This is a genomic window from Roseateles sp. GW821-FHT02E12 (assembly GCF_059421665.1).
This window is the reverse complement of the sequence record NZ_JBWKVK010000003.1, coordinates 283,920-341,098: the sequence shown is the minus strand read 5'-3', so window position 1 is coordinate 341,098 and position 57,179 is coordinate 283,920. Positions and strand designations below refer to the sequence as shown.

At 67.1% G+C, this 57,179-nt stretch carries 49 protein-coding genes and 1 tRNA gene (2 of these 50 cut by a window edge); 31 read left to right on the top strand and 19 right to left on the bottom strand.

Annotated elements, in window-relative coordinates:
• The 3 genes from AC07V5_RS19475 to AC07V5_RS19465 form a co-directional block, all read right to left on the bottom strand.
• On the bottom strand, window positions 1-2,338 hold the 5' portion of the coding sequence (locus AC07V5_RS19475) for a pectinesterase family protein (protein WP_495117362.1). It extends 473 nt beyond the left edge of the window; the window shows 2,338 of its 2,811 coding nt (coding positions 1-2,338); it begins with the start codon at window positions 2,336-2,338; the stop codon falls past the left edge of the window.
• Window positions 2,335-2,910 (bottom strand): PEP-CTERM sorting domain-containing protein, encoded by a 576-nt coding sequence (locus AC07V5_RS19470; RefSeq protein ID WP_495117361.1) that lies wholly within the window; start codon window positions 2,908-2,910, stop codon window positions 2,335-2,337. Before AC07V5_RS19470 ends, AC07V5_RS19475 begins: the two co-directional genes overlap by 4 nt.
• A 141-nt stretch (window positions 2,911-3,051) precedes the next feature.
• A complete protein-coding gene (locus AC07V5_RS19465; protein WP_495117360.1) occupies window positions 3,052-5,988 on the bottom strand; it encodes a TonB-dependent receptor in 2,937 nt (978 codons plus the stop codon).
• A gap of 452 nt (window positions 5,989-6,440) precedes the next feature.
• Between AC07V5_RS19465 and kduD the strand changes: the two genes are divergently transcribed.
• From kduD to AC07V5_RS19395, 14 genes are all read left to right on the top strand, one after another.
• Window positions 6,441-7,202 carry a 2-dehydro-3-deoxy-D-gluconate 5-dehydrogenase KduD gene (gene kduD / locus AC07V5_RS19460; RefSeq protein WP_495117359.1) on the top strand — a complete coding sequence of 254 codons (762 nt, stop codon included), beginning with the start codon at window positions 6,441-6,443 and terminating at the stop codon, window positions 7,200-7,202.
• Window positions 7,203-7,300: 98 nt separating this feature from the next.
• A complete protein-coding gene (locus AC07V5_RS19455) occupies window positions 7,301-8,161 on the top strand; it encodes a carbohydrate ABC transporter permease (protein WP_495117358.1) in 861 nt (286 codons plus the stop codon).
• Between the two features lie 169 nt (window positions 8,162-8,330).
• Window positions 8,331-9,203, top strand: a complete 873-nt coding sequence (locus AC07V5_RS19450) for a carbohydrate ABC transporter permease (protein ID WP_495117357.1) — start codon at window positions 8,331-8,333, stop codon at window positions 9,201-9,203.
• Window positions 9,203-10,309 (top strand): ABC transporter ATP-binding protein, encoded by a 1,107-nt coding sequence (locus tag AC07V5_RS19445; RefSeq protein ID WP_495117356.1) that lies wholly within the window; start codon window positions 9,203-9,205, stop codon window positions 10,307-10,309. Before AC07V5_RS19450 ends, AC07V5_RS19445 begins: the two co-directional genes overlap by 1 nt.
• The gene (locus AC07V5_RS19440; protein ID WP_495117355.1) at window positions 10,306-11,673 is read left to right on the top strand and encodes an ABC transporter substrate-binding protein; all 1,368 of its coding nucleotides are present in this window, start codon (window positions 10,306-10,308) and stop codon (window positions 11,671-11,673) included. Before AC07V5_RS19445 ends, AC07V5_RS19440 begins: the two co-directional genes overlap by 4 nt.
• Window positions 11,673-12,833: an oligogalacturonate lyase family protein gene (locus tag AC07V5_RS19435; protein WP_495117354.1), complete on the top strand. Its 1,161-nt coding sequence runs from the start codon at window positions 11,673-11,675 to the stop codon at window positions 12,831-12,833. The genes AC07V5_RS19440 and AC07V5_RS19435 overlap by 1 nt, the downstream gene beginning before the upstream one ends.
• Window positions 12,830-13,918 carry a pectinesterase family protein gene (locus AC07V5_RS19430; RefSeq protein WP_495117353.1) on the top strand — a complete coding sequence of 363 codons (1,089 nt, stop codon included), beginning with the start codon at window positions 12,830-12,832 and terminating at the stop codon, window positions 13,916-13,918. The genes AC07V5_RS19435 and AC07V5_RS19430 overlap by 4 nt, the downstream gene beginning before the upstream one ends.
• A complete protein-coding gene (locus AC07V5_RS19425; RefSeq protein WP_495117352.1) occupies window positions 13,915-15,174 on the top strand; it encodes a pectate lyase family protein in 1,260 nt (419 codons plus the stop codon). Before AC07V5_RS19430 ends, AC07V5_RS19425 begins: the two co-directional genes overlap by 4 nt.
• A 53-nt stretch (window positions 15,175-15,227) precedes the next feature.
• Window positions 15,228-16,034, top strand: coding sequence for a DNA-binding transcriptional regulator KdgR (kdgR, locus tag AC07V5_RS19420; protein WP_495117351.1), 807 nt, complete (start codon window positions 15,228-15,230; stop codon window positions 16,032-16,034).
• Window positions 16,035-16,127: 93 nt separating this feature from the next.
• Window positions 16,128-17,147: an NADP-dependent oxidoreductase gene (locus AC07V5_RS19415; RefSeq protein ID WP_495117350.1), complete on the top strand. Its 1,020-nt coding sequence runs from the start codon at window positions 16,128-16,130 to the stop codon at window positions 17,145-17,147.
• Window positions 17,147-17,599 (top strand): GNAT family N-acetyltransferase, encoded by a 453-nt coding sequence (locus tag AC07V5_RS19410; protein WP_495117349.1) that lies wholly within the window; start codon window positions 17,147-17,149, stop codon window positions 17,597-17,599. Before AC07V5_RS19415 ends, AC07V5_RS19410 begins: the two co-directional genes overlap by 1 nt.
• Complete coding sequence (locus tag AC07V5_RS19405) at window positions 17,596-18,483, top strand: SDR family oxidoreductase (RefSeq protein ID WP_495117348.1); 888 nt, start codon at window positions 17,596-17,598, stop codon at window positions 18,481-18,483. The genes AC07V5_RS19410 and AC07V5_RS19405 overlap by 4 nt, the downstream gene beginning before the upstream one ends.
• 228 nt (window positions 18,484-18,711) lie before the next feature.
• On the top strand, window positions 18,712-20,217 hold the full coding sequence (locus tag AC07V5_RS19400; protein WP_495117347.1) for an MFS transporter: 1,506 nt from the start codon (window positions 18,712-18,714) through the stop codon (window positions 20,215-20,217).
• Window positions 20,218-20,266: 49 nt separating this feature from the next.
• On the top strand, window positions 20,267-21,532 hold the full coding sequence (locus AC07V5_RS19395; protein ID WP_495117346.1) for a TIGR03862 family flavoprotein: 1,266 nt from the start codon (window positions 20,267-20,269) through the stop codon (window positions 21,530-21,532).
• On the opposite strand, the gene AC07V5_RS19390 is transcribed toward AC07V5_RS19395, so the two are convergent.
• Window positions 21,512-22,267, bottom strand: coding sequence for an SDR family NAD(P)-dependent oxidoreductase (locus AC07V5_RS19390; RefSeq protein ID WP_495117345.1), 756 nt, complete (start codon window positions 22,265-22,267; stop codon window positions 21,512-21,514). The genes AC07V5_RS19395 and AC07V5_RS19390 overlap by 21 nt on opposite strands.
• A 132-nt stretch (window positions 22,268-22,399) precedes the next feature.
• On the opposite strand from AC07V5_RS19390, the gene AC07V5_RS19385 reads away from it, so the two are divergent.
• The 13 genes from AC07V5_RS19385 to AC07V5_RS19325 all read left to right on the top strand — a co-directional run bounded on the left by AC07V5_RS19385 (window position 22,400) and on the right by AC07V5_RS19325 (window position 37,314).
• Window positions 22,400-23,284: an AraC family transcriptional regulator gene (locus AC07V5_RS19385; RefSeq protein ID WP_495117344.1), complete on the top strand. Its 885-nt coding sequence runs from the start codon at window positions 22,400-22,402 to the stop codon at window positions 23,282-23,284.
• A gap of 52 nt (window positions 23,285-23,336) precedes the next feature.
• Window positions 23,337-25,679, top strand: a complete 2,343-nt coding sequence (locus tag AC07V5_RS19380) for a Tex family protein (RefSeq protein ID WP_495117343.1) — start codon at window positions 23,337-23,339, stop codon at window positions 25,677-25,679.
• Between the two features lie 158 nt (window positions 25,680-25,837).
• Entirely contained in the window at window positions 25,838-28,072 is a 2,235-nt protein-coding gene (locus AC07V5_RS19375; protein WP_495117342.1) for a TonB-dependent receptor plug domain-containing protein, read from the top strand.
• A 61-nt stretch (window positions 28,073-28,133) separates the two neighbouring features.
• Window positions 28,134-29,222, top strand: coding sequence for a patatin-like phospholipase family protein (locus AC07V5_RS19370; protein ID WP_495117341.1), 1,089 nt, complete (start codon window positions 28,134-28,136; stop codon window positions 29,220-29,222).
• A gap of 191 nt (window positions 29,223-29,413) precedes the next feature.
• The gene (gene thrS, locus AC07V5_RS19365; protein ID WP_495117340.1) at window positions 29,414-31,321 is read left to right on the top strand and encodes a threonine--tRNA ligase; all 1,908 of its coding nucleotides are present in this window, start codon (window positions 29,414-29,416) and stop codon (window positions 31,319-31,321) included.
• Between the two features lie 69 nt (window positions 31,322-31,390).
• Complete coding sequence (gene infC, locus AC07V5_RS19360; protein ID WP_082568087.1) at window positions 31,391-31,936, top strand: translation initiation factor IF-3; 546 nt, start codon at window positions 31,391-31,393, stop codon at window positions 31,934-31,936.
• 120 nt (window positions 31,937-32,056) lie between these two features.
• A complete protein-coding gene (rpmI, locus tag AC07V5_RS19355) occupies window positions 32,057-32,260 on the top strand; it encodes a 50S ribosomal protein L35 (protein WP_495117339.1) in 204 nt (67 codons plus the stop codon).
• Between the two features lie 26 nt (window positions 32,261-32,286).
• Window positions 32,287-32,643: a 50S ribosomal protein L20 gene (rplT, locus tag AC07V5_RS19350; protein ID WP_025564000.1), complete on the top strand. Its 357-nt coding sequence runs from the start codon at window positions 32,287-32,289 to the stop codon at window positions 32,641-32,643.
• Window positions 32,644-32,729: 86 nt separating this feature from the next.
• The gene (pheS, locus tag AC07V5_RS19345) at window positions 32,730-33,773 is read left to right on the top strand and encodes a phenylalanine--tRNA ligase subunit alpha (protein WP_495117338.1); all 1,044 of its coding nucleotides are present in this window, start codon (window positions 32,730-32,732) and stop codon (window positions 33,771-33,773) included.
• A gap of 13 nt (window positions 33,774-33,786) precedes the next feature.
• Entirely contained in the window at window positions 33,787-36,216 is a 2,430-nt protein-coding gene (pheT, locus tag AC07V5_RS19340; RefSeq protein ID WP_495117337.1) for a phenylalanine--tRNA ligase subunit beta, read from the top strand.
• A gap of 20 nt (window positions 36,217-36,236) precedes the next feature.
• On the top strand, window positions 36,237-36,608 hold the full coding sequence (locus AC07V5_RS19335) for an integration host factor subunit alpha (RefSeq protein ID WP_495117336.1): 372 nt from the start codon (window positions 36,237-36,239) through the stop codon (window positions 36,606-36,608).
• Between the two features lie 35 nt (window positions 36,609-36,643).
• Window positions 36,644-37,171, top strand: coding sequence for a MerR family transcriptional regulator (locus AC07V5_RS19330; RefSeq protein ID WP_495117335.1), 528 nt, complete (start codon window positions 36,644-36,646; stop codon window positions 37,169-37,171).
• A 66-nt stretch (window positions 37,172-37,237) separates the two neighbouring features.
• Window positions 37,238-37,314 (top strand) — tRNA-Pro (locus tag AC07V5_RS19325).
• 150 nt (window positions 37,315-37,464) lie between these two features.
• Here the strand turns inward: AC07V5_RS19325 and AC07V5_RS19320 are convergent.
• The 10 genes from AC07V5_RS19320 to AC07V5_RS19275 form a co-directional block, all read right to left on the bottom strand.
• On the bottom strand, window positions 37,465-39,756 hold the full coding sequence (locus AC07V5_RS19320) for a DEAD/DEAH box helicase (RefSeq protein WP_495117334.1): 2,292 nt from the start codon (window positions 39,754-39,756) through the stop codon (window positions 37,465-37,467).
• A gap of 40 nt (window positions 39,757-39,796) precedes the next feature.
• Window positions 39,797-40,438 carry an RpiB/LacA/LacB family sugar-phosphate isomerase gene (locus AC07V5_RS19315; protein WP_495117333.1) on the bottom strand — a complete coding sequence of 214 codons (642 nt, stop codon included), beginning with the start codon at window positions 40,436-40,438 and terminating at the stop codon, window positions 39,797-39,799.
• A 273-nt stretch (window positions 40,439-40,711) separates the two neighbouring features.
• Window positions 40,712-41,149: a PaaI family thioesterase gene (locus tag AC07V5_RS19310; RefSeq protein WP_495117332.1), complete on the bottom strand. Its 438-nt coding sequence runs from the start codon at window positions 41,147-41,149 to the stop codon at window positions 40,712-40,714.
• Window positions 41,150-41,157: 8 nt separating this feature from the next.
• Window positions 41,158-41,949 (bottom strand): SDR family oxidoreductase, encoded by a 792-nt coding sequence (locus tag AC07V5_RS19305; RefSeq protein ID WP_495117331.1) that lies wholly within the window; start codon window positions 41,947-41,949, stop codon window positions 41,158-41,160.
• Between the two features lie 15 nt (window positions 41,950-41,964).
• On the bottom strand, window positions 41,965-43,773 hold the full coding sequence (locus AC07V5_RS19300; RefSeq protein ID WP_495117330.1) for an acyl-CoA dehydrogenase: 1,809 nt from the start codon (window positions 43,771-43,773) through the stop codon (window positions 41,965-41,967).
• A gap of 5 nt (window positions 43,774-43,778) precedes the next feature.
• Window positions 43,779-44,204 carry a PaaI family thioesterase gene (locus AC07V5_RS19295; RefSeq protein ID WP_495117329.1) on the bottom strand — a complete coding sequence of 142 codons (426 nt, stop codon included), beginning with the start codon at window positions 44,202-44,204 and terminating at the stop codon, window positions 43,779-43,781.
• A gap of 4 nt (window positions 44,205-44,208) precedes the next feature.
• Complete coding sequence (locus AC07V5_RS19290; RefSeq protein WP_495117328.1) at window positions 44,209-44,634, bottom strand: PaaI family thioesterase; 426 nt, start codon at window positions 44,632-44,634, stop codon at window positions 44,209-44,211.
• On the bottom strand, window positions 44,634-45,809 hold the full coding sequence (locus AC07V5_RS19285) for an acetyl-CoA C-acyltransferase (protein ID WP_495117327.1): 1,176 nt from the start codon (window positions 45,807-45,809) through the stop codon (window positions 44,634-44,636). The genes AC07V5_RS19290 and AC07V5_RS19285 overlap by 1 nt, the downstream gene beginning before the upstream one ends.
• Before the next feature lie 31 nt (window positions 45,810-45,840).
• Entirely contained in the window at window positions 45,841-47,934 is a 2,094-nt protein-coding gene (locus tag AC07V5_RS19280) for a 3-hydroxyacyl-CoA dehydrogenase NAD-binding domain-containing protein (protein WP_495117326.1), read from the bottom strand.
• 131 nt (window positions 47,935-48,065) lie between these two features.
• Window positions 48,066-48,443 (bottom strand): hypothetical protein, encoded by a 378-nt coding sequence (locus AC07V5_RS19275; protein ID WP_495117325.1) that lies wholly within the window; start codon window positions 48,441-48,443, stop codon window positions 48,066-48,068.
• Between the two features lie 298 nt (window positions 48,444-48,741).
• On the opposite strand from AC07V5_RS19275, the gene AC07V5_RS19270 reads away from it, so the two are divergent.
• Together AC07V5_RS19270 and AC07V5_RS19265 are read left to right on the top strand one after the other, a co-directional pair.
• Window positions 48,742-50,925, top strand: a complete 2,184-nt coding sequence (locus AC07V5_RS19270; protein WP_495117324.1) for a hypothetical protein — start codon at window positions 48,742-48,744, stop codon at window positions 50,923-50,925.
• 94 nt (window positions 50,926-51,019) lie between these two features.
• Entirely contained in the window at window positions 51,020-51,406 is a 387-nt protein-coding gene (locus AC07V5_RS19265) for a VanZ family protein (protein WP_495117323.1), read from the top strand.
• Here the strand turns inward: AC07V5_RS19265 and AC07V5_RS19260 are convergent.
• The 3 genes from AC07V5_RS19260 to AC07V5_RS19250 are packed head-to-tail and all read right to left on the bottom strand — an operon-like array spanning window position 51,378 to window position 54,156.
• Entirely contained in the window at window positions 51,378-52,688 is a 1,311-nt protein-coding gene (locus tag AC07V5_RS19260) for a TRAP transporter large permease (protein ID WP_495117322.1), read from the bottom strand. The two genes, AC07V5_RS19265 and AC07V5_RS19260, sit on opposite strands and share 29 nt — an antisense overlap.
• Window positions 52,685-53,140, bottom strand: coding sequence for a TRAP transporter small permease (locus AC07V5_RS19255; RefSeq protein WP_495117321.1), 456 nt, complete (start codon window positions 53,138-53,140; stop codon window positions 52,685-52,687). Before AC07V5_RS19255 ends, AC07V5_RS19260 begins: the two co-directional genes overlap by 4 nt.
• Window positions 53,137-54,156, bottom strand: a complete 1,020-nt coding sequence (locus AC07V5_RS19250; protein ID WP_495117320.1) for a TRAP transporter substrate-binding protein — start codon at window positions 54,154-54,156, stop codon at window positions 53,137-53,139. Before AC07V5_RS19250 ends, AC07V5_RS19255 begins: the two co-directional genes overlap by 4 nt.
• A gap of 159 nt (window positions 54,157-54,315) precedes the next feature.
• On the opposite strand from AC07V5_RS19250, the gene egtB reads away from it, so the two are divergent.
• Together egtB and egtD are read left to right on the top strand one after the other, a co-directional pair.
• Window positions 54,316-55,467 (top strand): ergothioneine biosynthesis protein EgtB, encoded by a 1,152-nt coding sequence (egtB, locus tag AC07V5_RS19245; protein ID WP_495117319.1) that lies wholly within the window; start codon window positions 54,316-54,318, stop codon window positions 55,465-55,467.
• Entirely contained in the window at window positions 55,464-56,441 is a 978-nt protein-coding gene (gene egtD, locus AC07V5_RS19240; protein WP_495117318.1) for an L-histidine N(alpha)-methyltransferase, read from the top strand. The genes egtB and egtD overlap by 4 nt, the downstream gene beginning before the upstream one ends.
• Window positions 56,442-56,466: 25 nt before the next feature.
• Here egtD and AC07V5_RS19235 read toward each other — a convergent pair whose 3' ends face one another.
• Window positions 56,467-57,066 (bottom strand): GNAT family N-acetyltransferase, encoded by a 600-nt coding sequence (locus tag AC07V5_RS19235; protein ID WP_495117317.1) that lies wholly within the window; start codon window positions 57,064-57,066, stop codon window positions 56,467-56,469.
• 66 nt (window positions 57,067-57,132) lie between these two features.
• Window positions 57,133-57,179: the 3' end of an urea ABC transporter ATP-binding subunit UrtE gene (urtE, locus tag AC07V5_RS19230; RefSeq protein ID WP_495118012.1), read on the bottom strand. The gene runs 646 nt beyond the window's last position; 47 of the gene's 693 nt are visible here — the last part of the coding sequence; its start codon lies off the right edge, out of view; the stop codon is at window positions 57,133-57,135.

Below are 57,179 nucleotides of genomic sequence, written 5' to 3'. Positions count from 1 at the left end.
CCTTGTCGCCGGCCGTGGCACGCGACTGCAGGACGAAGCCGGCCGAGTTGCTGCCGGTGTCGACGACCGAGCGGATCTCGCTCTCCTCGAACAGGCTGGCCATCACGCTGCCCCAGATGAAGTCGACGTTGCCGGCAATCAGCGACTGGTAGAACCAGTTGTAGCCCTTGAGCTGCAACGTGTCCTGCTGGCTGTAGAAATTCATCTGCTTGGCCACCAGGCGAGCCGCCGCAGCCGTCGTGCTGGTGTTGAAGTAGATCGTCTCGGCCTGGTTGTCCCAGCTGGTGCTGCGCACGTGCGGGTTCTGCAACGTGAAGTTCTGCAGCGTCAGCAGGTCAGCAGTTTCGACGAGCAGGGACGCGCGGCCGCCGCCCAGCACGCGGTGGCCCACGGTCTTGCCCGAGGTGCTCAGCGCCGTACCGGCCGAGGCCGAACTGGCGCCACTGCCCGAGTTCAGCGACTCGAAGTTCACGTCGCCCACCACCACGCCGTCGCGGCTCTCGCCGACGATGCTCAGGTTGGACACCTTGCGCAGGATGTTCAGCTCGGGGTAGCTGCCGTTGGCCAGGTGGATGACCTTCGGCGTTGCCACCGTGTTGCAGCCGTTGGCGGCCGGGCTGTTCGTCGAGCAGTTCTTCATGACCCAGTTCAGCGCGCCCTGCAGCGTGCGGAAGTCGGCCGTGGAGCCGCCGTCATCGACGTTCAGGTTCGTGAAGCTCGCCGGTGCGGCGCGCGTCGTGAACTTCCAGTTGTCGGCCTTGGCTACCCCGGCGAAGGCAGCGCCCTTGATGGTGCCGGACAGCACCGAGGCGTCCATCGTCACGTAGTAGGTCGTGCCGAAGTCCAGCTTGTTGCTGTGCAGCTTGACCGAGGCCTTGGCGCCGCTGACGCTGACCGGGCGGTACCAGACATAGCGCGCGAACGTGGCCCCGTCGGGCATGGCGCCCAGGCCCAGCGCGTCGATCTCGAGGTTGGTGCGGGCGAGCACGACCTGCGTGTCGCTGCTGGAGGGCGTGTTGCTGACGTCGATGCTGTCCACCAGCACGTCGTCGCTGGCGCGGTAGACGCTGATCTTGCCGGTGGTGCCGATGGTGGGCGGCGCGTCGAAGGACAGCGAGACGCGCGTGTCGGTCTGCACACCGGTCTCGCTGGCGGCGGGCGACTTGGTGCCAGCCACATCGTTGACGTTGCCGTTGCCGCTGATCTGCGTCGTCAGCTTGCCGGCGCCGGCCAGGGCCAGCGCATTGGCCTTGACAAGCGCTACCGGCCGCGGCTTGAAGGCATAGCCCGGCGTGAAGGCCGTGCCCCCTTGCACGCCGCAAGCGCCGAGCGGCGCGCCGTTGACGGTGGAGCCGGTGTCCTGGAAGACGCCGGTGTGGTCGGAGCTGGCGTAGACGACGACGCTGTCGCAGCCGGTCGCACCGTCGACGGCGAAGACGTTGGCGTTCGACAGCACGTTGCTCGCCTTGCCCACGCCGATGCTGTAGGAGTGCGGATAGGGGTTGGCCGTCTTGCTGCCGACGAAGTAGTTGTTGAAGACGTGGACCTGGCCGAAGCGCACGCGCGGCACGCGCTGGGTCACGCCGTTGAAGACGTTGTTGGCGATGGTGATGCGCAGCTTGCCGGCGTCGCTCGTCAGGCTGTCGGAGCCGCCAATCAACATGGACTTGTCGTGCGCGGTGACGACGTTGTAGGAGACCGTGATGAGGTCCGCGCCCTTGGTGATGTCGATGGCGCCGTCGTGGCACTGCTTGGTCTTGCCGTTCTCGATAGGCAGCGTGTCGTCCGTGACGGGCGTGTCGGTGATGGTGTTGCGGTCGATCCAGACCTGCGTGGCCGTGACGATGCCGATGGCGTCGTACTGCGAGTTCCAGTTGCCGAGCGCCCCGTCGGTCGGGTCCCAGATGGGGCCCACGTCGCAGGGCGCGACGAGGTGGAGGTTGCGCACGATGACCTGGCTGACGCTGGTGATGTCGATCCAGGCGTTGACGAAGCCGGCGCCCGGGCCTTCGCCGATGAGCGTGGTGTTGCTGGTCAGCTTGATGCGCGCCCTCACCTTCTGGTCCGCCGTGTTGGCGAACGGCGTGCCCTCGGTCATGTCGATGGTGCCGGCCACCTTGATGATCTTGGGCAGGTTGCCGGCGTTGGCCAGCGCGTTCAGCAGCTCGGCGCGGCTGTGCACGGTGTAGATGTGCTCCACCGTGGCGGCGCTGCCGCCGACGGTGCCGGCACCCCAGCCATCGCTGGGCGCGGTTTGCTGGGCCGCATCGACGGCGTGGGCCGGCAGGCTGAGGGCCAGCAGCGCGGCAACGCAGCTCAGTTGCTTGAGGGCTTTCATGCAGCCCTCCTCGTGCGGCGCAGCGCCACCAGGCCCAGGCCCAGGCCCGCAGCCAGCAGCGCGAGGCTGGCAGGCTCAGGCACGGCGCTGACGTTCAGCTGCGTCGTGAAGCTGCCGTACTCGGTCGTGAAGCTGAGGTTGGTCAGCGTCAGGCTGACGCTGTTCGGGCCGACGAGCTGCACGCCGACCAGGCCGCCGTTGACGCCGCTCAGGTCCAGCGGCGCGAAGCCGGTGACGGGGGCGGCGAGGCCCGCGAAGCTGAAGGTCAGCGTGTAGCTGCCGGCCAGGCCGGTGACGCCGCTGTTGTTCCAGACCTGCACGCGGCCATCGGCAAAGAAATCGATGGCGACATTGGCGTCGGCGGTGATGAACTCCAGGTCGGCCGCTGCCAGCGCAGTCGTGTTGCTGCCGGGCTCGTCGGCGAACAGGTGGTCCAGGCCCAGCATCGTCGAGCTCGCGCCGCTGACCTGGGCCGTGATGAGGGTGCCGGCAGGCAGGCTGTCGGCAGCCCAGGCCGCACTGCTGGCCAGCCATGCGGCGGCGATGACCGCCAGGGTCTTGCTTGTCTTCATGTTGTCTCCGTGTTTGAGGCCTGGCGGGCCGCGGTGAGCGGCAGCCGGCGCTTCTATGGCGGAGACCTGCAGGGTTCCGCGAGCAAAAAAGGGCACAGACGTAGGTCTGTGCCCTTTGCTTTTTTCTAGGCTATGCCCGCCTTAGAACTTGTAGCGACCGCCGATGACGAACTCGCGGCCGGTGTAGTTGTTCACCACCACGTTGTCCATCGCACGCGAGATGAACTGGTCGTTCGGCTGGTTGGTCAGGTTGGTCGCCTCGAGCGTGAACTCCAGGTTCTTGGAGTACTTGTAGCCCAGCGACATGTCGACGTTGAAGGTCTTGTTCTTGCCCGCCACGTCCTGGTTGTTGCCGGCCGGGATGGTGGTCAGGAACGCCGAGCGCGCCGAGCTGGACACGCGGCCGCTGAAGGTGCCGTCGTCGTAGTAGACCGACAGGTTCCAGGAACGCGGCGACAGGTTGACCAGGTCTTCACGCACGGTGGGCGAGTTGATGGCGGTTGTCAGCACGTAGTCCATCTTGGACTTGACCTGCGTGTAGTTCGCCAGCAGGCCGAAGTTCTGGCCCCAGCCCGGCAGGAAGGTGAAGGGCTGCTGGATGTTGACTTCGAAGCCGGTGAGCTTGCCGCCCTGCGTGTTGACCGGCGCGCTGACGGCGAAGATTTCGTCGCCCGTGAAGTTGCTCGGCAACGACGACATCGGCAGGCCCGTCTGGTTGTACGGGACGTTGCGGGTCTGCGTCAGCACGTAGCTCTTGATGCTCTTCTGGAACAGGCCCAGGCCGACGAAGGCGTTCTTGGAGTGGTACCACTCGGCGCTGGCGTCCAGCGTGGTGGCGCGGAACGGGTCCAGCGCCGGGTTGCCGCCGGTGTAGCTCAGCGTGCCGGTGGTGCTCAGCGTGCCGCCGGGGTTCAGGTTCTGCAGCGGCGGGCGCGACATGACCTTGGCCGCAGCCGCGCGCAGGATCAGGTCCTTGGAGACGTTGACCGACAGGTTGGCCGAGGGCAGCCAGTCGCTGTAGTTGCGTGCCGCGGTGACAAGGCTGCCGCCGCCGGTGGCGAGGTAGCCGCTGGCCACGATGTCCGTTTTCACGTAGCGGGTGCCGACGTTGCCGCGCACGGCCATGCCGCCCAGGCGGGTCTCGAAGTCGGCCATCAACCAGGTGCCGGTGTCGGTCTCGATGATGGCGCGGTTGCCGCCGCGGGCGCTGCCGTTGGTGATGGAGGTCAGCGTGAAGTCGCCGGGGCCGCCGGCCGGGCCGGTCTTCAGGCAGTTGCAGTAGATGTCGTAGGCCTTGGCGATGGCGTCCAGGTTGGGGATGACCCAGGACGTGATCGAGCCGGTCGGCAGGTTCTGGCCCTTGCCGAAGCCGGAGAGCGACGTCACGAGGCTGGCCGGGTCCACGCCGGTGGGCAGCGTGTTCATCGTCTCGACGGTGCGGCGGATGTCGTAGCTGGTGAACTTGAACTGCTTGTAGCTGACGCCGCCCTTCATCGTCAGCACGTCGGGGATGACTTCCCAGGCGATGTCGGCGGTGGCGACGTCCTGGCGGTTGGTCACGCCGTTGGGCCGGATGCGGATTTCGCTGGGCGTGAAGTTGGCGATGCTGGTGGCACCCACCGGCACGCCGTAGATCTTCAGCGCGCCGTTCGGGTCGCTGGGGTTCAGGTTGCCGTAGCCCAGCAGCGGTGCGCGGTCGTCGCCGCGGGCGTCGAACACGTAACCGTTGACGTTGGGGGCGTCCAGCGTGGTCGTGGTCTGGATGGGGTTCTTGAACTTGGACGTGGCGCGGCCACCGCGCACGGTCACCTTGATGGAATCACCGATGTCCTGCTCCACCGTCAGCGTGGGCTGGCTGAACTCGGTGCTGAGCTTGTCGAAGCGCGACTCGGCGCGCACGTCGACACCGTTGAACTTGCCGTAGAGCAGCTGGCCGCTGGGCGAGTACTGCGCCTCGACGACGCTGGTCTGCTGCTTGCCGCCGGCCGACAGCGCGCGGCTGAAGGAGATGGCTTCCAGGAAGTCTTCCTGGCGGGTGGCGTCGAGCTTGCTGTAGAGCATGTCGAACGTCAGCAGCATCGTGTCCGACGGGCGCACCTGGATGGCGCTCGTCAGGCCCAGGCGTTCCTGGTCATGCGTGAGGCGGCCGTAGCGCGGCAGGCGCGGGTGGAAGTTGGTGGCCAGCGAGGCGGTGTTGTAGGCAGCCAGGTTTTCCGGCGTGTTGGGCAGGCGCGGCACGCCCTGGGCGGCCGGGCCGCAGGTGGTGGCGGTGGAGCCGGTGGGCAGGTTGGTCGTCACGCCCTGCGGAGGGCACCAGCCGCTGAAGGTGTTGCCGCTGGAGGGGCCGTTGTCCCAACGCACGGTGCTGAAGCCTTCTTCGTAGACCTTGCGCTTGGAGTAGGCGCCCGACAGCAACATGCCGATCTTCTTGTCGGCGAAGGTGTTGGAGATCAGGAAGGACGCCTTGGGCGTGGCCTTGCCGGACAGCTCGTTGTAGGTGCCCTTCATGGACACGGCGGCCACGAAGCTCTTCATGTCGAAGGGGCGGGCCGTCTGCAGGTCGATGGTGGCGCCCAGCGAGCCTTCGTCCACGTCGGCCGAGCTGCTCTTGCGCACGGTCAGCGAGTTGAAGAGGTCGGCCGCGAAGACGTTGAAGTCGAAGGCGCGGGTGCGGTTGGCGCCGCCGGAGCTGTCGGTACCGCCGGTGGTGGCCAGCGCCTCGATGCCGTTGATGCGGGTGCGGGCGAAGTCGCCGCCCAGGCCGCGCACCGTGATGTTGCGGCCTTCGCCGGCGTCGCGGTCAATGACGACGCCCGGGATGCGCTGCAGCGATTCGGCGAGGTTGGTGTCCGGGAACTTGCCCATGTCCTCGGCCTTGATGACATCGACGATGCCCTTGTCCTGGCGCTTGGCGTTGAGCGCGCTTTCCAGCGAGGCGCGGATGCCGGTAACGGTCACCGTATCCAGTTGCGCGGAGGCCGCCGGCGCGGTTTGAGCCCAGGCGGGCACGGCGACGAGGGTGACGGCCAGGGCCACCGGGCTCAGGGCCAGGCAACGGGAAGGACGGAATGCGGGCATGGGATGTCTCCTGGTACAGGCCGCCTGGGCGCGCTGTGTCGCGCCGGCGGCTCTCGGGTTATGCAAGGCTTGGAACCCGGGCGCACGCAGGGCACCCGTCGATTTCTAAGGCCGGCGACGCTGCAGTGCGAGCGCCGGTTCGATCACCACGACGACGCAAAGCCGTCGTAGCGAGGGGAAAACCGGTCGAGCAGAGGGGCGTCGTTAAGAAAATTGGCGCTCATCGCTCGATGTGTAAAGGTCTGTTGTGAACGATGATAGGCGGAAGATGCGAAAATCGGAACATCGGTTCACTAATTAGAAACCATGATTCCGCAACACTTGTGCCGCGCCTAAAGTCGTGGCATCGGAAAAAGTGGAACTGCGTTTCAACTACTTCCTCACCACCGCGGCAGCCCTCCCCGAACGGCCTCAGTCCGCGCAACCGGTGCCCAGGCACCTTGGACAAAGACATGGTTCTCCAGAACTTCAATCTGGCCGGCAAGACGGCCATCGTGACCGGCTGCAACACGGGCCTCGGCCAAGGCATGGCCCTGGCGCTCGCCCAGGCTGGTGCCGACGTCGTCGGTGTCAACGTCTCCGAGCCTGACGAAACCAAGGCTGGCGTCGAGGCCCTGGGCCGTCGCTTCCTGGACCTGCGCGCCAACCTGGGTGACATCAGCTGCATCCCCGACCTGGTGGCCCAGGCCAAGGCGCTGAACGGCGAGGTGCACATCCTGGTCAACAACGCCGGCATCATTCGCCGCGAGGACGCCATCAAGTTCTCGGAAGCCGACTGGGACGACGTAATGGACCTGAACCTCAAGTCAGTGTTCTTCCTGTCGCAGGCCGTGGCCAAGACCTTCATCGCCCAGGGCAAGGGCGGCAAGATCATCAACATCGCGTCGATGCTGAGCTTCCAGGGCGGCGTGCGCGTGCCCTCGTACACGGCCAGCAAGAGCGGCGTCATGGGCATCACGCGGCTGATGGCCAACGAGTGGGCCTCGCACGGCATCAATGTGAACGCCATTGCCCCGGGCTACATGGCCACCAACAACACCGCCGCGCTGCGCGCCGACGAACAGCGCAACAGCGCCATCCTCGAGCGCATCCCGGCCGGCCGCTGGGGCCGCCCCGAGGACCTGGCCGGCCCGGTCGTGTTCCTGGCTTCCCCTGCAGCTGACTACGTCAACGGCTACACGGTGGCTGTCGACGGTGGCTGGCTGGCGCGCTAAAAAGAACTGCAGTACGCGGCCCGCGCCATTGCGGGCCTGCTTAGAACAGGCCTCGGAGGAGACACCGGGCGATGTACGAGAACAAGAAACTTGGCTTCATGTTCGTCCTGCCGTTCGTGCTGGGCGTGCTGTTGTTCAAGCTCTTCCCGTTCGTGATGAGCTTCGCTCTCAGCTTCACGCAGTACGACCTGATCGACCCACCCGAGTGGATCGGCCTGCGCAACTACGAGGAGATGCTGACCGGCGACCCGCTGTTCCGCAAATCGCTGGGCGTCACGCTCACCTTTGCGCTGCTGGCCGTGCCGCTGCGCGTCGGCTTCGCGCTCGTCGTGGCACAGGTGCTGAACTTCAAGCTCAAGGGCATCAACGCCTTCCGCGCGGCCTTCTACATTCCGTCCATCCTGGGCGGCTCCATTGCCGTGGCGGTGTTGTGGCGCTTCGTGTTCGCCAAGTACGGGCTGGTCAACATCATCCTGGGCAAGCTGGGCTTGGAGCCCATCCCCTGGCTGGCCGACGAGCACTACTCGATGTGGACCATCGTGCTGCTCTTCACCTGGCAGTTCGGCTCGGCCTGCGTCATCTTCCTCGCCGCGCTGCAGAACGTGTCCAAGTCGCTCTACGAAGCCGCCGAGATCGACGGCGCCAGCCAGGGCCAGCAGTTCTGGAAGATCACCGTGCCCCTCATCACGCCGGTCATCTTCTTCAACCTGATCATGCAGATGGTGCATGCCTTCCAGGAGTTCAACGGCCCCTACCTCATCACCGAGGGCGGCCCGCTGCATTCCACCTATGTGCTGGCGCTGTACATCTATGACCAGAGCTTCCGCTTCTTCAACCTGGGCTATGGCGCGGCCTTGAGCTGGGTGCTGTTCGCGCTCGTTGGCGGACTGGCTGCGGTGTCGTTCTGGAGCAGCAAGTACTGGGTGTTCTATGCCGGTGAAAAGGAAGCCCGGAAGTGATGCCCCTCGCCCAGTCGTGCCGAGCTGAACGCGGGCTCGCCCAGTCGGTCCCCCGAGGGGACGGCGATGCTTGCGACGTTGAGCCGCAAGCACATCGCCAGACGGGCCGGCTCGGGAGCGGCCCAGCGCTCGGCCCGCGAATTTCTGGCACCGCGAATGGAGAGCTGAATTGAGCGCGGCTGCCGAGATAAATGAACGTGCGGTGGGCGATGACGGCCGCACGCCCTGGCTGCGTTACCTGCTGCTGGCGGCCACTGCCATCGTCATGCTCTACCCGCTGCTGTGGCTGGTGGGTGCCTCGTTCAAGAGCAACAGCGAGATCTTCACGTCGGCCGGCTTCTGGCCGAGCAAGTTCTCGTTCGATGCCTACGCCAAGGGTTGGAAGACCAGCACCGAATACACCTTCGCGACCTACTTCCTGAACAGCTTCCTCATCACCATCCCGCGCATCATCGTCACGGTGATCTCCTGCGTGCTGGTGGCCTACGCCTTCGCCCGCTTCGAGTTCTGGGGCAGGAAGATCCTGTTCAGCATCATGGTCGGCACGATGATGCTGCCCCTCATCGTGCTGCGCCTGCCGCAGTACCTGGTGTTCCGCGAGCTGGGCTGGCTGGACAGCTATCTGCCGCTGATCGTGCCGTCGGCCTTCGCCACCGACACCTTCTTCGTCTTCATGCTGGTGCAGTTCCTGCGCGGCATCCCGCGCGACATGGAGGAGGCCGCCCTCATCGACGGCTGCAACGCGCTGCAGCTGCTCTGGCACATCATCGTGCCGCTGCTCAAGCCCGCCATCATCAGCGTCATCGTCTTCCAGTTCATCTGGACGATGAACGACTTCATGGGCCCACTGATCTACCTCGCCTCGGTCGAGAAATACCCGGTCAGCCTGGCGCTCAAGATGAGCATCGGCGCCACCGAGGAGGTCGAGTGGGCCAACGTCATCGCGATCTCGGTCGTCGCGCTGATCCCGTCCATCACGGTGTTCTTCGCGGCACAGAAACACTTCATTGAGGGCGCCACCAGCAGTGGCGTGAAAGGCTGATGGCCGCCGTATCCCTGCGCAAGGTCGAGAAGACCTACCCCAATGGTTTCAAGGCCGTGCACGGCGTCGACCTCGACGTGCGTGACGGCGAGTTCATGGTGTTCGTCGGCCCGTCGGGCTGCGCCAAGTCCACGCTGCTGCGCATGGTGGCGGGGCTGGAGTCCATCAGCGGCGGCGAGCTGAACATCGGCGGCCGCACCGTCAACGATCTGCCGCCCAAGGCGCGTGGCATCGCGATGGTGTTCCAGAACTACGCGCTCTACCCGCACATGACGGTCTACGACAACCTGGCCTTCGGCCTGAAGTTGGCCAAGACCCCGAAGGCCGAGCTGGACCAACGCGTACGCCATGCCGCCACGCTGCTGGAGATGGAACACCTGCTGACGCGCTACCCCAAGCAGCTCAGCGGCGGCCAAGCGCAGCGCGTGGCGGTGGGCCGCGCCATCGTCAAGAAGCCCGAGGTGTTCCTGTTCGACGAGCCGCTGTCCAACCTCGACGCCAAGCTGCGCGCCGCGATGCGCGTGCGCCTGACCGAGTTGCACCGCGCGCTGCGTGACGCCGGTCAGCCGGCCACCACCATCTACGTCACGCACGACCAGACCGAGGCGATGACCATGGGCGAGCGCATCTGCGTGCTCAAGGCCGGCGTCATCCAGCAGGTCGACACGCCGACGGCGCTGTACGACCGCCCGGCCAACGCCTTCGTCGCCAGCTTCATCGGCTCGCCGGAGATGAACATCGTCAAGGCCCAGCTGCGCGAGGGCGCCGTGGAGCTGGGCGGCGTGCGCCTGGCCCTGCCGGCCCGCCGCTTCAAGGCCACTGCCGAAGGCCCCGTGCAGTTCGGCCTGCGGCCGGAGCACATCGGCCTGCAGCCCAAGCCCGGCAGCATTGCAGTCGAGACCACGCTGAAGTTCTGCGAGAACATGGGCGCCGAGGTTTTCATCTACGTCGACGTCGGCGGCGTGGCCTTCAGCGCCCGTGTGCCCTCTGAAGACGGTGCGGCGCTGATGGCACTGCCACGCGGCACGGCGCTGACCTTCTACTTCCAGATGAACCACGCCCATCTGTTCGCCGCAGACGACGTCGGCCTGAGCCATCTCGCATGAAAAAGGCCCCCACGCTCACTCCGTTCGCTGCCCCCCGAGGGGGCGCGCCAGTGGCTTCGGGCGGCCGGGCGCTCACTGGCAGCATCACCCGCCGCACCGTCATCGCCAGCGCGGGCGCGCTGGCGGCGCCCTGGGTGCATGCCGAGTCCAAGCCGCTGCGCTTTGCGTGGTGGGGCGGCGCCGGCCGTCACCAAGCGACGCTCGCCGCGCTCAAGGTGTTCGAGCAGCGGTACGGCGTCAAGGTCAAGGCCGAATACATGGGCTTTGCAGGCTACCTGGAGCGCCTGACGACGCAGATCGCGGGCCGCTCCGAGCCCGACGTGATGCAGATCAACTGGGCCTGGCTGGCCATGTTCAGCAAGCGCGGCAACGGCTTCACCGACCTGAACAGCGTCGCCAAGGAACTTGCTCTGGACCAGTTCAGCGAAGACGACCTCGCCTACGGCCGCGTCCAAGGCAAGATGAACGCCCTGCCCACGTCCTTCAGCGCTCGCGTCTTCCTGTGGAACCAGACCGCCTTCAGCCGTGCCGGCATTGCGCTGCCGAAGACCTGGGACGAACTCTTCGCCACCGGCCCGGCCTTCCGCGCCAAGCTGGGCGACAACGCCTACCCGCTGGACGGCGAGCTCTACGACATGATCCTGCTGTCGCAAAGCTACATCCAGCAAAAGCACGGCACGCCCTTCGTCGACCCGGCCACGCCGCGCGTCGCCATGAGCCCCGCCGCCACGCTGGAATGGGTGCAGGTCTACAAGCGCGTCATCGCCCAACATGTGGCCACGCCACTGCCGCTGCGTGCCAGCCTGGGCGGCGCCGAGAAAGCCACCGAGCAGCAGCCTGACTGGGTGGCCGGCCGCTGGGCGGGCACTTACACCTGGGATTCGGCCATCGGCCTGCGCGCGTCCACGCTGGCGCCGGGCGAGAAGCTGGCCCTCGGCCCCTTTCCGACACTCGCGGGAGCCAAGGACAGCGGCCTCTTCGGCCGCCCCACGGTCATGTACGCCCTGGGGCGAAACAGCAAGCAGACCGAGCTGGCCGCCAAGCTGATCAACTTCCTGCTGACCGACCGCGAGGCCGCCCGCATCCTCGGGCGCACGCGTGGCCTGCCAACCGCCAAGGACGCGCTGGCCGTGCTGCAGAAAGCGGGCGGCCTGCCCCCGCTGGAGTTGGCCGCGCACGACCAGATCCAGGCCGAACGCGACGCTGGCCGTCTCATCCGCCCCGCGCCGCTGTTCGAGCACGCGCGGTTCCAGAAATTCATGCGCGAAGTCTTCGAGACCATCGCCTACAACAAGTCCACCGACGCCGAGGCCGCCCGCCGCCTCGTCGAAGAAGGCAACGCCCTGTTGCAGAGGATCCACTGATGAAAAGCACCGAACGCCAATTTGAATTCCTCACCCGCGAAGACCCCGACACCGGTGCCCGCGTCACGCGCCTGACGCCGCCCGACGTCACCTGCCATCGCAACTACTTCTATCAAAAGTGCTTCACGAACGACGGCAGCAAGCTGATGTTCGGCGGTGAGTTCGGCCCCCAGCCCAGCCCGAACTGGAACCTGCACCTGCTGGACCTGCCCTCGCAAACGGCCATCCAGCTGACCGACGGTGCGCGTGAGAACACCTTCGGCGCCTTCATGAGCCCCGACGACCGCTTCGTCTACTTCGTGCGCGGCGACCGCAACCTGATCCGCCTGGAACTGGCAACGCTCAAGGAAGAAGTCGCCTACGTCGTGCCGGACGGCTGGGTGGGCTACGGCACCTGGGTGAGCAACAGCGCCTGCACCAAGCTGGTCGGCATCGAGATCTCGGCCGACGACTGGTTCCCGCTGAACACCTGGCAGAAGTTCAACGAGATGTTCCACAAGAAGCCGCTGTGCCGGCTCTTCAGCGTGGACCTGGCAACGGGCAAGCAGACCGTCATCCTCGAACAACGCGGCTGGCTGGGCCACCCCCAGTACCGCCCCTTCGACGACAACACCGTCGCCTACTGCCACGAAGGCCCGCACGACCTGATCGACGCGCGCATGTGGTTCATCAACGAAGACGGCACCAACCGCCGCTGCGGCAAGGAGCACCTGAACGGCGAGAGCTGCACGCACGAGTTCTGGGTGCCGGACGGCAGCGCGATGATCTACGTCAGCTACCAGCACGACTCACCGGACCGCTCCATCTACAGCCTCGACCCCGTCACGCTGGAGAACAAGCTGCTGACCGCCATGCCGCAGTGCTCGCACCTGATGAGCAACTACGACGGCACGCTGATCGTTGGCGACGGCTGCGGCAAGGCCAGCAGCGGCGACAACGAAATGCTGGTGGGCGACCCCTACCTGCACCTGTTCGACCTGAAAACCGGCAAGACCCGCCCCATCGCCCGCCACGACAGCGGCTGGGACGTCTACAAGGACAGCCGCCAAGTCACCCACCCCCACCCCAGCTTCACGCCGGACAACAAGCAGGTGCTGTTCAGCTGCGACGCCGAGCGCGCCAACGGCGTCGAGCCTGCGCTCTACCTGGCCGACCTGTGAAGTTCGCGCTGGCGCTGATCGGCTTGATGGCTGTCACGGCAGCCCAGGGGCAAGCACGCCCCCAGCTGTCGGCTGAGCAGGCCGCCGCCCATATCGCGGCGGCCTATCTCGGTGACTGGAAGCCCGCGCCGCTGGCCGACCTCTCCGCCAGCGCGCCCGACTTCATCGTCAAGCCCGGCGAGTCCGTCCAGGCCGCCGTCGACAAGGTGCCCGCAGAAGGCGCCAAGCGCTGGGTCATCCACATCCAGCCCGGCACCTACCGCGGGCCCCTGTGCATCAAGGACAAGGCGCCGCTCGCCCTCGTCGGCTCGGCGCTGGACGCGAGCGCCGTCGTGCTGGTGGACAACCGCTTCTCCGGCAAGCCCAAAGGCGAGAACGAGCCCGCCCACCCCTGCGTGCCCGAGCTGGGCAAGACGACCATCGGCACCAGCGGCAGCACCAGCATGCTGGTGCAGAGCAACGACGTGCAGCTCATCTCGCTCACCATCGCCAACGACGCGATGGACGGCGTGCGTCGCGGCGAGGCCTACCCGCCGGGCGTGGGCGAAAGCGGCGGTGCGCAAGCCGTGGCGCTGACGCTGGCCGGCGACCGCATCCAGCTCGACAACGTGCGGCTGCTGGGCCACCAGGACACGCTCTACGCCAAGCGAGCAGCCCCCGGTGCGCCGGCCCGCCAGTTGATCCGCCACAGCCTCATCGCGGGCGACGTGGACTTCATCTTCGGCAACGCCGTGCTCGTCATCGAGCACAGCACCATCCTGACTCGCGCCGACCGCCGCACGCCCGGCCATGGCGGCATCATCCTGGCGCCCAGCACGGCGCCGGACGTGGCGCAGGGCTTCCTCGTCACGCACAGCCGCCTCGTCGGTGAGCCTGGCATCGCACCCGGCGCCACGGCACTGGGCCGCGCCTGGGATGCCGGTGTCAAGGCGGGCACCTGGGTTGCCGGCACCAGCCCCAACGGCGTCGCCGTGGTGCGCGACAGCGAGATCGGCGCCCACGTCGGCCCCTGGTCGGCCAGCACCTCGCGCCGGCCCTTCGACGCCGCCGGCAACCGCCTGAGTGAATTCAACAACCGCCCATGACACTGACCCGCCGCGACCTGCTCGCCCTCGCAAGCCTTCCCGTACTCGGCGCCTGCGCCAGCACACCGCCCCCAGCACCCGAAATGCCCCTCGGCTGGGCTGGCGTAGGTGCCACGACAGGCGGCGCGAAAGCCATCCCCGAACACGTCTTCGACGTGTACGACCGCGCCGGCCTGAACGCCGCGCTGCGCCTGGGCGACAAGCCCAAGATCATCCGCATCCACAAGTTCATCGACCTCTGCCCCGGCGGCGTCGAGGCCTTCCGCGACCCCGAGTTCAACTTCGACGCCTTCGACCGCGCGTTCGACCCCGCCACCTGGGGCCGCGACGACCCCAAGGGCGCGCTGGAAAACGCCCGCAAGCGCTCTGCGAAACGCCAGGCCGAGGTCTCCGTCGTGCGCCTGCCTTCCAACACCACGCTGCTCGGTGCCGCGCCGGGTGCCGGCTTCGAGCACGGCATGGTGCTGCTGGACAAGGTCAGCAACATCGTCATCCGCGACCTGCGCTTCTCCGACGCCTACGACCATTTCCCCGAATGGCAGCCGCGCGACAACGAGCACGGCGAGTGGAACTCGGAGTACGACGGCCTGTCGCTGCGCGGCGCCGACCGCGTGTGGGTGGATCACTGCCATTTCGACGACGGCCGCCACCCAGACAAGCTCGAACCCATCCGCCTGGGCCAGCGCGTGCAGCACCATGACGGCCTGCTCGACATCACCAACGGCAGCGACCTCGTCACCGTGTCCTGGTGCCGCTTCCAGGCCCATGACAAGACCATGCTCATCGGCAGCAGCGACAGCAGGACCACCGACGAGGGCCTACTGCGCGTGACGCTGCACCACAACCACTTCCACGCCTGCAAGGAACGCACGCCGCGCGTGCGCTTCGGCCGCGTGCACGTCGTCAGCAACCTCTTCAGCGCCGACCGCGCCGAGGACTTTGGCTACTCGCTGGGCGTTGGCATCCGCTCGCGCCTGTACAGCGAGCACAACCGCTGGGAGCTGCCCGCCGGCATCGGCCCCGACCGGCTGATCCGCCGCCTCAAGGGCTCGACCTTCGCTGACCAGGGCAGCCGACTCAACGGCCAGCCCGTCGACATCCTGGCCGCTTGGGCAGCCGCCCACCCGGCCGAAACGCTGTCCGCCGACCTCGGCTGGCGGCCCGACGAGTCCTATGACGCCGCACCGCTGCGACCGTCCCGCCCCGATCAACTGGCTGAGCAAATCCGCACCGGCGTCGGGCCGAGGCGAGGCTGAGTCAGAATCCGGTCTTCCACATCTTGGAACACGCGTCCGAAAGATTCAGAACAATGGATGAAGACATTGGTGATTCAAAGCAACCCGAATCGGTTGCGGCGGTACTCAAGGTGTTCGCCATCCTGAACGCCCTGGGCGAACGCAGTGACATCGGTATCACCGACCTGTCGGTGCGCCTGGCGATGCCCAAGGCCACCGTCTACCGCTTCCTGCAGACCATGAAAAGCCTGGGCTACGTGCGCCAGGAGGCCGACAGCGAGCGCTACGGCCTGGCCATCCGCATGTTCGAGATCGGCGCCAAGGCCCTGCCCTCGCCCGAACTGGTCGACCTGGCCAAGCACCCCATGCAGATGCTGGCGGACGCCACCGGCGAGACCGTCCACCTTGGCAGCCTCATCGACAGCGAGATCATCTACATCCACAAGGTCGACTCGCGCCACATGCTGGGCATGTACTCGCGCGTCGGCCGCCGTGCGCCGCTGCACTGCACCGCCATCGGCAAGGTGCTGCTGGCCTGGGAGCACCCCGAGCGCCGCGACCGCATCCTCGACGGCGCCGAGTTCAAGCGCTTTCGCGACAAGACCATCACCGAGCGTCCGGCCTTCCTGGCCGAGCTGGCGACGGTCAAGGCGCAAGGCTTCGGCGAAGACCGCGAGGAATTCGACGACCACATCCGCTGCCTGGGCGTGCCCATCTTCGACCGCCTCGGCCAGCCGATTGCCGGCATGAGCGTGTCATTCCCGACCTTCCGCTTCGACGTCGAGAAGGCGCCGGAGTACGTCAGGCTGCTGCAAACCGCCAGCCGCGACATCTCCGAGAAGCTCGGCTGCACCAACTACCCGATCAAGACCGCGGGCTGAGCCCGGGGCTCTAAATCGTTGTCGCCCCTGGGACGCAGGGGGCCCCACCGGGGTGCTTCAATGGTGGCTGTTGAGTGAACCAGCAGCCCCCCAATGAGCCAAGTCAATCGCCAGATCGTCCTCGCCTCGCGCCCCAAGGGCGAGGTCACGCCCGCCAACTTCCGCCTCGTCGAAGCGCCGCTCGCCGCGCTGGCCGATGGCCAGGTGCGCGTGCGCAACCATTTCCTCAGCCTCGACCCCTACATGCGCGGCCGCATGAACGAGAGCAAGAGCTACGCGGCCTCGCAGCCGATTGACGAGGTCATGATCGGCGGCACCGTCGGTGAGGTCGTCGAGTCGAAGAACGCCAATTTCGCCGTCGGCGACAAGGTCGTCGGCATGGGCGGCTGGCAGGAATTCCTGACCGTCGACGCCAGCCAGCGCGGCGTGCTGCAGAAGGTCGACACGACGCACATCCCCCTCTCCGCCTACCTCGGCCCGGTCGGCATGCCCGGCGTGACGGCCTGGTACGGCCTGGTGAAGATCATCAACCCCAAGGCCGGTGAAACGGTCGTCGTCAGCGCCGCCAGCGGTGCTGTCGGCAGCGTGGTGGGCCAGCTCGCCAAGGCGCGCGGCGCCCGTGCGGTGGGCCTGGCCGGTGGCGCCGACAAGTGCCGCTACGTCGTCGAGGAACTGGGCTTTGATGCCTGCATCGACTACAAGCAGCACGCCGACGTGCGCTCGCTGTCCGCCGCGCTGAAGGCCGAGTGCCCGAACGGCATCGACGGCTATTTCGAGAATGTGGGCGGCATGATCCTCGACGCCGTGCTGCTGCGCGCCAACGCCTTCAGCCGCATCGCGATGTGCGGAATGATCTCCGGCTACGACGGCCAGCCCATCCCGATGGCTGCGCCCCAGCTCATCCTCGTCAACCGCATGAAGGTCGAGGGCTTCATCGTGTCCGAGCACATGGAAGTGTGGCCCGAGGCGCTGAAGGAACTGGGCACGCTGGTGGCCACGGGCAAGCTCACCTACCGCGAGTCGATTGCCGACGGCATTGCCGCCGCGCCCGAGGCCTTCATCGGCCTGCTCAAGGGCAAGAACTTCGGCAAGCAGCTCGTCAAGCTCGCCTGATGCGCTGGACCTGCGTCCCGTTCGGGGAGCTGGACGTCGAACAGCTCTACGACGTGCTGGCCCTGCGCTCCGAGGTCTTCGTCGTCGAGCAGAACTGCGTCTTCCTCGACATCGACGGCCTGGACCGCCAGGCCTGGCATCTGCTGGGGCATGGCGATGACGGCCGGCTGCAGGCCTATCTGCGCCTGATCCCGCCGGGCCTGAAGGCAAGCGACGCCCTCATCGGCCGCGTGGTCACCTCTCCCGCCGCGCGCGGTGGTGGCACGGGCCGACTGTTGATGGCCGAGGCCCTCGCCCAATGCGAGCGCCTGTGGCCCGCCCACCCGATCACGCTGCACGCCCAGGCTCACCTGGAACGCTTCTACGCCAGCTTCGGTTTCGCCCCCGTCGGCGAGCAATACATGGAAGACGGCATCGCCCACCAAGAAATGCGCAAGGAGACAAAGCAATGACCAAACAAACCGCCGTCATCACCGGCGCCGGCTCCGGCTTCGGCCTGGAAACCGCCCGCCTCGCCGCCCGGCGCGGCATGAACCTCGTCCTCGTTGACGTGCAGGCCGACGCGCTGGAGAAGGCCGTCGCCGAGTTCAAGGACGTCGAGGTGCTGGCCCGCGTCGTCGACGTGGCCAAGGCCGAACCGATGGAAGCGCTGGCCGCCGCCGTGCAGGAACGCTTCGGTGCGCCCCACTTCGTCTTCAACAACGCCGGCGTCGGCTCGGGCGGCCTGATCTGGGAAAACTCCCTGGCCGACTGGGAATGGGTCATGGGCGTCAACGTGATGGGCGTCGTGCATGGCGTGCGCCTGTTCACGCCCATGATGCTGGCCGCTGCCAAGGCTGACCCCAGCTACTCGGGCCACATCGTCAACACCGCCTCGATGGCCGGCATGCTGAACCCGCCGAACATGGGCGTCTACAACGTGTCCAAGCACGCGGTGGTGTCGCTGTCCGAGACGCTCTACCAGGACCTGTCCCTGGTGACGGACCAGGTCCACGCCTCGGTGCTCTGCCCCTTCTTCGTGCCCACCGGCATCAGCCAGAGCCACCGCAACCGCCCGGGCGAGTTCGCTGCGACCAAGGCAACCAAGAGCCAGCTGATCTCCCAGGCCCAGACCGACAAGGCCGTGTCTTCGGGCAAGCTGACCGCAGCCGACGTGGCCGCGATGGTGTTCGACGCCATCGACCACAACAAGTTCTACATCTTCAGCCACCCCCAGGCCCTGGCCGGCGTGCAGACGCGGCTGGAGGATGTGATGCTGCTGCGCAACCCGACCGACGCCTTCGCCGACCGACCCGAGATCGGCGCCGGCCTGCGCGCCAAGCTGCGCGCCGATTGAGCCCGCCCAGCGAGGCCTGACCCTCGCGTCGGCCTCGCCGGCCCCCTGCCTTCCCAGCGCCCTGCCGGCCCTAGCCGGCAGGGCGCTGCTCATGGAGCGACCGACACGACCGGCTCAGCCCAGGGTTGACGGCAGGTGCCAAAGCACCCGGAAATGGGATACTTGTCTCGCGGAACGACAGGCCACAAAAAATGAAACTGTCTTCCGAAATATCGGAGACAGCAAGTCATGAGCAAAACGATCTCGATGAGGCACACGCTGAGCTACGGCAGTGCCAACCTGCTGGGCAGCGGCGCCCTGGCCATCGCGGCGGCATGGCTGCTCTATTTCTACACGACCTTCTGTGGGCTGACGGTTGTCGAGGCGGCCACGATCTTCTCGGTGGCGAGCATCCTGGACGCCATCAGCAACCCCGTGATGGGGTATATCAGCGACAACTTCTACAACACGCGATTAGGTCGCAAGTTCGGGCGCCGACGATTTTTCATTCTGATCGGCATCCCTGCGGTACTGCTGTATCCGTTGATGTGGATCGAGGGTTTCGGGTTTTGGTACTACCTGAGCATGTATGCCCTCTTCGAGCTGGTCTATACCATGATCATGGTGCCCTATGAAACCCTGGCAACGGAGATGACCACGGATTTCGCTGTGCGCTCCAAACTCACGGGTTCCAAGGCCATGTTCGGCAAGGGCGCCAACTTCCTGGCCGCCTTCATCCCGGCACAACTGTTCCTGGTGTACAGCAAGGAGTCGGCCACGCCGTTCCTGCTCACCGGCATCATCTACGCCCTCATCATGTGCGCCGCCATGACGGCCCTCTATCTCTCCTCCTGGGAGCGGCCCGTCAACGAGGTCGTGCAGGAGCGCGCCGGCAGCCTGGGCAAAGCCCTCAAGAAACTCGCCGTGGACATGCTGTCCACCTTTCATCTCAAGATCTTCCGCAAACACCTCGGCATGTATCTGCTGGGGTTTGGCGCGGAATGGCTGTTCGCCTCGATATTCACCTATTTCATCGTCTTCTGCATGGGGCAGGACAAATCCGTTGTCGGCTACCTGAACAGTTTCAGCTCGGTGATGCAGCTGATATCGACCATGCTGTTCATCGGCCTGTGCATCAAGTTTGGTTTTGCACGGCCCTACCGTATCGCCCTGCTCGTCGTTTGCGGCAGCGTGCTGGCCTATACCGCGCTGTTCTACCTGGGCTGGTCCAAGCAGACCACGGTCATCGCCCTCTTCGCCATCACGGCCGTGTTCGGCCTGGGCACGGGCGGGGTCTACTACATCCCCTGGACGGTCTACACCTTCCTGGCTGACGTCGACGAGGTGCTGACCGGCCGGCGGCGTGAAGGCATCTATGCGGGTGCCATGACCTTTGCCGGCAAGATCACCCGCTCGGCCATCGTCTTCGCGATGGGCTGGACACTGGGCCAGTTCGGCTTCCTGTCCGGCCAGGCCACCCAGCCAGACATCGCGGTCAACGCCATCATCGGCATCTTCACGCTGGGCGTGATCGGCCTCGGCCTGGGCGGCATCTACTACACCACCCAGATGAAACTCGACCGCAAGAACCACGCGGTCCTGCTGGAGGAAATCGCCCGCATCAAGGCCGGCGGCCGCATCGCCGACGCCCCTGCAGAGGCCCGCGCTGTGGCCGAGGAACTGACAGGTTGGAAGTACGAGCAGTGCTGGGGCAACAACGCGCTGGCGGGGGCGAAACCGTCGGCAGCGGCCTGAGCGCAGCGGTGGGCCACAGCGCCCCAGGCACCAGTTTCTAGAATCGGGGATGCATCCCAAAGATCTCACGGCCGATATCGCCATCATCGGCGGCGGCCCCGCAGGCCTGATGGCCGCCGAAGTGCTGGCCGCTGCCGGCCACACCGTCACCGTCTACGACGCCAAGCCCAGCGTCGGCCGCAAATTCCTGCTGGCCGGCAAGGGCGGGCTCAACCTCACCCACTCCGAGCCGTTCGAGCCCTTCCTCGGCCGTTTCGGCGAACGCACCGCGCAGATTGAACCGCTGCTGCGCGGCTTTGACGGCGACGCGCTGCGCGACTGGGCTGCCGGCCTGGGCGTCGAAACCTTCGTGGGCACGTCGGGCCGCGTCTTCCCCAAGGACTTGAAGGCCGCGCCTCTGCTGCGTGCCTGGTTGCACCGCCTGCGCGCCGCCGGCGTGAAGTTCGCGATGCGCCACCGCTGGACCGGCTGGGCGGAAGACAGCGCACTGCGTTTCGACACGCCCGAAGGCGAACGCCTCGTCACGCCGCAGGCCACGCTGCTGGCACTCGGCGGCGCCTCCTGGCCGCAACTCGGCTCGGACGGCGCCTGGGCGCCGTGGCTGGCTGCTCGGGGCGTGGACATCGCGCCACTACAGCCGGCCAACTGCGGCTTCGACGTCGGCCCCACCGCGGCCCATGCCGGCGGCCCTGGCTGGAGCGACCGCTTCGCCAACGAGTTCGCCGGCCAACCCGTCAAGCCCGTCGCGCTGGAGACCGCCGGCTTTGCCGGCCGCCCCGGCGAGTTCGTCATCACCGCCACCGGCATCGAAGGCTCGCTCGTCTACGCCGCCAGCCGCCAGCTGCGCGACCAGATCGCCCGCGACGGCCAAGCCATGCTGCAGTTGGACCTGCTGCCGCAGCTCACGTCCGACCGCGTGCTCGCCGAGGTGAAGCACCCGCGCGGCAGCCGGTCGCTGTCGTCGCACCTGAAGAGCCGCCTCAACCTGGGCCCGCTCAAGCTCGGCCTGCTGCACGAACTGCTGACGCGCGAGCAGATGCTCGACGCGGCCACGCTCGCTGCCGCACTCAAACGCCTGCCGCTGGCGCTGCACGCCGCCCGCCCGGTGGCCGAGGCCATCAGCACGGCCGGCGGCGTGCGCTTCGAGGCGCTGACCGATGACCTGATGCTGAAGGCACTGCCCGGCGTTTTCGTCGCGGGCGAGATGCTGGACTGGGAGGCCCCGACCGGCGGCTACCTGCTGACCGCCAGCATGGCCAGCGGCCGCACGGCGGCGCAGGGGCTGGCGGGCTTCCTAGATCGCCTGCCCGCCTGACACCTCGATGCGCTGGGCATTCACCCAGCGATGGTCCGCCGACAGCAGGCTGGCCACCATCGGGCCGATGTCATCCGGCACGCCGGCGCGGCCCAGCGCCGTCATGCCGGCGAAGAGCTGGTTGACCTCGGCGTTGTCGCGCACCGCGCCACCGCCGAAATCCGTCTCGATGGCGCCCGGCGCCACCGTGTTGACCGCAATGCCACGCGCGCCCAGCTCCTTGGCCAGGTAGACGGTCAGCACCTCCACCGCGCCCTTCACCGCCGCGTAGGCGCCGTAGCCGGCGAAGGACATGCGCGTCAGCCTCGACGACAGGTTGACGATGCGCCCGCCGTCCGCCAGCAGCGGCAGCAGCGCCTGCGTCAGGAAGAACACGCCCTTGAAGTGCACGTTGACGAGGCCATCGAACTGCGCCTCCGTGGTGTCAGCGATCAAGGCGTAGTCGCCATGGCCGGCGTTGTTGACGAGATGGTCGAAGCGGTCACGCGCCCAGGTGTCGCGCAGCGCCGCGCGCAGCCGTTCGGCGAAGGCGGGGAAGCTGGCAACGCGGCCCACGTCCAGCGGCAGCGCGACGGCCTGACGGCCCAGCGCGCGGATCTCGGCGACGAGCGCCTCGGCTGCGTCGGCACGGCTCTGGTAGGTGACGATGACATCGCCGCCGCGGCGGGCAATGCTGAGCGCGGTGTTGCGGCCGAGGCCGCGGCTGGCGCCGGTGATGAGGCTGATGGTGGTCATGAAAAGCTCCTGTGAACGAAGGCCTTCATGCTCGGCGGCAGCGCCCGCGCGCGGTTGCCGGAAGCTGCCCGCCACTTGCCTGATCCTGCCGATCAAGCACCAACGGCCCACCGACGCTGTAGGCTTGCCGCCATGAATGACTTGCTCGATGCTGTTCGCCGCCATGCCGACGCGCAGGCCGACGCCCACGGCATCGCCCGCACGCCCATCCCGGGCCTCACCACCGTGCGTGCCACGGCACCCAGCGGCCTGGTCTATGCCATCTCGCGCCCGCTCGTCGCCCTCGTCGTGCAGGGCCGCAAGCAGGTGACGCTGGGCGCGCATGCGCTGGACTTCTCGGCCGGCGAGTCGCTGCTGATCACGGCCGACGTGCCCACCGTCAGCCAGATCACCCAGGCCACGCTGGCCGCGCCTTACTACTCGCTGGTGCTGGAGCTGGACGCCGCCGTCATCGCCGAACTGGCCGGGCAGATGCAGGCGGCCGCGGCCGGCAAAGTCGTGCCTGTGCGCGTGCTACCGACCGACACCGAAGTGGCGAGCGCTGCCCTGCGCCTGCTTCAGCTGCTGACCCGGCCCGACGCGCTGCCGGTGCTGCAGGCTTCGTTGTTGCGCGAGCTGCACTACTGGCTGCTGGCCGGCCGGCACGGCGCCGCCATCCGACAGCTGGGCTGGCCGGGCGGGCATGCCGAACGCATGGCCCGTGTGGTGGCGCTGCTGCGCGCGGAGTTCGCCAAGCCCTGGGCCATCGAGCAGTTGGCCGGCGTGGCCGGCATGAGTGCTTCAGCTTTCCATCGCCACTTCCGCGAGACGACGTCGCTGTCGCCGTTGCAGTTCCAGAAGCAGTTGCGGCTGATCGAGGCGCGACGACTGATGCTGGCCGACGGATTGAGCGGCAGCGCCGCCGCCTTCGCCGTGGGCTACGAGAGCGTGCCGCAGTTCACCCGCGAGTACGGCCGCCTGTTCGGCCAGCCACCGGTGCGCGACGTGGCCGCTGCCCGGCTCAGCGCCCAGGCTTGACGCCCGTGTGGGAAAATCGTGGGCTTTTTCGCCTGCATTCCTGAGCCTCGTTTTGGACAAATTGATCGTTTCCCAGATTGCCGCCGAGCTGAAGGTTCGGCCCGCCCAGGTTCAGGCCGCCGTCGACCTGCTGGACGGCGGTGCCACCGTGCCCTTCATCGCCCGCTACCGCAAGGAGGCCACCGATGGCCTCGACGACATCCAGCTGCGTGAACTGGACGCCCGCCTGGCGTACTTGCGCGAGCTGGCCGAGCGCCGCGAGGCGGTGCTCAAGTCCATCGCCGAGCAAGGCAAGCTGACGCCTGAGCTGGAAGCTGCCATCCGCACCGCGCCGACCAAGCAGGAGCTCGAAGACCTCTACCTGCCCTACAAGGTCAAGCGCCGCACCAAGGGCCTGATCGCCCGCGAAGCCGGGCTGGAGCCGCTGGCCGACCAGCTGTTTGCCAACCCGCTGCTGGAGCCGCTGGCCGAGGCCGCGAAGTTCATCAACGCCGAGGCTGGTTTTGCCGACGCCCACGCGGTGCTCGACGGCGTGCGCGACCTGCTCGCCGAGCGCTGGGCCGAGGACGCCTTGCTGGTGGGCAAGCTGCGCGAGTGGCTGTGGGACGTGGGCCTGTTCCAGTCCAAGATCATGGACGGCAAGAGCCCGGACACGCCGGACAACGCCAAGTTCCGCGACTACTTCGACTACGCCGAGTCCATCAAGACCGTGCCGTCGCACCGGGCCCTCGCCGTCTTCCGCGGCCGCACGCTGGAGCTGCTGGACGCCAAGCTGGTGCTGGATGAAGAAGTCGTCGCCGGCCAGCCCACCCTGGCTGAAGGCCGCATTGCCAGCCACCTCGGCTGGCGCCATGCCAACCGCCCCGGCGACGCGCTGATCCGCAAGACCGTCGGCTGGACCTGGAAGGTAAAGCTGAGCCTGAGCCTGGAGCGCGACCTGTTCGCCCGGCTGCGCGAATCTGCCGAAGCCACCGCTATCAAGGTCTTCGCCGAGAACCTGCGCGACCTGCTGCTGGCCGCACCGGCCGGCAAGCGCGTCGTCATGGGGCTGGACCCGGGCATCCGCACGGGCGTCAAGGTGGCCGTCGTCTCCGACACGGGCCGTGTCTTGGACACCTCCACCGTCTACCCGCACGAGCCCCGCCGCGACTGGGATGGCTCGCTGCACACGCTGGCCAAGCTCTGCGCCACGCACGGCGTCAACCTCATCGCCATCGGCAACGGCACCGCCAGCCGCGAGACCGACAAGCTCGCCGGCGAGCTCATCAAGAAGCTGCAGGCGCTGGACGCGAACGTGCAGATCGAACGGGTCGTCGTCAGCGAAGCGGGCGCATCGGTCTACTCGGCCTCCGAGTTCGCCTCCAAGGAACTGCCCGACCTGGACGTGTCGCTGCGCGGTGCCGTCTCCATCGCCCGCCGCCTGCAGGACCCGCTGGCCGAGCTGGTGAAGATCGACCCCAAGAGCATCGGCGTCGGCCAGTACCAGCACGATGTCAACCAGAGCGAGATGGCCCGCGCGCTGGACGCCGTCGTCGAAGACTGCGTGAACAAGGTCGGCGTGGACCTGAACACTGCGTCGCAGGCGTTGCTGGCCAAGGTGTCCGGCCTGTCGGCCTCGGTCGCCAGCAGCATCGTGCGCTGGCGCGATGCCAACGGCGCTTTCCGCAATCGCCAGCAGCTGCTGGACGTGACGGGCCTCGGCCCCAAGACCTTCGAGCAATCCGCGGGATTCCTGCGTATCCGCGGCGGCGACAACCCGCTGGACTTCAGCGGCGTGCACCCCGAGACCTACCCGCTGGTGGAGAAGGCCTTGGCCCAGCTCAAGCGCCCGGCCGCTGACGTCGTCGGCCGCAGCGAAGTGCTGCGCACGCTGAAGCCCGAACTGTTGGCCGACGAAAAGTTCGGCCTCATCACCGTCAAGGACGTGCTGGCCGAGCTGGAAAAGCCCGGCCGCGACCCGCGCCCGGACTTCAAGGTCGCCCGCTTCAACGACGGCGTCGAGGACGTCAAGGACCTGCAGCCCGGCATGCTGCTGGAAGGCACGGTCAGCAACGTCGCGCAGTTCGGTGCCTTCGTCGACCTGGGTGTGCACCAGGACGGCCTCATCCACGTGAGCCAGCTGTCCAACAAGTTCGTCACCGATGCGCGCGAGGTCGTCAAGACCGGCGACATCGTCAAGGTCAAGGTGCTGGAAGTGGACCTGGCCCGCCGGCGCATTTCCCTGACGATGAAACTCGACGCACAGGCACCCCGTGGCCCCAAGCAGGACAACAGCTTCCGCCCGCCCGCCCGCAACGAGCGCCCTGGCGGCAATGGCAGCAACGGCGGCGGTGGACGCGACTCGCAGCCGGCTGGCGGCGCCATGGCTGCGGCCTTCGCCAAGCTCAAGCGCTGACCTTCGTCATTGACACAACGGGCTGCCATCATCGCGGCCCGCACCACAGGGCGTTGATTGACGCCCCTGAACCTGCAACTGGTCGCAGCAAGCCTGCAGCCTGGCGCGCATCTGGTTATCGTGCGCGCCGCCCCGAACACCGCCATCCGGAGTCCTCTTTGAAAACGCCCGTCCTCGCCTCGCTGCTGCTGCTCAGCCCCGCCCTGGCCCTGGCCCAGCAGGAGGTCGACCGCGCGTCCACCTCGCCCACGCCGAACAACAGCCAGCTCGAACGCGTCTCGGTGACACGCCAGCAGACCGACACCGACCTGCGCCGCCGCGAGCCCGTGGCCAAGCAGCTCTACGGCCGCGACGAGCTGGACAAGTACGGCGACACGCAGCTCAGCGACGTGCTCAAGCGCCTGCCCGGCATCAACGTCTCCGGCGGCCAGTTGCGCATGCGCGGCCTGGGCGGCGCCTACACGCAGATCCTCGTCAACGGCGAGCCGGCGCCCCCGGGCTTCAGCCTGGACAACCTGAACCCCGCCCAGGTCGAGCGCCTGGAGGTCAGCAAGGCCCCGACGGCCGACCAGAGCGCCCAGGCCATCGCCGGCACGCTGAACATCATCCTGAAGGACGCCCCGCGCGTCGTGCAGAAGGACTTGCGCCTGGGCCTGGCCTACGCGAGCGAGAAGCCTGTCATCAATGCCGGCTTCACCTACGGCGACCGCATCGTTGGCGGTGTCGGCTTCGTGCTGCCGATCTCGGTCTACCAGTGGAACTTCAAGAACGAGCTGGATGGCGAGCGCCTGAGCAACGCCGCCCCGACGCCGCCGCTGCAGCTGCGCCAGCACGTCAGCAACGAGGGCTATGACCGCGCCCACGGCCGCGGCTTCAATGTGTCGCCGCGCCTGAACTGGAAGCTGGGCGACGACGAGACGCTGAGCGTGCAGGGCTTCTTCGTCAGCAACCGCTTCCGCAACGAGGGCGAGAACACCGTCACCAAGCTGCCCGACAGCGACGCCCTCTACGTGCCGCGCACCATCAACGAGGTCACGCGCAACCGCGGCACGTTCTCGGCCAACCGCATCAACCTGCAATACAACAACCGCTTCGGCGAGGACCGCCGCGTCGAGCTGCGCGCCGGCACGGGATCGGGCGGCGCGGACTTCAACTTCGACTTCGAAGGCCGCAACGGCGCCACGCCGATCAAACGCACCACCTCGGGCGAGAACCGCAACCGCAACAACTCGCTGGCCGGCAAGTACAGCCAGTACGCGGGCGAGGCCCACACCGTCACCGTTGGCAGCGAGATCGAACGCCGCGTGCGCGACGAGGTCCGCCGCACGGTGGAAAACGGCGTCGATCTGCTGCCCGGCATCGAAGGCCAGCCCTTCAACGCCACCATCACCCGCACCGCCATCTACGGCCAGGACGAGTGGGAGATCAACAAGCAGTGGTCGGCCTATTTCGGCGTGCGCCACGAGCAGATCAAGATGGCGAGCGAGGGCACGGGCGTCGTTGGCAACAGCGACTTCCAGAGCACCAGCAAGGTCACGACGCCGCTGCTGCACCTGAACTTCAAGCCCGACCCCAAGGGCCGCGACCTGGTGCGCGCCAGCCTGACGCGCAGCTACAAGGCGCCGGACGTGCAGCAGCTCATCAACCGCCCGTCCATCAACACGACCGAACCGCTGACCGTCGGCAACACCCGCACGACGCCCGACCGCATCGGCAACCCCGGCCTGAAGCCCGAGCTGGCAACCGGCCTGGACATCGCCTACGAGAGCTACCTGCCAGCGGGTGGCCTGGTGTCGGTGGGCCTGTTCCGCCGCAGCATCACCAACCTGATCCGCACGGATCAGCCGCGCCTGCAGACCGTCAGCTGGGCGCCGACGCAGCGCTGGGTCATCACGCAGATCAACCTCAGCAAGGCCACGACCGAAGGCCTGGAGCTGGAGGTCAAGGGGCGCGCGGGTGAGCTCTTCCCCAGCCTCTTCGACCCGACGACCGCGCTGTCCCTGCGCGCCTCGCTGAACGTCTACCGCTCGTCGGTCAGCGACATCGCCGGCCCGAACAACCGCCTGGAAGGCCAGCAGCCCTGGCAGTTCAACTTCGGCGCCGACTACCGGATGAAGAGCCTGCCGATCAACATGGGCTTCAGCGCCCAGATCGCGCCCCACTTCGACGTGCAGCAGAGCGCGCTTCAGAGCCAGGAAAGCCTGGCCTCGCGCTCGCTGGACGCCTTCGCCGCGATGCAGGTCACCAAGCAGGACGGCGTGCGCCTGAGCGTCAATGGCCTGTTCCAGCCCAAGCAGGGCACGCGTGTGACCTACAACGGCCTGCAGGACTTCATCCTGAACGAGCGCAAGCCCGTCGCCTGGTGGGCCGTGAACTGGGAACACAAGTTCTGAAGACTCAAGCCGTCCCGGTCGTGTCACGAGACGCGGCCGGTCTCGGCTATCTTGTCGGGCGATGACTTCTGCTGCCCTTCAAGTATTTGCCGGCCCGGCCGCCAAGGCGCGCCTGGCCGAGCGAGGCCTGCGCGCCGAGGACGTGGGCCTCATGCCCGCCGCCGCCGGCGGCCCCAAGGGGCTGATCCTCAACGGCCTGGACCGCTACGTCTTTGGTGACTGGCTGCCCCAGAGCCGCCAGACGGTGCACCTCGTCGGCGCCAGCATCGGCGCATGGCGCATGGCGACCGCGGCCCTCGCCCACCGCGACGTAGCCGCCGCCTTCGACACGATGGCAGAGGCCTATGTGACGCAGGAGTACGACGTGCTGCCTGGCGAGAAGCGCCCGCGGCCCGAGGGTGTCAGCAGGCGCTTTGGCGAGATCCTGGGCGAGATATTCCAGGGTCGCGAGGGCGAAGTCTTGGCCCACCCCCGGCTGCGCCTGCACGTGGTCACGTCGCGCGGCCGGGCTGGATTGCTCGCTCGGGAAGGCAAGCTCCGCACGCCGCTGGGTTACCTCGGCGCATTCGCGGCCAACGCCATGTCGCGCCCGCTGCTGGGCCGCTTCCTGGAGCGCGTCGTCTTCTCCGACCCACGCGACCGCCTGCCCCTCAAGCTGAACGACTTCACCAGCCGCGAGGTGCATCTGTCGCGCGCCAACCTGCGCGGCGCGCTGTTGGCGAGCTGCTCCATCCCCTTCTGGCTGCAGGCCCAGCACGACCTGCCCGGCGCGCCGCGCGGCGCCTACTGGGACGGTGGCATCACCGACTACCACCTGCACCTGGACTACCGCGCGCTGCAGGCCTCCACCGCGCCGCTGGTGCTCTACCCGCACTTCCAGCGCCAGGTGGTGCCCGGCTGGCTGGACAAGGCGCTGAAGCACCGCCACCGCTCGACCGCCTTTCTGGACAACGTCGTGCTGTTGTGCCCGTCGCCTGAGTTCATCGCGACGCTGCCCGGCGCCAAGCTGCCGGACCGCAATGACTTCATGGCCATGGATGCCACCGAGCGCCGCCACCGGTGGCGCATTGCCGTGACGGAAAGCCAGCGCCTGGCCGACGAGTTCGCCGCGTTGGCCCAGCGCGACTCCATTTCGGCCTTGCCGCTTTAGAATCGCTATTCCCTCCCATCACAAGAGCGAGAAAGGCACCCTGGTTATGACACCGCGAACTACGACCACCTTCACAGGTACCTAGTCGGCCGCGGCTCGTCACGCCAGTCCTTTTCGGACTTCACCAATCAAGCGCGGCAAGTGGCCGCGCTTTTTTGTTTTCGCCCTTTCTCCGCGCTCTGGAGCACCCCATGATTTCGATTCAACTCCCCGACGGCTCCCGCCGTGAGTTCCCCGCTGCACTGTCGGTCGGCGACGTCGCCGCCAGTATCGGCGCCGGCCTGGCGAAAGCCGCCCTGGGCGGCAAGGTCGACGGCAAGGTCGTCGACCTCAGTCACGTCATCGACCACGACGTCCAGCTTGCCATCGTCACCGAGAAGGACGCCGACGGCCTGGAGCTGATCCGCCACTCGACGGCTCACTTGCTGGCGTACGCAGTCAAGTCGCTCTACCCCGAAGCCCAGGTCACCATCGGCCCGGTCATCGAAAACGGCTTCTATTACGACTTTGCATACAAGCGCCCCTTCACACCCGAGGATCTGGCCGCCATCGAAGCCAAGATGACCGAGCTGGCGAAGAAGGACGAGAAGGTCTCGCGCCGCGTGCTGCCGCGCGACGAGGCCGTGGCCCACTTCAAGGCCATGGGCGAGGCCTACAAGGCCGAGATCATCGAGAGCATCCCGGCCGACCAGGACGTGTCGCTGTACGCCGAAGGTGCCTTCGAAGACCTCTGCCGCGGCCCCCACGTGCCCAGCACGGGCAAGCTCAAGCACTTCAAGCTGATGAAGGTGGCCGGCGCCTACTGGCGCGGTGACCACCGCAACGAGCAGCTGCAGCGCATCTACGGCACGGCCTGGGCGACCAAGGACGACCTGCAGAAGTACCTGACGATGCTGGAGGAGGCCGAGAAGCGCGACCACCGCAAGCTCGGCAAGGAGCTGGACCTATTCCACATCGACGAGCATGCCCCCGGCGTCGTCTTCTGGCACCCCAAGGGCTGGACGGTGTGGCAGGAGGTGGAGCAGTACATGCGCCGCGTGTACCGCGACAACGGCTATCAGGAGGTCAAGGGCCCGCAGCTGCTCGACAAGACGCTGTGGGAGGCCTCGGGCCACTGGGACAAGTACAAGGACAACATGTTCACGACGGACTCGGAGAAGCGCGAGTACGCGCTGAAGCCGATGAACTGTCCGGGCCACATCCTGATCTTCAAGCAGGGCGTGAAGAGCTACCGCGACCTGCCGCTGCGCTTCGGCGAGTTCGGCCAGTGCCACCGCAACGAGCCCACCGGTGGGCTGCACGGCATCATGCGCGTGCGCGGCTTCACGCAGGACGACGGGCACATCTTCTGCACGGAAGACCAGATCCAGGGCGAAGTCACGGCCTTCACGGCGCTGCTGCAGAAGGTCTACAAGGATTTCGGCTTCACGGACATCATCTACAAGCTGTCGACGCGGCCTGAGAAGCGCATCGGCACCGAAGAGAGCTGGGACAAGGCCGAGCACGCCTTGGCTGAAGGCCTGCGCGCGTCGAACTGCGACTTCACCTATCTGCCGGGCGAAGGTGCCTTCTACGGCCCCAAGATCGAATACACGCTGAAGGACGCCCTCGGCCGCGAATGGCAGTGCGGCACGATCCAGGTCGACCCCAACATGCCGGAGCGCCTGGACGCGGCCTTCGTCGACGAGGACGGCGAGCACAAACGCCCGCTGATGCTGCATCGCGCCATCGTCGGCAGCCTGGAGCGTTTCATCGGCATCCTGATCGAGCAGCACGCCGGCGCGCTGCCCACTTGGCTCGCACCAACACAGGTCGTGGTGGCCAATATCACCGATGCACAGGCCGATTACGTGGCGGAAATTGTGAAATCGCTGCAAAAACAAGGGCTTAGGGCCTCGGCAGATTTGCGCAACGAGAAGATCACCTATAAAATCCGCCAGCATTCCATGCAAAAGCTGCCGTACATCCTCGTCGTAGGCGACAAGGAAAAGGCGAATGGCAGCGTTGCGGTACGCGCCCGTGGCAACCAGGACCTTGGCGTGATGCCCCTGCAGGACTTCCTCAACCGGATCTCCGCAGACATCACCAACAAGGTCTGAACCGGCCTCTCGGGCGCGATTTGTTTTGTTTGGGCCCCTCGCCTTGGGGCCCGTTGAAAGGTCTACACCATCGCTACGTTTGCTGACCGTCGTGCGATTCCGGAGCGCAAGCACCGGTTGAACCGCGAAATCATGGCTCCCGAAGTCCGCCTGAACGGCCCCGAGAACGAACCCATCGGCGTCGTCAGCATCCAGGAAGCCCTGCGTATGGCGGGCGAGCTGGACGTGGATCTGGTCGAGATCTCTGCCACTGCGAATCCGCCGGTCTGCCGGCTGATGGACTACGGCAAGTTCAAGTACCAGGAGCAAAAGCGCGCTGCCGAAGCCAAGTCCAAGCAGAAGATCATCGAAATCAAGGAAGTCAAATTCCGTCCGGGTACGGACGAAGGCGACTACCAGATCAAGATGCGCAATCTGCGCCGCTTCATCGCTGAAGACGGTGACAAGGGCAAGGTCACGCTGCGCTACCGGGGCCGTGAAATCACCCACCAGGACATCGGTATGCGCCTGCTGGAGCGGATTCGCGACGAACTGGCCGACGTGGCGATCGTCGAGAACATGCCGAAGCTCGAAGGTCGGCAAATGATCATGGTCCTGGCGCCGAAAAAGCGCTGAGACCAAAACAGGTTTGACTGGTCGGTTTGGTCGCCGGCCAGTTCACAAGTCTCCTGAGGCCAACAAGCATGCCGGGCTCACCGGTATCGCCCCAGGGACACACTTAGAAGGAGCATCAACATGCCCAAAATGAAGACCAAGAGCAGCGCGAAAAAGCGTTTTCGCGTTCGTCCGGGTGGCACCGTCAAGCGCGGTCAAGCGTTCAAGCGCCACATCCTGACCAAGAAGACCACGAAGAACAAGCGCCATCTGCGTGGCACTGTCACCGTGCACGAAACCAACATGGGTCACATCGCTCAGATGCTGCCCTTTGCTGGTCTGTAATCCACTAACGACTCAAGGAGAAACACATGCCTCGCGTCAAACGTGGTGTAACCGCTCGTGCCCGTCACAAGAAGGTCTTGGCTCTGGCCAAGGGCTTCCGGGGTCGCCGTAAGAACGTCTTCCGCATCGCCAAGCAGGCGGTGATGAAGGCGGGCCAATACGCCTACCGTGACCGTCGTACCAAGAAGCGCGTCTTCCGCCAGCTCTGGATCGCCCGTATCAACGCTGCATCGCGTGGTCTGGGTCTGTCCTACAGCAAGTTCGTGGCGGGTCTGAAGAAGGCCCAGATCGAGATCGACCGCAAGGTCCTCGCCGATCTGGCCGTGAACGACCCGGCTGGTTTTGCCAGCATCTTCGCCAAGGTGAAGGCCGCGCTCGCCTGATTGCGATTCGCCTCGGCTCACGTCGGGGTACGCAAACTTTCAGGGCCGGCCCACCAGGGTCGGCCCTTTCTCATTCCGAATTCCGAATGTCTGATCTCGACGCTTTGCTGCAAGCGGCACAGGCCGACTTTGCCGCCGCCCCGACGCCCGCCGAACTCGAAAATGCCAAGGCGCGCTTCCTTGGCAAGTCTGGCCGCGTCACCGAACTGATGAAGGGCCTGGGCGCCCTCAGCATCGAGGAAAAGAAGACCCGCGGCGCCGAGATCAACCAGCTCAAGGTCGGCATCGAAGCCGCCCTCACCGCCCGCCGTGACGCACTGGCCGCCGCCGAGCTCGAGAAGCAGCTCAAGGCCGAAGCACTCGATGTCACCCTGCCCGGCCGCAACCGCGGCACCGGCGGCCTGCACCCGATCACGCGCGCCATGGAGCGCATCGAAGCCATCTTCGGCTCCATGGGCTTCGACGTGGCGGACGGCCCCGAGATCGAGACCGACTGGTACAGCTTCTCGGCGCTGAACAACCCCGAGAACCATCCCGCGCGCTCCATGCAGGACACGTTCTACGTCGACATGAAGGACGAGAACGGTTCGTGGCTGAACCTGCGCCCGCACACCAGCCCGATGCAGATCCGCTACGCGCAGGCCCACGCCAAGCGCTATGCGGGGCAGGACACGATGCCCGAGATCCGCGTCATCGCGCCGGGCCGCACTTACCGCGTGGACAGCGATGCGACCCACTCGCCCATGTTCCACCAGGTCGAAGGCCTCTGGGTGGGCGAGAACATCTCGTTCAAGGACCTGAAGGCGGTCTATCTCAACTTCATCACCGCCTTCTTCGAGACCGACCAGCTGCAGCTGCGCTTTCGCCCCAGCTACTTCCCCTTCACCGAGCCCAGCGCCGAGATCGACATCATGTTCGAAAGCGGACCGCTGAAGGGCCGCTGGCTGGAGGTATCTGGCTCCGGCCAGGTGCACCCGCAGGTGATCCGCAACATGGGCCTGGACCCCGAGCGCTACATCGGCTTCGCCTTCGGCTCCGGCATCGACCGCCTGGCGATGCTGCGCTACGGCGTCAACGACCTGCGCGCCTTCTTCGACGGCGACCTCCGCTTCCTCGCTCAGTTCAAGTAATTCGACGACCGATATGCAATTCCCCGAGTCCTGGCTGCGCGAGTTCTGCAATCCGCCGCTGTCCACTGAAAAACTGGCCGAACTGCTGACCATGTCCGGCATGGAAGTCGAAGAGCTGCGCCCCGTCGCGCCGCCCTTCCACGGCATCGTCGTCGCCGAGATCCTCGAAGCCGAGCAGCATCCCAACGCCGACAAGCTGCGCGTGTGCAAGGTCAACGCTGGCGGCGCGGAGCCGCTGCAGATCGTCTGCGGCGCACCCAATGCCCGCGTCGGCATCAAGGTGCCGCTGGCCACGGTCGGTGCCGAGCTGCCTACCGATGACGCCGCCAAGCCCTTCAAGATCGGCGTCGGCAAGCTGCGCGGCGTTGAGAGCTTCGGCATGCTGTGTTCCGCCCGCGAACTCAAGTTGAGCGAAGACCATGGCGGCCTGCTGGAGCTGCCTGCGGACGCCGTCATCGGCGAAGACATCCGCAAGCATCTGAACCTCGACGACACGCTGTTCACGCTCAAGCTGACGCCCAACCTGGGCCATGGCCTGAGCGTCTTCGGTGTCGCACGCGAAGTCTCCGCACTGACCGGCGCACCGCTGCTGATGGCCGAGTTCCCGCCGGTGAAGCCGACGCTGGACGACAAGCTGCCCATCCGCATCGAAGCCGCCGACCTGTGCGGCCGCTTCTCGGGCCGCATCGTCAAGAGCATCGACACCAAGGCGAAGACGCCGGCCTGGATGGTCCAGCGCCTGGAGCGCTGCGGCCAGCGTTCGGTGACGGCCCTCGTCGACATCTCCAACTACGTGATGTTCGAGTACGGCCGCCCGTCGCACATCTTCGACCTGGACAAGATCAGCGGCGAGCTGGTCGTGCGCTGGGGCAAGGCCGGCGAACAGCTCAAGCTGCTGAACGGCAACACCATCACCGTCGACGACAAGGTCGGTGTCATCTCGGATGCACGCGAGGTTGAGTCCCTCGCGGGCATCATGGGCGGCGACCACACCGCTGTGTCCGACGACACGCGCAACGTCTACGTCGAAGCTGCGTTCTGGTGGCCCGAAGCCGTCATGGGCCGCGGCCGTCGCTACAACTTCTCCACCGACGCTGGTCACCGCTTCGAGCGCGGCGTCGATGCGTCGCAGACCGTCGAGCACATCGAGCGCATCACCCAGCTCATCATCGACATCTGTGGCACGGCCGACACCAAGGTCGGCCCGATGGATGACCAGTCGCCCAATGTGCCGGTACGCAAGCCCGTCGCTTTGCGCGTCGCTCGCGCCGCCAAAGTCATCGGCATGCCGCTGACGCAAGCGCAATGCGAAGGCGTGTTCACGCGCCTGGGCCTGCCCTTCACGAGCGCTGACGGCGTGATCACGGTGACCCCGCCGAGCTGGCGCTTCGACATCCTCATCGAGGAAGACCTCATCGAGGAAGTCATCCGCGTACTGGGCTACCCCACGCTGCCGTCCACCGCGCCGCTGGCACCCATCGTGGGCCGCACGGGCTCGGAGTCACGCCAGGCGACGCATGCACTGCGCCGTTCCGTGGCCGCGCGCGACTACTTCGAGACCATCAACTTCAGCTTCGTCGAAGAGCGCTGGGAGCGTGAGCTGGCCGGTGTTACCGACCCGATCAAGCTGCTGAATCCCATCGCCGCACCGCTGTCGGTGATGCGCACCAGCCTCATCGGCAGCCTCGTGCAGGTGCTGCGCCACAACCAGTCCCGCCGCGCGACGCGTGTGCGCGTGTTCGAACTGGGCCGCGTGTTCAAGCGTGACGCTGGCGTGGCCTATGGCCCGCTGTCCGTCGCTGGCATCGAACAGCCGCTGCGCCTGGGCGGCCTCGCCTGGGGCCCGGCCGATCAACAGCAGTGGAGCCAGCGCGACCGTGCCGTCGACTTCTTCGACGTCAAGGGCGACCTGGAAGCGCTGTTCGCGCCGCAGACGCTGAGCTTCGAAGCCGCTGAGCATCCGGCCCTACACCCGGGCCGCAGCGCCCGCGTGAAGCTGAATGGCGCCGTCATCGGCGTCGTCGGCGAACTGCACCCGCGCTGGCGCCAGGGCTACGAGATCAGCGGCAGCGCGCCCATCGTCTTCGAGCTGAACCTCGACGCTGCGCTGCTGCGCACGCTGCCGCAAGGCCAGCCGCTGCCGCGTCAGCAAGCCGTGCAACGCGATCTGGCGCTGGTCGTCAAGGACAGCACGCCGCACAACGTGCTGATGGCTGCCATCACAACCGCCGGTGGCGCGTTGCTCCGCTCGGCCAGGCTGTTCGACGTCTTCAAGCCGGCGGCCGGTGCCGGCACCGATCTGCAGGCCGACGAGCGCTCCCTGGCCGTGAGGCTGGAACTGCTCGACGACGAAGCCACGCTGACCGATGAACGCATCGATGCGGCCGTGGCGGCCATCGTCACGGCAGCGAGCAGCCAACTCGGCGCCCGCCTGCGCGGCTGACCCCAGGAACAGGAACAAGAATGGACGCGAACGACGCCAAGAAATCCGAAGCCGCTGCGGTCGTCATCGGCAGCCTGGAAACGCCCACGCTCACCAAGGCCGAGCTGGCCGAACTGCTGTTCGACAAGCTGGGCCTGAACAAGCGCGAGTCCAAGGACATGGTGGAGGCCTTCTTCGACATCCTGCACGACAGCCTCGTGAAGGGCCAGGACGTGAAGCTCTCGGGCTTCGGCAACTTCAATATCCGCCGTAAGGCGCCGCGCCCGGGCCGTAACCCGCGCACCGGTGAGTCCATCCCCATCAAGGCACGCAACGTCGTGACTTTTCACGCCAGCCACAAACTCAAGGGGCAGGTGCAAGGTGATGCGCCGGCCGGGGAAGACTTCGAGTAGAGTCTCCCCTCCCCTCGCGAACTTGTTGATTTGCAATGGAAAAGGCGCTTCCCGCCATCCCCGCTAAACGCTACTTCACCATCGGTGAGGTCAGCGATCTTTGCGGTGTGAAGCCCTACGTTCTGCGCTATTGGGAGCAGGAGTTCACCCAACTCAAGCCCATGAAGCGGCGCGGCAACCGGCGCTATTACCAACACCACGAGGTGCTGCTGATCCGCCGCATCCGCGATCTGCTCTACGACCAGGGCTTCACGATCAGCGGCGCGCGCAACCAGCTCAGCGAAGGCCTCCCGCCCGCTGCAGCCCAGAACTTCCGCGATGAAGCCGAAGCCGCGCAGGCGCTTGAGGCGATGGATTCCCCGGGTGAGGACGACGATCTCGATGTGACCTCCGAACAGGTCCGTCTGCCGGCAACGCGCGCGACGCTCTCGCATATGCACGCTCAGCCGCTGAAAGCCGCCGAGGCCTCGCTGACGCTTCCCATCTTGGCCGTCAATCCGCTCACGTCGTTGGAGCAGGTGCGCGCCGAACTGCTCGCGATTCGAGCCAGTCTTCTGGGCTGAAATAGGCCGCAAACGCGGTTGAACTGCCTAAAGCCCAAATTCATCGGGTATACTGATTGGCTCAGTCGGGGCGTAGCGCAGCCTGGTAGCGCACTTGCATGGGGTGCAAGGGGTCGCGAGTTCGAATCCCGCCGTCCCGACCAAAAATAAGAAGAGAATCAACGGCTTAGCAGCTTCGGCAGCTAGGCCGTTTTCCTTTGTGCGCTCAATTTACGCCATTGGCCCGCTGACGGACCCACCAGCCAAAGGCTTGGCCCACGCGCCAGGAGCGCAGCAGCTGGAAGATTCTCGCGTCAAGGGCTGTGGAATGGCGCGCCCTCGTCCTCCAGCGGCGCCAGCAGCAACTCGAGCTCCGGCGCTCCGAACTTGCTCAAGGCCCCGCCGTCGTCCTGCCCCAGTAGGCCGTCAGCCAAGGCCCGCTTGCGCTCCTGCAGCTCGAGCATGCGCTCCTCGATGCTGCCCTGCGCCACCAACTGGTAGACGAACACCGGCTGGTCCTGGCCGATGCGGTGGGCGCGGGCACTGGCTTGCGCCTGCACCGCCGGGTTCCACCAGGGGTCGACATGGATCACCGTGTCGGCCGCCGTCAGGTTCAGGCCCACGCCGCCGGCCTTGAGGCTGGCCAGCAGGATGGGAACCTCGCGGGCCTGGAAGCGCTGCACGATGTCGCCTCGCTGGGTGGCTGCGGTCTTGCCGGTCAGGCGCAGGTGGGGCAGACGCAGTTCGTCCAGCACCGCGGCAATCAGGTCCAGCATCTCCGTGAACTGCGAGAACACCAACAGCCGCCGGCCCTGGGCGATGAAATCGGGCAGGTGCTCGCGCAGCCATTCCAGCTTGGCGCGCTCGACATGAGCCGGGATCTCCACGCCCTTGATCAGCAGTGGGTCGCAGCAGACCTGCCGCAGCTTGAGCATCGCATCCAGCACGCTGATGAGGCTGGTCGGCGTGAAGCCGTCGCGCGCCAGGATGCGGCGGATCATGTGGTCGGCCGCGACGCGCACGCTTTCGTACAACTGCTTTTGCTGGCCGACCAGCGTGACGCGCCTGACCAGTTCCGTCAGCGGCGGCAGCTCGGTGGCCACCTCGGTCTTCATGCGCCGCAGGATGAAAGGCCGGACGCGGGCTGCCAGCAGGCGCGCACGGGGGCCATCACGGTTGATCTCGATGGGCTTGCGCCAGTGGCGCGCAAAGGTGCGCGAGTCGCCGAGGAAGCCGGGCATCAGCAGGTCGAAGAGCGACCACAACTCGCCCAAATGGTTTTCCAGCGGCGTGCCGGTGAGCGCGAAGTGATGACGGGCGTCCAGGCGCCGCAACGCCCGAGCAGCGCGGGCCTGGGCGTTCTTGACGGCCTGGGCTTCATCCAGGATCAGCAGGTGCCAGGGTTGGGCCGACAAAGCACGCAGGTCGCGCCAGACGAGGGCGTAGGTGGTCAGCACGAGGTCAGCATCGGCCATGCGCGCACCGGCCGCGCGGTCGGCGCCATGCCAGGTCAGCAGCTTCAATCCCGGCGCAATGCGGGCCGCCTCCTGCTGCCAGTTGAAGAGCAGCGAGGTCGGCACGATGACAAGGGCCGGGCGGTCCAGCCGGCCGGCCTGCTTTTCGGCCCAGATGTGGGCCAGCGCCTGCGCCGTCTTGCCCAGACCCATGTCGTCGGCCAGGATGCCCGCCAAGCCTTGTTCGCGCAGGTATTGCAGCCAGGCCAGGCCGTGAAGTTGGTAGGGCCGTAGCTGCAGGCCAAGACCCGGTGGCTGCGCCAGCGCTGACGGCACGCCCGCCGCCAGCAGGCGCCGGCCGAGCGCCTTCAGGCCGGCGTCACCATGGATTTTCCAGCGGCCGCGCGACTCTTCCTCGACGCACCTGATGCGGTCGGCGTCCCACTCGTTGAGCCGCAGCGGCTCGCCTTTCTCCAGCTGTGCCGGCTTCAGCAGGTCCAGCAGCGCCAGCATGATCGCCTTGAGCGGCGCGGCCTGGGCATGGAATCGCCGCCCTCCGGGCGCACGCAGCGAGATGACGGCTTCATCTTCGATGGCGCCAATCGCCACGGCGTCCAGCCAGCGCTTGTCACGGCGCAGCAGGTTGGCGATCAGCGGTGCGAGGTCGATGCGCTCGCCGTCCACTTCCATGCCGAGGCTGACCAGCCAGGCGCCCTGCCGTCGCGCCAGGCCCAGGCCTTCGACACGGCGAGCGGGCTTGGGGGCCTCTTCGACGGCTTCGGCCAGCCCGAGCTGCCAGCCGCTGACGGCACGGCTGTGGTGGGCAAAGCCGGGCTCCGTGGTGACCTGCCACCCCGCCGCCAGCAGCTCGGGCACCTTGTCGACGTGGAAGTCGCCGAAGAACTCTTCCTGCACCAGCGTCCACAGCGAGCCCAGCTGCAACGGGTCACCACGCCATTGCAGCAGGCCGGGGTCCAGCGGGATGAGGCCCCGCGTCAGCAGCGCCTGCTCGGCTTGTGAATCAGCCGAAGCCAGCATCGCCACCGTCACCTGCTCGCCGCGTGGCCCGAGGGGGCCGCGTGGGCGCAGGCCCAGCAGGCCATCGCCGCGCGTCAACGTGCGCAGCGTGAGGTGGGGGCGAGAAACGGGCATCGCGACAGTCTCGCAGCCCGCGAGACCTTCGCGACCGAACTCAGGACTTCAGCACGCCCTGGATGTGGGCGGCGATGGCGTCGTCCTGGCAGTTCGTGAAGAACAGTTCCTGGAACTTCTCGCCCGACACGGCGGCCTTCAGCAGGTCCTGGTCGACGGCCTTCAGCGTGGTCAGCATGTCCTTGCACGACGCGGCCTTCAGGTCCTTCAGGATGCCGCGGTTCTTGGCCATGATGGCCGCGCGCTCCTTGGGGTAGCCGGCGCCGCGCTCGTTCTCGAGCAGCTTGCGGTAGCAGTCCTGCAGGTTCAGCTCAGCGGCCCAGCCGAAGCCCTTGGCGTAGGGCATGGACATGCAGTTGCCGTCGTTGATCTGGCCGAACAGGAAGGCGTCGGTCGGGTCGATGACCAGGCCGCAGAACACGCCGGGCATGGAATTGCAGGCCAGCATGGAGCCCATGCCGGTGCCGCAGCCGGTGACGACGAAGTCGGCGGCCTTGGAGTTCAGCAGGATGCCGGCGAGCAGGCCGTTCATCACATAGGTCAGCGAGGCCTTGTCCTCGGGCGTGTACATGCCGTAGTGGTGGACGCTGTGGCCCAGCGGCTCGGCGACGGTCTTGAGGGCGTTGTGGACGATCTCGGACTTGGCGGCCTGGCTGTTCTCGATGATGAGGGCGATCTTCATGGCGGTGGCTTTCGGTAGCGGAATGAGGGCTGAGGCGGCCTAAGGACCACCCCGGTGCATGGGCCGCTGCGGCTCAGGCCAGAGGGGCCTTGAGCGCGGGCCGTCATGCCAGGCGTCATCCCCGAAAGGGCAGGACTGCATGGTCCCGCTTGAGCAACCTGGCCAACCGCGCACCTGGGTCAGGTGCTGGCGCAGGCGCGATTGTGCCCGTTATTGGAACGTCGTTTCAATAAATCGACTCAAACCCGAGAGCGAAGCGGGGTTGCTGGTTTCTCAGTCGCCCTCGCCGCCAAGCGGCTTCAATTGACGGCCGGCCGGCAAGGCGCGCAGGTACTTGAAGGTGCCGGTGGCATGCGCGCAGAGCTTGCCGTCCGCGGCAAAGACCGAACCCTCGCAGAAAGCCATCGTCGTGGAGCGGTGCAGCAGCTTGCCCACCGCGCGCAGCTCGCCCTCGCCCGGGCGCATGAAGCTGGTCTTCATCTCCACCGTCACCACACCCGGCCCGAGGTCGGGCAGGTGGCGATTCACGCTGCGCGCGGCGTGCGCCATGGCCACGTCCAGCAGCGTCATCACGACGCCGCCATGCGCCACGCGCCAGGAGTTCAGGTGCTGCTCGCTGATCGTCAGCCGTAGCTCGGCCTCGCCGTCGCCGACCGAGTGCAGCGTGAAGCCGAGTTGCTGGACGAAGGGGATGTGGACCGGGAACTCCATGAGTCAGGTCATCCGCCGTGAATGGCGCTGACGCCGCCGTCAACCGCCAGGATCTGGCCGGTGATGTGCTTGCCGGCCTTGGACGCGAACAGCAGGGCCGCGCCCTTGAGGTCGTCGTCGTCACCAATGCGGTTCAGCGGCGCATGCGATGCCATCTTCTCTTCGCCGACGGCCGCAAGCAGACCCTTGGTCATCTTGCTCGGGAAGAAGCCCGGCGCCAATGCGTTGACGGTGATGCCGTATTGGCCCCACTCGCCAGCCAGCGCCCGCGTGAAGTTCACGGCCGCGCCCTTGCTGGTGTTGTAGGCGATGGTCTTCATGACGGCCGAGTTGCCGCCCAGGCCCGCAATGGAGGCCACGTTGATGATGCGGCCCGACTTGCGCGGGATCATGCTGGCCTTGGCCGCCGCCTGGGCAAAGATGAAGAGGCTGCGGATATTCAGGTTCATGACCTTGTCCCAGGCCTCGAGCGGATGGTCCTCGGCCGGTGCACCCCAGCTGGCGCCGGCGTTGTTGACGAGGATGTCGATCTGGCCGTAGCGCTCCATCGTTTCGGCGACGACGCGCTGGGCGTCCTCGGCCACCGATGCATCGGCCGCGACCCAGCGTGCATCGATGCCGCGGGCCTGCAGGTGGGCGGCGGACTCTTCCAGGTCGGACGCCTTGCGCGAGGTCAGCATGATCTTGGCGCCGGCATCACCCAGCGCTTCGGCGATCTGCAGGCCCAGGCCGCGCGAGCCGCCGGTCACGAGGGCCACCTGGCCGGTCAGGTCGAAGAGGTCTTGGACTTTGGTGCTCATGGGTGTGTCTCCGGTTCAAAAGTATTCGGGTTTCATTTCGCGGCACAGCGGCTCGCGGCGTGCGACGACGTCGAGCCAGGCGCCGATCTTGGGCAGCTCGTAAGCGTAGAAGTAACGGGCCGCGGCGCGCTTGCCGTGGGCGAAGTCGCTGTCGCCCTGTATCGACATTTCAGCGGTCAGCATCACATCCAACCAGATCCAGGCCAGCACCGTGTGGCCGAAGGCCTGCATGTACGGCGTTGCATTGGCCAGAGCCTCCTCGGGCTCGCCGGTGCTCCAGGCCTTCTTGGTTGCGCCACCCACCTGCGCCAAAGCAGCGGCCAATTGGTTGGCCTGAGGCGCCCAGTCGGTTTGCATCGCGCGCTCGATGGTGGCTTGCACTCGCGCAGCCAGTGCAGCCAGCGACGCCCCGCCCTGCTGCACGACTTTGCGGCCCAGCAGGTCCAAGGCCTGGATGCCATGCGTGCCCTCGTGGATCATGTTCAGGCGCTGGTCGCGCCAGTACTGCTCGACCGGGAAGTCACGCGTGTAGCCATAGCCGCCCAGCACCTGGATGGCCAGGGAGTTGGACTCCAGACACCACTCGCTGGGCCAGCTCTTGGCAATCGGGATCAGCACGTCCAGCAGAGCCTGCGCCTCCACCTTGGCGTCGCCGGTGTTCAGCTCGTCGACGAGGCGGGCGCAATACAGCTCCAGCGCCAGGCCACCTTCGACATAACTCTTCTGCGCCAGCAGCATGCGGCGCACATCGGCGTGCTCGATGATGGGCCGCTGCGGGCTGGCCGCGTCCTTGCCGGTGGCGGTCATCGGCCGGCCCTGCGGGCGCTGCTTGGCGTATTCCAGGCTGGCCTCATAGCCGGCGTAGCCCAGCATGACGGCGCCGAGACCCACGCCGATGCGCATCTCGTTCATCATGAAGAACATGCAGCGCAGGCCCTCGCCGGGCTTGCCGACGAGATAGCCGACCGCGCCCACCTTGCCGCCCGGCTGGTGGCGGCCCTCGCCGAAGTTCAGCAGGCAGTTCGTCGTGCCGCGATGGCCGAGCTTGTGGTTCAAGCCCGCCAACGCGATGTCGTTGCGCTCTCCGGTCAGTCGGCCGTCCTGGCCCACCATCTGCTTGGGCACGATGAAGAGGGAGATGCCCTTGGTGCCGGGGATCAGCTTGCCGTCCGGGCCGGGGATCTTGGCCAACACCAGATGGACGATGTTCTCGCGCAGCTCATGCTCGCCACCCGAGATCCACATCTTGTTGCCGCGCAGGCGGTAGCGGGCGCCGAGGGCATCGGCCTCGTCTTCGAGTTCGGCGCGTGTGACCACGTCCGACAGCGACGAGCCGGCCTGCGGCTCCGACAGGCACATGGTGCCGAACCACTGGCCGGCCAGCAGCGTCTTGGCGAAGACCTCACGCTGGCGCTCGCTGCCATGCTCCATCAGCAGGTTGGCATTGCAGGTCGTCAGCACCGCGTACGAGCCGGCGTGGACGTTGGCCGCGCTGACGAAGGCATTGGCCGCCGTCTCGACGAGGCAGGGCAGCTGCATGCCGCCCAGCTCGTAGTCATGCGCCGCGGCCATCATGCCGGAGTCGACCAGGGCGTTGACCGCCTCCAGCGTCGCCGCGGGCAGATGCACGCGCTCGCCATCGAAGCGCGGCTCCTCGATGTCCATCAGCCGGTAGTGGGGTGCGAACTTCTCGCGGGCGATGCGCTCGCAGGTGTCGAGCACGGCGCTGAAGGTCTCGCGCGAATGGTCGGCAAAGCGCTCACGCGCGGTGAGGTCACCGGCACGCAGCCAGTCGAACAGAAGGAATTCCAGGGTGTCACGCATCACGGCTAATCCGCCTTCGCCTTGGTCACGGCCATGGTGCCGCTGGCCTTGGCCACGAGCCTGCGCTCGCCGCCCGCCACCGCGTACACCTCGGCCTCGGTGAATGAAACCTGTCGGCCGGGCTTGATGACCCAGGCCTCGCATTCCAGCCGCTCACCGCTCGCGCCGCGCAGCAGGCTGGTCTTGAATTCGGCCGTCAGCACCCAGTGGCCCTCGAGGGCACAAGTCTGCGCTGCGGCGCCCATTGAATGGTCTGCCAGAGCGGCGACCACGCCGGCATGGACGACACCGGTGTGCTGGCAATGCCGCCTGGCAATGACGAGCTGGGTGCTGACGCGTCCCGGCTCAACAGCCGTCGGCTCCACGCCCAGGTCGACCATGAAGGGCGCCGAGCGGAAAAAACCGCGCAGCGTGTCGAGGTCGACCTGCATGGAATCAGTCGCCCGAACTGCGGACGATGGTGCCCTGGGCCAGCGCGCAGAGCTTCTCGGCACCGTCCTTGACGGCGAACACTTCGCAGCGGCACACCGCCTGCGTCTTGCTGACCGCGTCGGCACTGGCGCGGGCGATCAAGCGTTCGCCGACAGCTGGGCGCACGTAATTGATCTTGAACTCCGAGGTCAGCACGGGCACCTGCATGGCCGTGCCGCCTGCATAGGTCAGCGCGTTGTCGGCCAGGTAGCTGACGATGCCGCCGTGCGCAAAGCCGTTCTGCTGCAGATGCTCGGGCTTGAGCGCCAGCTGCAGATCGACCTTGCCCGGCGACAGCGCCACGAGCTCCGAACCCAGCAGCACGCTGAACGGCTGCTTGGCCAGGACCTCGCGGCCCATCGCCAGAAACACTTCTGGCGTGACGCTCATCAGAGCACTTCGAAGATGCCAGCCGCGCCCATGCCGCCGCCGATGCACATCGTCACGCAGACGCGCTTGGCGCCACGGCGCTTGCCTTCGATGAGGGCGTGGCCCGTCAGGCGCTGGCCCGACACGCCGTAGGGGTGGCCGACGGCAATCGCGCCACCGTTCACGTTGAGGCGGTCCATCGGGATGCCCAGCGTGTCGGCGCAGTACAGCACCTGCACGGCGAAGGCTTCGTTCAGCTCCCACAGGTCGATGTCGGCGACCGTCAGGCCCAGCTTCTTCAGCACCTTCGGCACAGCGAACACGGGGCCGATGCCCATTTCATCGGGCTCGCAACCGGCCACCGCAAAGCCGAGGAAGCGGCCGATGGGCTTGAGGTTGTGCGTGGACGCGTATTGCTCGCTGACCAGGGCGCAGGCACCCGCGCCATCGCTGAACTGGCTGGCATTGCCGGCCGAGATCAGGCCGCCGGGCATGGCGGAGCGCAGGTCCTTGATGGCGTCATAGGTCGTGCCTTCGCGCAAGCCTTCATCGGCGCTGATGGTGACTTCCTTGCTCATCAGGCCCATGACCTTGTCGGCCACGCCCATGGTCGTGGTGACCGAGATCAGTTCGTCGGCAAACTTGCCGGCGGCCTGGGCGGCGCAGGCCTTCTGCTGGCTGCCGGCGCCGTACTGGTCCATGCGCTCGCGCGAGATGCTGTAGCGCTTGGCCACGTTCTCGGCGGTCTGCAGCATGTTCCAGTAGATCTCGGGCTTGAGCTTCATCAGCGCCGGGTCGACCAGCATGTGCTTGTTGGCCTCTTGCTGCACGCAGGAAATGCTCTCGACGCCGCCGGCGATGTAGACATCCCCCTCGCCGGCAATGATGCGCTGCGCGGCCATCGCAATGGTCTGCAGGCCGCTGGAGCAGAAGCGGTTGATGGTGACGCCGCTCACCGTGATGGGCAGGCCGGCCTTCAGCGCGATCTGACGCGCGATGTTGGAGCCGGTGGCGCCTTCGGGCGTGGCGCAGCCCATCAGCACGTCCTCGATGGCGCCGCCATCGATGCCGGCGCGCTCGACGGCCGCCTTGACGGCATGGCCACCCAGCGTGGCGCCATGGGTCATGTTGAACGCGCCCTTCCAGCTCTTGGCGAGCGGCGTGCGGGCGGTGGAGACGATCAGTGCGTTGCTCATGTTTTGAATCCTTGTTCGGTGGACCGAGGGCTTAGGTGAAGGACTTGCCTTCAGCCACCAAGCGATCCAGGAGCGGCGCGGGCGTCCAGAACGCGCCGTCGTCCATCGGGTTCTTGGCAAAGCGGTTCATCGCCTGCACGACGTTAAAGAGGCCGAGGGTGTCGGCGTAGCACATCGGGCCACCGCGGAAGATGGGGAAGCCGTAGCCGGTCAGGTAGACCATGTCGACGTCGGACGCGCGCTGGGCGATGCCTTCTTCCAACAGATGCGCAGCCTCGTTGACGAGGGCGAACACCAGGCGGTGCACGATCTCCTCGTCGCTGATGTCGCGCTTCTTCGCGCCGATGGCTTCGCGGTGCTTGGCCAGCATCTCCTCGACGACAGCCGACGGTATGGCGTCGCGCTTGCCGGGCAGGTAGTCGTACCAGCCGGCACCGGTCTTCTGGCCGAAGCGACCCAGTTCGCACAGGCGGTCGGCGCTGGCCGAATACTTCATCGTCGCGCGCTCAACCGAGCGGCGCTTGCGGATGGCCCAGCCGATGTCGTTGCCGGCCAGGTCGCCCATGCGGAAGGGGCCCATCGCGAAGCCGAACTTCTCGACGGCCTTGTCCACCTGCTGGGGCGTGCAGCCTTCATCGAGCAGGAAGCCGGCCTGGCGGCTGTACTGCTCGATCATGCGATTGCCGATGAAGCCGTCGCAGACGCCGGACACGACGGCCGTCTTCTTGATCTTCTTGCCGATGGCCATGACCGTGGCCAGCACGTCCTTGGCGGTTTCCTTGCCGCGCACCACTTCCAGCAGCTTCATCACATTGGCCGGGCTGAAGAAGTGCATGCCCACCACGTCCTGCGGGCGCTTGGTGAAGGACGCGATCTTGTCGACGTCCAGCGTCGAGGTGTTGGAGGCCAGGATGGCGCCGGGCTTGGCGACTTCATCCAGTTGCTTGAAGACGGCTTCCTTGACGCCGATCTCCTCGAACACCGCTTCGATGATGAGGTCGGCGTCTCCCAGGTCGGCGTAGCTCAGCGTGGTGCTCAGCAAGGCCATGCGCTGGGCGTACTTGTCTTCCTTGAGCTTGCCCTTCTTGACCTGGGACTCGTAGTTCTTCTTGATGGTCGCGACACCGCGGTCCAGGGCTTCCTGCTTGGTCTCCAGGATGGTGACCGGGATTCCGGCGTTCAGGAAGTTCATCGAGATGCCGCCACCCATGGTGCCGGCGCCGATGACACCGACCTTGGCGATGGTGCGCAGCGGCGTGTCCTCGGGCACGTCGGAAATCTTGGATGCCACACGCTCGGCGAAGAACAGATGGCGCAGTGCCTTCGATTCCGGCGTCAGCATCAGGGCCGCAAAGCCTTCGCGCTCAGCGCGCATGCCGTCGTCGAACTTCAGGTTCACGGCACCGGCCACGGCTTCCAGGCAGCGCAGCGGCGCCGGGAAGTTCTTGCTCATGCCGCCCACCATGTTGCGGGCGAACTGGAAGTAGGCCTCGGCGTTCGGGTGGCGGGCCTTCAGCTCACGCACCTTGGGCAGCGGGCGCTTCTCGGAGATCTCTTCGGCGAACTTGACCGCGGCGTCCACCACGTCGGCATCGACGATCTTGTCGAACAGCTTCTGGCCCGGAACCATGGCCAGCATCTGGGCTTCCACCGGCTCGCCGCTGACGATCATGTTCAGCGCGGGCTCCACGCCCAGCGCGCGCGGCAGGCGCTGCGTGCCGCCGGCGCCGGGCAGCAGGCCCAGCTTCACTTCGGGCAGGGCAACCTTGGTGCCGGTCTGCGCGACGCGGTAGTGGCAACCCAGGGCCAGCTCCAGCCCACCGCCCATGCACACACTGTGGATGGCGGCGACGACCGGCTTGCTGCTGTTCTCGACCACCGAGATCAGGCTCAACAGGTTCGGCTCGGCCAGCGCCTTGGGGCTGCCGAATTCCTTGATGTCGGCACCGCCCGAGAAGGCCTTGCCGGCGCCCGTGATGACCAGGCTGGTGATGGCCGGATCGGCCTCAGCGCGCTCCACGCCAGCGGCAACGGCGGCACGGGTGGCAAAACCCAGACCGTTGACCGGCGGGTTGTCGAGCGTGATCACGGCAACGCTGCCGCGAACTTCGTAATGGGCTGTCATGGGCACGACCTCGGTTGGCGGGCCTACTGCGTCTGCTGCAGCCGGCCCAGAAATAGAACGACCGTTCGATTCTAGGCAGCGCCCGCCGCGCAGTCTTGTCCCGGCAGTGACAAGGAGCGTGCGGCCAGCTCTCAGCCCGGATCGCGGCGCAGGATCACGGTGTCCTTGAAGCCCTTGGACGTCTCCGGGTCTTCCGGTGGCTGCAGCTTGGATTCGGCATAGCGGCGGGCGGCCTCCGCGGCATCCGTCGGCGCCTCAGGCGCGGACGCAGCGCGCGGTGTGGGCCTCACCGCCAGGCGCAGCTCATGGTTCTCACGCTGCAGCTGCTCGATCTGCTTGCGCGTTTGCGTCAGTTGCTGGGCAGACAGCTGGCGCGCCTGCTCCACGTTGTGCACCCGTTGCCGCTCGCGCTTGACCTGGCGCGACAGCCAGCCGAACACGGCTGCCGCCGCCAGCAGGCCCCCGAGCACAAAGCTGCCCAGCACAGGCAGCAGTTGACCGTTGTCCATATGTCCTCCCCGACATCGTCGTCGCTTGCAAATGTACGAGCGCCGCTGCGCCGTGTTCGCCCGGCCAGGGTTTACCCATGAGTCGCCATGCCTGTCAAACGGCCGCGCGCCCTTGGATGCGCGGCGGCCCACAGCTAGAGTGCGGGCCATGCTGATTCCGGTCGTTTACCCACCTCGCGAGCCCGCCCCGCCGCCGCAGTTTTCCCCGCCGCCGCCACCCAAGTCCGAAGAGCCCAGCCCGCCTGGCCCACCGGAACCCCCTTCCGAGCCGCCGGCCCCGCTCCAGCCCGAGGGCGACGTGCCCTGGATGCTCTATCTGCTGCGCGTGCTGGGCCTGTGCGCCTTTCCGGTCGGCATCGTCATTGCCGGCGTCATCGTGCTGCTGGGGCTGGACCAGGCGCAGGAGACGCTGCTGTCGCTGGAAGTGGGCAGCGCCCAGACAGCCATGCTCGTGGTCGCCTTCGGCCTGTGGCTGATGCTGGCCTGGTACACCAGCCGCCTGCTGCTGGACCGCCGCTTCAAGCCTGACACGCTGGGCGAGTGCATGAACCCGCGCTTCGCGAGCGCGCTGCGGCGTTGGCTGCCGCGCGGGCTGATCCTCGGCGGCGGCCTGCCTATCGCCGGCTTCTTCCTGCTGCAGACCCGCGAGCGGCTCATCGGCGTCGGCCTGCTGGCGGTCACCGCGGGCCTGTACCTCTTCGTCTGGAAGCGGCGCGCCTGGCTGCTCAAGATTGGCAGCGACTCACGCCTGGCACGCTGGCTATGCCTGGACGGCCGGCGCGAGGCCATCGCGCTGATGGAGCGGGAAGACCGCATGAGCACGCCGTCGCGCGTGCTCGTCGTGCTCGTGCTGCTGCTGCAATGGGCCATCTTCGGCTCGCTGCTGGCCTGGCCCGAGGCCACGGCGCGCGCCATCGGCTCGCCGGCCCTGGTGCTGCTGGCCATGGGCAGCTGGATCGTCTTCGGCGGCATCCTGTTGACCTACGTGCCCAAGGCGCTGATCCGCATCCCGCTCACCGCCCTGCCGCTGCTGCTCTTCGTGGCCTTCGCACCGCTGAACGACAACCACCGCGTGGCCTTGCCCGAGCGCAGCGCGGGCAGCTCCATCGGCAACCGCCAGCCGGCCGACGCGTGGGTGCAGACCTGGCTGCGCACCGTCGGCGCCGACGGCAAGCGCCCGCTGGTCATCGTCGCCGTGGCGGGCGGCGCGTCGCGCGCGGCGTACTGGGGCAGCGCGTCGCTGGCGCGCCTGCAGGATCTGGGTGAGCAGCAGGGCGTCAACTTCGCCGACTCCGTCTTCGCCATCAGCGGCACCTCGGGCGGCGCCCTGGGGGCGACCAGCTTCGTTGCCGCCGTCGATGCGCGCCGCCAGTCCCTCGACGCCGCCGCCTGCACGCCCTGGAAGCTGGTGCGCGACTTCACCGGCCGCGACCACCTCGCCACGCCGGTCGGCTACATGCTCTACCCCGACCTGGCCCAGCGCTTCCTGCCCGTGGCCATGGCCGGCGCCGACCGCTCGCTGGGGCTGGAACAGGTCTGGATCCGCGACTGGCCCAAGGCCCTGGCCAGCCAATGCCCGCTGCGCGCGAACGCCAACCGCAACCCCTGGGGCGAACCGCTGACCTCGTTGCACGCCCGCGCCACCGAGGCCGAGTGGCTGCCGCTGCTGGCACTCAACACCTCGGCCCTGTCGCGCGGCCAGCGTGTCTACCAGGCCGACTTCCTGCTGGCCGGCGGCGACGGCATCGACCTGCTCGACCCCGCCCTCGGCCTGGACGTCGACCGCATGACGCTGGCCCAGGCCGTGCACAACAGCGCGCGCTTCCCCTACATCAGCCCGGCTGCGGCTGCCGTCTTCAAGGAGCCCCACAAGGACGAGGAGGCCGGCGACGTGGGCCGCGTGTGGGACCGCCTCGGCGACGGCGGTTATGTGGAAGCGAGTGCCACGCTGACGCTGTCCGACCTGCTGCGCGACCTGGAGGCTGCCGGTCGGCTCAAGACCTGCAAGCCCGAGGATGACTGCGCCGCGCAAGGCATCCTGGACCGCTCGCGGCTGCGGCTGCTGCTGCTCGCCAACACGCCGTCCCAGGTGGACGACTGGCTGTGCCGCGACGCGCCCACGGCCGCCGACGCCCAGCCGCTGGACGGCCGCCGCTACCGGGCAACGCACATGGGGCTGAACGAGGTCGTCGCGCCGGTGCAGGGCATCCTGAACAGCAACAGCAGCCGCGGGCGGGACTCGGCCGTCGAGCTCATCAAGCGCATCGGCGGCTGCGGCCAGGTGGCGGAGCTGCGCCTGCCGGCGATCAAGGGCGAGCGCCCGCCGTCGATGAACTGGATGCTGAACTCGGCCTCGCGCGCGCAGATCGATGCGGCCCTGCTGGAAAAGCTGCCCATCACCGATCCCGCATTCGGCCCGGCCCAGGCTCAGCTGAACGCACACCTGCGCCAGGCCAAGGGCTGGATGCTGCAAATGAAGTGACATGTTTTGGGGGCGGCGTGCCCTGAGGGGTGCGTCAGGGCCTTCGGGCGGCCGTGCGGCACAGACATGCGGCGCGGCCACAATGCCGCCCGCCATGCTCAACCTGATTAACTTCGCCACCGCCCCCGAGCAGCGCCGCCTCTGGCGCGCCCTGCTCGCCGTCCTTCTCGTTGCCATCACCTACCTGGCCCTGGTGCCCGCCCCGCCCAAGGGCATCAGCACCGGCTGGGACAAGTCCAACCACGCGCTCGCCTTTGCGGCGCTGGGCTTCACGTGCGTGTGGGCGATGTGGCCGCGGCCGCGGCAGTGGCTGCTGCTCGTCGCGGCCCTGCTGGCCTACGGCGGCACCATCGAGATCGCCCAGAGCTTTCTGCCACCACGCAGCGGCGACTGGTTCGACCTGCTGGCCGACAGCGTGGGCATCGGCATTGGGCTGCTGATCGCGTGGCCTGTCACAACCATCGCAGCACGCCAACGCTGACGGTGGGGACGAAGAGCAGCAGCAGCAGCCTCAGCACATCGCTGGCCAGGAAGGGCATGACGCCCTTGTAGGTCTCGTTCATCGGCACCTCGCGCGCCATGCCGTTGACGACGTAGACGTTCAGCCCCACCGGCGGCGCCAGCATGCCGATGCCCACCGTCATCAGCACGAGGATGCCGAACCAGATCGCCTTGGGCTCGGCCGCCAGGCCCCACAGGTCCAGGCCCATGATGGTCGGAAAGATGACGGGGATGGTCAGCAGCAGCATGGACAGCTCGTCCATCACGCAGCCCAGCACGATGTAGAAAGCCAGCACGCCCGCCACGATGGCCAGCGGCGGCACGGCCAGGCCGCCCACCCACTGCGCCAGATGCGTGGGCATCTGCGTGAGGGCCAGCGCCGAATTCATCATGTCGGCACCGAGGAAGATCATGAAGACCATGGCCGTCGTCTCGGCCGTGCCGAGCAGGGCGCGCTTCAGGCCTTCGCCCCGCAGCTCGCCGGACAGCAGGCCGCTGGTCAACGTGGCCAGCGCGCCGATGGACGCGCCCTCGGTCGGGCTGAACAGGCCGCCGTAGATGCCGCCGAACACGACGACGAAGATGGCCAGCAGCGGCCACACGCCGAGCAGCGCGCGCCAGCGCTCGCCCCAGCCGTGGCGCGGGCCCGGCACAGCCAGGGCGGGCCGCAGCCGGCAGGTGATGGCGATGACGGCCAGATAGCCCGCCGTGGCGATCAGCCCGGGGATGAAGGCGGCGGCGAACAGCTTGGCGATGTTCTGCTCGGTCAGGATGGCGTAGACGATCAGCGGCACGGACGGCGGGATCAGGATGCCCAGCGTTCCGCCGGTGGCGAGCACCGCGGTGGACAGGCGGCCGTGATAGCCCGCCGCCTTCATCTCGCCATAGGCCACCTGGGTGATGGTGGCGCAGGTGGCCACCGACGAACCGCAGACCGAGCCGAAGGCCGCGGCCGCCAGGATGGCCGCGAACGCGAGGCCACCGCGCCAGTGGCCAACCCAGGCTGCGGCGGCCCGGAACAGCGCCTTGGACAGGCCGCCCTGGGTCGCGAATTGGCCCATCAACAGGAACAGCGGGATGACCGACAGCTCGTAGACCGTCAGCCGCGCGACGGCCGAGCCCTTGATGAGGTTCAGCAGCGCCGCATCGCTGCTCATCCAGGCGTAGCCGAGGGCGCCGGGGATGAACATGGCGGCCGCGATGGGCACGCGCAGCGCCATCAGCGCGAGCATCAAGCCAAAGATGGTCAGGCCAGAGCTCATCGCCTGACCGCCTGCACCACGGCGATGACGGCGGTCAGCGCCAACCCCGGCGCGAGGATGGCGTAGGCCCACCACGCCGGCAGCCCGAGGATCATGGTCTGCTCGCCGGCTTCATCGACGGCCATCGCGCCCACGCCGCTGCGCCAGGCCAGCAGCGCCAGCATCACCGCCAGCAGCAGCGCGCCGAACCGATCCAACGCGCCGTTCACCCGAGCAGGTGCTGCCTGGGTAAAGAAGTCCACGATGATGTTGCCGCGCCGCAGCTGGCACCAGGGCAGGCACAGCGCGATGGACAAGGCGATGCCGATCTGGCTCAGCTCGATGTCGCCACGAACCGGCGCCGCAAACAGGTTGCGGCCGATGACGCTCCACAGCGTCATGCCCGCCACGAGCAGCGCGCAGGCGCCGCCCAGCAGCGCAAACGCCGCCGCCAGCTTCTCCAGCAGCCTCACTTCTTGTACTTGGCCAGCAGCGCCTGCGCCTCGGCCAGCATCTGCTTGCCGGGCAGGCCGCGCTTGTCCATGTCGGCCGCCCAGTCGTCGTAGAGCGGATGGCTGGCCTTGATCCAGTTGTCCACCTCGGCGGCGGGCACCGTGTAGAAGACGTTGCCACGGTCCACGGCATGCTTGCGTGCAGACGCCTGGCTCGCGTCCCAGGTGCGGCCGGCAGCCTGCGACAGCGCAGCACCGGAGTTCTTCTCGATGACGGCCTTCAGGTCGGCCGGCAGGCTGTCGAAGCGGGCCTGGTTCATCGCCAACACGAAGACGGCGCTGTACAGCGCCGGCCGGGCAGGGTCGGTCTCCGTGTGGAACTTCACCATCTCATGCAGCTTGACCGACGGGATGACCTCCCACGGCAGCGCAAAGCCGTCGATGGTGCCCTTGCTGACGGCGTCGGCCACGGCCGGCAGCGGCATGCCCACGGGGGAGGCGCCGAGAGACGCCAGCAGCTTGTTCGTTTGCCGCGTGGGCGCACGCAGCTTCAGGCCCTTGAAGTCGGCCAGCGACTTGATCTGCCGCTCGCGCGTGTGGAGGTAGCCCTCGTCGTGCGTGGCGAACATCAGCGGCTTGATGCCAGGGAACTCCTTGCCGGCGTACTTGCCGTAGAAATCCCAGGCGGCGCGCGAGGCGGCTTCGGCCGAGTTCGTCATGAAGGGCAGCTCGAAGACCTCCATGATGGGGAAGCGCCCGGCCGTGTAGCCCGGCAGCGTGAAGGCGATGTCGACGACGCCGTCCTTGACCTGGTCGATCAGCTGGGCCGGCGTGCCGCCGAGCTGCATGGCCGGGTAGACCTGGCACTTCAGGCGGTTGCCGGAGTCGGCCGCGATCTTGTCGCACCAGGGCGCAAGGATCTGCGTGGGCGGCATGGCGCCTGGAGGCCAGAAATGATGGACCTTGAGCGTGATGGGCTCCTGGGCCTGCACCGCGGTTGCGGCCAGCAGGGCGGCGATGAAACCGATTGCTTTCATGCCTGTCTCCTCGTTGTGTGCCTTCATCCTAGGGGAAGTGAAGACCCCAAGCCCCCCGCAGCCACCCTAGGCCAAACGTGGGGGGCGCCGGCATCGTCCTACAGCCAAAGCCCCTGCACTGACATACCGTTGGCAGCAGCTTGCGCTACGGTAGCTTCCATGTTGACCGACCTCCTCCGAGCCACGCGTGCCCACACGCTGGCCCTGGCTGCGCCCCTGTCGGATGAGGACGCCCAGCTGCAGTCCATGCCCGACGCCAGCCCCGCCAAATGGCATCTGGCGCACACGACCTGGTTCTTCGAAACGCTGGTGCTCGCACCGCACTTGAACGGCTACCAGCTCTTCGACGAACGCTGGCCGCGCCTCTTCAATTCCTACTACGAGAGCCTCGGGCCTCGCCATGCACGCCCGCAGCGCGGGCTGCTGAGCCGGCCTGCGCTCGCCGAGGTCAAGGCCTACCGTGCACACGTGGACACCGCGCTGGCTGACCTGCTGCCCCATGCGCCGCCAGATGCGCTCAAGCTGATCGAGCTAGGCTGCCATCACGAGCAGCAGCACCAGGAGTTGCTGCTGACCGACATCCTGCACGCCTTCTCCTGCAACCCGCTGCTGCCAGCCTATGACGCGACGGCGCCCCAGCAGGCCACGGCACCCGAGCAGGCGTGGCTGAAGCATGCGGGCGGCATCGTCGACGTCGGCCACGGTGGCAGCGGCTTCGCCTTCGACAACGAAGGCCCGCGGCACCAGGCGCTGGTCACGCCGTTCGAGATCAGCAATCGCCTCGTCACCTGCGGCGAGTACGCCGACTTTGTCGACGCCGGCGGCTACCGGGAGCCGCTGCTGTGGCTGTCCGACGGCTGGGCCACCGTGCAGGCCCAGGGCTGGCAGCGGCCGGCCTACTGGCAAGAGGACGGCAGCGTCTTCGGCTTGCATGGCGTGCAGCCGCTGGACCCGCACGCGCCCGTCCAGCAGCTCAGCTTCTACGAGGCCTGCGCCTTTGCCGAATGGGCCGGCGCGCGGTTGCCCACCGAGTTCGAGTGGGAGGCCGCGTCGGCCCTGCAAGGTTTCGAGCAGGCCGCCGACCAAGCCTGGGGAGCTTGGCAATGGACGCGCTCCAGCTACGCGCCCTACCCCGGCTTCCGGCCGGCGGCGGGCGCGGTCGGTGAATACAACGGCAAATTCATGGTCGGCCAGCAGGTGCTGCGCGGCGGCAGCCTCGCAACACCGCCCGGGCACACGCGGCCCAGTTATCGCAATTTCTTCCCCCCAGCCGCGCGCTGGCAGTTCAGTGGATTGAGGCTTGCAAGATGAAACCAGGAATCGAATGGCGCCAGCCCCGCGCTTCGGCAGAGAACGAGCAATTCGCGGCTGACCTGCATGCCGCCCTGAGCCGCATGCCCAAGGCCATCTCGCCCAAATACTTCTACGACGAGGCCGGCTCGTGCCTGTTCGAGCAGATCTGCGACCTGCCCGAGTACTACCCGACGCGCACCGAGCTTGCACTGCTTGCGAACCACGCCCCCGACATGGCCGCGCAGATGGGGGGCCAGGTGCAACTCGTTGAGTACGGCGCCGGCGCGCTGCGCAAGGTGAGGCTGCTGCTGGACGCCATCCCGCGCGACAGCGTGCAGTTCGTGCCGGTGGACATCTCCGGCCCGCACCTGCTGGCGGCCTGCGACGGCCTGGCGGCTGACTACCCGGGCCTTGCCATCCAACCGCTGGTGGCCGACTTCACCCGCCCGCACACGCTGCCGCCCTGCCCCCCAGGCAGCCGCCGCGTGGGCTTCTTCCCCGGCTCCAGCATCGGCAACTTCACGCCCAGCGAGGCGGACGCCTTCCTGCGCCTGGCCGCGGCCGAGCTGACTGGCGGCGGGCTGCTGATCGGCATCGACCTCGTGAAGGATCACGACACGCTGCACGCGGCCTACAACGACGACGCCGGTGTGACGGCGGCCTTCAACCTCAACCTGCTGCACCGCGCACGCCGGGACCTGGGCGCCGAATTTCCGCCGGACGGCTTCGAGCACCTGGCCTTCTACAACCCGGCCTACTGCCGCATCGAGATGCATCTGCGCGCGAACCGGCCGCTGGAGCTGCAGCTGGGCGGCGAGACCTATGTGTTCAACGAGGGTGAGACGCTGCACACGGAGCATTCGCACAAGTACACGGTCTCCGGCTTCCAGGCGCTGGCCGAGCGCGCGGGTTTCAAGCCGGGCAAGGTGTGGACGGATGAGAACGGGTGGTTTGCGGTGCTCTGGCTGGAGGCCGGGCCCAGCGGCAGCTAGGGCACGGCGAATCGGCCTTTGGAAGTCAAGCGCCGTGGCGCAGGAACATGCACCACAGCGTTGCGCTGCCCAGGCTGCCCCGCCCTGTCTCTACAAAGCCGGCCCGCTCGTAGAACCGCACGTTCGACGGGTTCGCCGTCTCGAGGTAGACCCCGCCGGACAACGGGTCGGCAGCCGACAGCTCACAGAACGCCTTCAGCAGCTGTGCCCCCATGCCGAGGCCATGCAACGCTGGATCCACACCGATCACGCCGAGGTAGTAATGCGGAACGGGCGGCTTGCCCTTCTCGGCAATCTCGTCATAAAGCGCCATGCGATCGGTCAAGCCGGGAATGGCTTTCTCGAAGCGATCCCAGTCTTGCGCAAAGCTTGTTGGCCACGGAGGCGGCGCCGTGGTGTAGCCCATCGCGGCCCCACGAATGCCGGCCGTGTCTCGCGCCAGCAGCACCGGCATGTCGAGCGCGATGCGGGCGCCCATCAGCAGCGAGAAAAACTGCGTCACTCGCACTCGGTAACTCGGACCGGTTTCGAGCAGGAATCCCGTGATCGGATCTTCTGCGAACGCCGCGGCCAGGGGGCCCACAGCGCGCTCGAGGTCGGATGGGGCGGCGGCGGTGATTTGCATGACGCCCGATGTGTAGCACGGTGTTGGCCGATGCGCCTCAGGCCCGATACCGACAGCCGGGATGCGCTAGATCGCCAACCGCTCCCGCACCCCATCCGCCGCCATGTCCTTGC

What these genes read in the sequence shown, in the direction of transcription:
- thrS (WP_495117340.1), top strand. Translation starts at nt 29,414, where the DNA reads ATGATTTCGATTCAACTCCCCGACGGCTCCCGCCGTGAGTTCCCCGCT.
- AC07V5_RS19405 (WP_495117348.1), top strand. Translation starts at nt 17,596, where the DNA reads ATGACCAAACAAACCGCCGTCATCACCGGCGCCGGCTCCGGCTTCGGC.
- AC07V5_RS19425 (WP_495117352.1), top strand. Translation starts at nt 13,915, where the DNA reads ATGACACTGACCCGCCGCGACCTGCTCGCCCTCGCAAGCCTTCCCGTA.
- egtD (WP_495117318.1), top strand. Translation starts at nt 55,464, where the DNA reads ATGAAACCAGGAATCGAATGGCGCCAGCCCCGCGCTTCGGCAGAGAAC.
- AC07V5_RS19265 (WP_495117323.1), top strand. Translation starts at nt 51,020, where the DNA reads ATGCTCAACCTGATTAACTTCGCCACCGCCCCCGAGCAGCGCCGCCTC.
- AC07V5_RS19385 (WP_495117344.1), top strand. Translation starts at nt 22,400, where the DNA reads ATGAATGACTTGCTCGATGCTGTTCGCCGCCATGCCGACGCGCAGGCC.
- egtB (WP_495117319.1), top strand. Translation starts at nt 54,316, where the DNA reads ATGTTGACCGACCTCCTCCGAGCCACGCGTGCCCACACGCTGGCCCTG.
- AC07V5_RS19315 (WP_495117333.1), bottom strand. Translation starts at nt 40,438, where the DNA reads ATGAAGATCGCCCTCATCATCGAGAACAGCCAGGCCGCCAAGTCCGAG.
- AC07V5_RS19400 (WP_495117347.1), top strand. Translation starts at nt 18,712, where the DNA reads ATGAGCAAAACGATCTCGATGAGGCACACGCTGAGCTACGGCAGTGCC.
- AC07V5_RS19395 (WP_495117346.1), top strand. Translation starts at nt 20,267, where the DNA reads ATGCATCCCAAAGATCTCACGGCCGATATCGCCATCATCGGCGGCGGC.
- AC07V5_RS19260 (WP_495117322.1), bottom strand. Translation starts at nt 52,688, where the DNA reads ATGAGCTCTGGCCTGACCATCTTTGGCTTGATGCTCGCGCTGATGGCG.
- AC07V5_RS19465 (WP_495117360.1), bottom strand. Translation starts at nt 5,988, where the DNA reads ATGCCCGCATTCCGTCCTTCCCGTTGCCTGGCCCTGAGCCCGGTGGCC.
- AC07V5_RS19435 (WP_495117354.1), top strand. Translation starts at nt 11,673, where the DNA reads ATGAAAAGCACCGAACGCCAATTTGAATTCCTCACCCGCGAAGACCCC.
- AC07V5_RS19280 (WP_495117326.1), bottom strand. Translation starts at nt 47,934, where the DNA reads ATGACAGCCCATTACGAAGTTCGCGGCAGCGTTGCCGTGATCACGCTC.
- AC07V5_RS19275 (WP_495117325.1), bottom strand. Translation starts at nt 48,443, where the DNA reads ATGGACAACGGTCAACTGCTGCCTGTGCTGGGCAGCTTTGTGCTCGGG.
- AC07V5_RS19455 (WP_495117358.1), top strand. Translation starts at nt 7,301, where the DNA reads ATGTTCGTCCTGCCGTTCGTGCTGGGCGTGCTGTTGTTCAAGCTCTTC.
- rplT (WP_025564000.1), top strand. Translation starts at nt 32,287, where the DNA reads ATGCCTCGCGTCAAACGTGGTGTAACCGCTCGTGCCCGTCACAAGAAG.
- pheS (WP_495117338.1), top strand. Translation starts at nt 32,730, where the DNA reads ATGTCTGATCTCGACGCTTTGCTGCAAGCGGCACAGGCCGACTTTGCC.
- AC07V5_RS19290 (WP_495117328.1), bottom strand. Translation starts at nt 44,634, where the DNA reads ATGAGCGTCACGCCAGAAGTGTTTCTGGCGATGGGCCGCGAGGTCCTG.
- rpmI (WP_495117339.1), top strand. Translation starts at nt 32,057, where the DNA reads ATGCCCAAAATGAAGACCAAGAGCAGCGCGAAAAAGCGTTTTCGCGTT.
- AC07V5_RS19390 (WP_495117345.1), bottom strand. Translation starts at nt 22,267, where the DNA reads ATGACCACCATCAGCCTCATCACCGGCGCCAGCCGCGGCCTCGGCCGC.
- AC07V5_RS19335 (WP_495117336.1), top strand. Translation starts at nt 36,237, where the DNA reads ATGGACGCGAACGACGCCAAGAAATCCGAAGCCGCTGCGGTCGTCATC.
- AC07V5_RS19300 (WP_495117330.1), bottom strand. Translation starts at nt 43,773, where the DNA reads ATGCGTGACACCCTGGAATTCCTTCTGTTCGACTGGCTGCGTGCCGGT.
- AC07V5_RS19310 (WP_495117332.1), bottom strand. Translation starts at nt 41,149, where the DNA reads ATGGAGTTCCCGGTCCACATCCCCTTCGTCCAGCAACTCGGCTTCACG.
- AC07V5_RS19320 (WP_495117334.1), bottom strand. Translation starts at nt 39,756, where the DNA reads ATGCCCGTTTCTCGCCCCCACCTCACGCTGCGCACGTTGACGCGCGGC.
- AC07V5_RS19440 (WP_495117355.1), top strand. Translation starts at nt 10,306, where the DNA reads ATGAAAAAGGCCCCCACGCTCACTCCGTTCGCTGCCCCCCGAGGGGGC.
- AC07V5_RS19285 (WP_495117327.1), bottom strand. Translation starts at nt 45,809, where the DNA reads ATGAGCAACGCACTGATCGTCTCCACCGCCCGCACGCCGCTCGCCAAG.
- AC07V5_RS19305 (WP_495117331.1), bottom strand. Translation starts at nt 41,949, where the DNA reads ATGAGCACCAAAGTCCAAGACCTCTTCGACCTGACCGGCCAGGTGGCC.
- AC07V5_RS19295 (WP_495117329.1), bottom strand. Translation starts at nt 44,204, where the DNA reads ATGCAGGTCGACCTCGACACGCTGCGCGGTTTTTTCCGCTCGGCGCCC.
- AC07V5_RS19330 (WP_495117335.1), top strand. Translation starts at nt 36,644, where the DNA reads ATGGAAAAGGCGCTTCCCGCCATCCCCGCTAAACGCTACTTCACCATC.
- pheT (WP_495117337.1), top strand. Translation starts at nt 33,787, where the DNA reads ATGCAATTCCCCGAGTCCTGGCTGCGCGAGTTCTGCAATCCGCCGCTG.
- kduD (WP_495117359.1), top strand. Translation starts at nt 6,441, where the DNA reads ATGGTTCTCCAGAACTTCAATCTGGCCGGCAAGACGGCCATCGTGACC.
- AC07V5_RS19235 (WP_495117317.1), bottom strand. Translation starts at nt 57,066, where the DNA reads ATGCAAATCACCGCCGCCGCCCCATCCGACCTCGAGCGCGCTGTGGGC.
- AC07V5_RS19445 (WP_495117356.1), top strand. Translation starts at nt 9,203, where the DNA reads ATGGCCGCCGTATCCCTGCGCAAGGTCGAGAAGACCTACCCCAATGGT.
- AC07V5_RS19415 (WP_495117350.1), top strand. Translation starts at nt 16,128, where the DNA reads ATGAGCCAAGTCAATCGCCAGATCGTCCTCGCCTCGCGCCCCAAGGGC.
- AC07V5_RS19470 (WP_495117361.1), bottom strand. Translation starts at nt 2,910, where the DNA reads ATGAAGACAAGCAAGACCCTGGCGGTCATCGCCGCCGCATGGCTGGCC.
- AC07V5_RS19410 (WP_495117349.1), top strand. Translation starts at nt 17,147, where the DNA reads ATGCGCTGGACCTGCGTCCCGTTCGGGGAGCTGGACGTCGAACAGCTC.
- AC07V5_RS19370 (WP_495117341.1), top strand. Translation starts at nt 28,134, where the DNA reads ATGACTTCTGCTGCCCTTCAAGTATTTGCCGGCCCGGCCGCCAAGGCG.
- kdgR (WP_495117351.1), top strand. Translation starts at nt 15,228, where the DNA reads ATGGATGAAGACATTGGTGATTCAAAGCAACCCGAATCGGTTGCGGCG.
- AC07V5_RS19250 (WP_495117320.1), bottom strand. Translation starts at nt 54,156, where the DNA reads ATGAAAGCAATCGGTTTCATCGCCGCCCTGCTGGCCGCAACCGCGGTG.